We start from the raw sequence: 53,409 nt of genomic DNA on the forward strand, positions 1-53,409 counted from the left end.
GCCACGTCAGGCCCTCCGCGGTGAAGAGACCCTTGATGACCGTCGCCTCCTCGGCGCCCGGCACCTGCACGGTGACATCGCCGAGCGCCATGCCGGTGGTGACCACGGCCGTGATGCCGAAGAGGATCAGGAAGAGCATGAACGGGTCGGGCAGTCTGTTGCCCACCCTCTCCACGCCCGTGAGGAACCGGTCCGTCAATCCCGGGCGGGGTGCTGCAGTGGTCGACATGCGTTCTCCTTGGCGGTCGGTGCGTCGGGCGGTGCGTCGGGCGGTGCGTCGGTCCTTCAGTGCATGGGCGTCAGGCGAAGTAGCCGGGCACGTCGATCGCGCCGCCCTGCGTCGCGAACTCCTCGTGCACGGCCGCGCGGAGGGACTCGTCGACGAGGTAGTCCAGGGCCGTGAGCGCCAGCCCGACGGCGCCGTCCAGCGCGCCCTGCTCGGCAGCGGCACTCCCGGCTGCCTCGGCGAACCCTCGCGTGTGCAGGGGGGTGGAGGGCTCCGCGATGCGGATCAGGGGGTGGATCCCGGGGACGCGGTAGCTGACGTTCCCGAAGTCGGTCGATGCGGCGAGTGTCTCCGAGACGACACCGAGGGGCAGCGGGGAGCGGCCCCGCCGCTGCTGCGCCGCGACCCACCGGCCCGTGAGCGCCCCGTTCGTGCGGATGGGCAGCGACGGCGGGTGCTCGTCCCACTGCAGGTCCACGGCCGTCCCCGTCATCAGCGCCGCACCACGGGCCACGTCCTCCAGCCGCGCACTGAGGTCCTTCAGGGTCGCGGGCTGCTGCGATCGCGCGTAGAGCTTCATCACGGCACGCCCGGGGATGATGTTGGGGCTCTCGCCGCCCTCCGTGATGGTGGCGTGCACGCGGTCCGACGGCGGCAGCTGCTGCCGGAGCAGTCCGATGCCCTGGTAGGCGAGGCTCGCGGCGTCGAGCGCGTTCCTGCCCATGAAGGGCTGCGCGGACGCGTGCGCCTCGACCCCCGTGAAGGTGAGGGTCAGCAGGCGGCGCCCGAGCCAGACCTGATCGGCGAGGTCGTAGCCGTAGGGGTGCACCATGATCGCGGCGTCCACGTCGTCGAACGCCCCGTGGCGCGCCATGACCTCCTTGCCCGAGTGGCCTTCCTCCGCCGGAGTGCCGAGGAACAGGACGCGGCCCGGCAGCCGGTCCGCGTGCGCTGCCAGGGCCAGGAAGGCGCCGAGACCGGCCGCCGCGATGACGTTGTGGCCGCAGGCGTGGCCTATCCCGGGCAGGGCGTCGTACTCGGCGAGGATCGCGATGGTGGGTCCCCGCTCCGCGCTCCCCGCTTCCGCCCGCACCGATGTCTCCACGCCGTACTCCCCGAGGCGCGCCTCGCTGCCGTGGCGCTGGATTTCCTGCTGGAGCAGCGCTGCGCTGGAGTGCTCCCTGAACGCGGTCTCCGGGTGGGCGTGCAGGTGCCGGACGACGTGCCGCAGGCGCTCCGCGACCGCTTCCACCCCCTGCTCGACGTCGTCGGACAGATCGGCGGGTGCACCCGCGAACGGTGACGGAACCGGCACCGCCTCGGCCAGCAGGGAGCGTGTCCGCTCGTCGATCGATGCCAGGTAGGCCGTATCCGGCCGTGCGGGTGCAGTCATTCACGTAGCTTAGGCAACGATCAGCAGCCTGCGCAGTCCTCTCCGCGCGTGCCGGTGACGACGCGCGGGCCTGACCGGAGAAGATAATCTCCCCGAAACATGCGGGCAACACCGCTCCCCGACCATGGAGGAAGCCGCCCACCGTCTCAGCGGGCAGCACCGAACCAAGGAGCACCGATGACCGCCATCGCCACCCACACCACCGCCCGCATCCTCGATCTCGCAGCCCTCGGCACCGGGACGTTCGTCGAGGCGCGCCGCAGGGGCGACGTGCACTACCGCGGATACGTCGAGGACACCGCTCCCGCCCTCGGCGTCGCCTGGATCCGCGACGACATGACCGGCCAGCGCGCCATCCTGGACCTCGACGAGTACAGCATCTGGCGCATCGGCGGCTGAACGGCGTCCCGGCCGGGTCCTGCCCCCCGCCGGGCCGGCTCGTCGGGCCGGTGCAGCGCCTCCTAGACTGGACGGATGACTGCAACCCTCGTGGCGAAGGACCTGTCCGGGGGCCACGCCCACCGCACCCTCTTCTCGAAGCTCGACCTCACGGTCGCGCCGGGTGACGTCGTCGGCGTGGTGGGCGCGAACGGTGCGGGCAAGACGACGCTCCTGCGCCTGCTCGCCGGAGCCGACACCCCGCTCGCGGGCACCGTGCGGACCAAGCCCCCGAACGCCTTCGTGGGGTGGCTGCCGCAGGAGCACGAGCGGCTCGACGGCGAGACCGTCGCCGCGTACATCGGCCGCCGGACCGGCACGACGGCGGCGACCACCGCCATGGAGGACGCCGCCGCGGCCCTGGGAAGCGGCGCGCAGGGCGCCGACGACGCCTATGCCGCCGCGCTCGACCACTGGATGGCGTCCGGCGCCGTGGACCTCGAGGACCGCATGCCGGCCGTGCTGGCGGACGTCGCCGGCGGCATCGACCCCGCGTCCCTCACCACCGCGCTCTCCGGCGGGCAGCTCGCCCGGGTGGCCCTGGCCGCCCTGCTGCTCAGCCGCTTCGACGTCGTGCTGCTCGACGAGCCCACCAACGACCTCGACCTCGCCGGACTCGAACGCCTCGAGGCGTTCATCCAGAACCTGCGCGGCGGCGTCGTCCTCGTCTCCCACGACCGCGAGTTCCTCGCCCGGTGCGTCACCACGGTCGTCGAACTCGACCTCGCGCAGAACAGGGTGGCCGTGTACGACGGCGGGTACGACGCCTTCCTCGAGGAACGCGCCGTGGCGCGGCGGCACGCCCGCGAGGCGTACGAGGAGTACTCCGAGAAGAAGCAGGACCTCGTGGGGCGCGCCCGGACGCAGCGGGAGTGGAGCTCGCAGGGCGTGCGCAACGCGCTGAAGAAGAACCCCGACAACGACAAGATCCGCCGCAGGGCGAGCGCCGAGTCCTCCGAGAAGCAGGCGCAGAAGGTCCGCCAGATGGAGTCGCGCATCGCACGCCTGGAGGAGGTCGAGGAGCCGCGCAAGGAGTGGCAGCTGCAGTTCACCATCGGCGCGGCACCGCGCTCGAGCGCCGTCGTCGCGACCCTGAACAACGCCTCGCTCACACAGGGCGGCTTCACCCTCGGACCGGTCTCGCTGCAGGTCGATGCCGGCGAGCGCATCGGGATCACGGGCCCCAACGGCGCCGGCAAGTCGACGCTGCTGCGCCTCCTGCTCGGTCACCAGCAGCCCGACGACGGCGCCGCCGCCCTGGGCGCGAGCGTCGCCGTGGGCGAGATCGACCAGGCGCGCGGCCAGCTCGACGACACCCTCCCCCTCGGCGCCGCGTTCGAGGCACTCGTGCCGGACCTCTCGCAGGGCGAGGTGCGGACCCTGCTCGCGAAGTTCGGGCTGAAGGCCGACCAGGTACGCGCCGTCGTCGGTTCCCTCTCCCCCGGGGAGCGGACACGCGCCGGGCTCGCCCTGCTGCAGGCACGTGGCGTGAACCTCCTCGTCCTCGACGAACCGACGAACCACCTCGATCTGCCGGCGATCGAGCAGCTCGAGGACGCCCTCGAGTCCTACACGGGCGCCCTGCTGCTCGTCACCCACGATCGCCGGCTGCTGGAGAACGTCCGCCTCGACGGGCGCTGGAGCGTGGAGCAGGGCCGGGTCACGGTGGCCTGACCCCGCCCCTGCCCTCCTCCCTGGCCCGGTGCCGGGAGCCCGGTGTGCAGGATCACCGTTTCCGGCCGTGCGCCGGTCCCGGCGGCGTGCCACCATGGACGGTGAGGCGGTCACGCGCCGCCTCCCGGACGATGGGTGCCGTACCCGGTGTGCGACAAGACGGCCCAGGGAGAGAATCATGGCCTGGCTCGTCCTCGTGATCTCCGGAGTCCTCGAAGCCGTCTGGGCCACCGCCCTCGGCAAGTCCGACGGCTTCAGCAGACTCGCACCCACCGTCGTGTTCGGCGTCGCCATCGTCGCGAGCATGGCAGGCCTCGCCTACGCCATGCGGACCCTGCCCGTCGGCACGGCCTACGCCGTCTGGGTGGGGATCGGGGCATCGCTCACCGTCGTCTACGCGATGGCCACGGGTACCGAACCGGCGTCGCTGCTGAAGATCGTGTTCCTCCTCATGATCGTCGGCGGCGTGATCGGGCTCAAGCTCATCCACTGACCGGGCGCCGCCCGGGAAGGCCCTGCGCCGGCCGGCTGCCGCCGACCACCACCGGCCACCGGCGGATGCCGCTAGACGCCGATGAGACCCTGCACGGATGCCGCGAGGATCCGCAGGGACCGTGCGTCCGCCAGGGAGAACCCCCGGGGCCGGTCGGCGACGACGCAGAGCGAGCCGATGCGCCAGCCGCCCGGCCCGAGCACGGGGTATCCCGCGTAGAACCGGAGATGGGGTTCCCCGACCACGAGGGGGTCCGAGGACACCCGGGGGTCGTGGAGGGCGTCGGTGACGATGAACGGCCCCGGGCCGTCGATGGTGCGGTGGCAGAAGAAGGCCTCCTGAGCGTCGGCCTGTCCGATGCTGCCGGCCGCGGACGTGACGACGTGGTGCCTCCTCGTGGCGAGGGCGAGCGAGGACGCGCAGCCCGGGAAGCGCCGCGCGGCCTCGGCGGTCACGGCGTCGAGCTGCCTCCTGCTGCCGCCGCGCAGGAGCCCTGCGCGCTCCAGCGACTCCAGGCGCAGGTCGTCCGCGGCGGACGCGCTGACCAGCGGGCGGATCAGGTCCGCCGGGACCACGTCGGACCCCGGATAGGAGCCGAAGGCCTCCGCGCCCTGCCAGGCCGGGTCACCGCGCAGGGGTGCATGCCCGCCGGTGTCGGGCCGTTCCTCGACGAGGACGTTGACGGCTCGGGAGATGAGGTCGCGGTCGGTGCGCGGTGCGGGCAGCAGACCGCTCAGGTAGCCGTCCACGAGGAGGCCCTCGCCCGTCCCGCCGAGGCCGACGTAGACCACCCACACCTCGAAGGGATCCACGCCCGCCTCGGCGAGGACCTGCCGGGTCATCCATTGCTGGGGAACTGCCTTCACGGGGGAACCGCCCTCATCGGCGTCGACACTGGTTCCCGGTATTCGGCGCCGCTCCGCGCCCGGATGTGTCGGTCTCCCGTGTTTTCTCCGGTCTGCCTTGAGGTACGGCGGACGGGTTGCGGCAAAACTGAGCCGCGACATCCGGTTGAGTTGAGTTGCACCCGGAAGGATCGGAGAACGGAACGGCCCGAACGAGGAGTTGATGACATGCAGAACGACGGCACCCTGTCGGCGATGGACTTCGCCGGGCTGTCCGTGTACGAGACCTGGATGCACTACTGCGCCATGGGCGGGCCCACCGACTACTTCGGGTTCGACGCGTACCTGCACGGCCTGGCCCCGCTCGACGGCGACGACGCCGATCTCGTCTCCCAGGCCGTCAACGAACTGATCGACGACGTGCTCCCCGAGGAGGAGGCGACGCTCTGCCGCGCACCCTACTCCTGGCGCCCGGCGTCCGGGACGGCCCTCCTGCACCTGCAGCACGAGGACGGGGTCGAGGACGCCCTCCCGCTCCCGATGGCGTCGCTCGCTGCCCCGCACACGGCGGCCACCTTCGGCTCGCTCTTCCTGGCCGGGCTCGACGCCGGCGCCCTGGCCGGCCGCCCCGGCGTACCCCTGCCTCCGGGTGCGCCCATGGAACTCCTCGGCGAGATCCTCGACAGCGCGGTCGTGAGCCGCGCCGTCTCCCGTCCGCGGCAGTAGCCCCTACCGGCCGGGTTCCCGCTCGAGGGCGGCGTCGTGCTCGGCGTGCGCCTTCCGGATCATCTCCATGAAGGCCGTCTCGTTGCGGATGAGGCGCTTGTACTTCTCAGGCAGCTTCCGGAGGTCCTGCTCCTCGGCACACAGCCTGTCGTAGATCTTCTCGCGCTCGGTGATGTCCGTCTCGTAGTTGAGGTCGAGGTATTCGGCGGCATGGCGCTTGGCGCCGGAGATCGCGTTCTTCGCCCGGCCCTTCGGGCTGAGGACGGAGGCCAGGACGGTCACGATCAGCACGCCGAGGATCACGCTGAGGGAGAGCCCGGTACTGATCTCGACGACGTCGACGTGCTCCCCGTTGTTGATGAACGGCAGGTTGTTCTCGTGCAGGGCGTGGAGGATGAGCTTCACGCCGATGAACCCGAGGATCACGGCGAGACCGTAGGACAGGTAGATCAGGCGGTCCAGCAGCCCGTCGATGAGGAAGAACAGCTGGCGCAGGCCCATGAGGGAGAAGGCCGTCGCGGTGAACACGATGAACGTGTTCTGCGTCAGGCCGAAGATCGCCGGGATGGAGTCGAGGGCGAAGAGGATGTCGGTGGCGCCGATCGCCACCATGACCAGCAGCATCGGCGTCAGGACGCGCTTGCCGTCCTCGACGGTGAACAGCTTGTCGCCGTCGTAGTGCTCGGAGGCCGGCAGGAAGCGCTTGGCGAGCCGGATGATGAGGCTCTCGCCCTCGTCGTCGTGCCCGCCCGGCTTGAGCAGGTTCCCGGCGGTGATCAGCAGGATCAGGCCGAAGATGTAGAACACCCAGGCGAAGCTGTTGATCAGCGCGGCGCCGAGGAAGATGAAGCCGGTGCGGGCGATGAGCGAGAAGACGATGCCGAACAGCAGCACCTTCTGCTGGTCCGCCCGCGGCACCTTGAAGCTCGACATGATGATGAGGAACACGAAGAGGTTGTCGACGGACAGCGCCTTCTCCGTGACGTAGCCCGCGAAGTACTCGGTCCCCATGGTGGGACCGCCGAAGACGAGCACACCGACGCCGAACAGCAGCGCGATGCCCACGTAGATCGAGGACCAGACGGCGGACTCGCGGAGCGTCGGCGTGTGCGCCTTCCGCACATGGAAGAAGAAGTCGAACAGGAGCAGTCCCACGATGCCGATCACCGTGGCGGTCCAGACGTAGATCGGTACTTCCATGCTGCAGGTCTCCTCGGGGGTCGTGTGCCGGCCTGGGTCCTTGGTGCGCGCTTGATCCATTGTGCCTGTACCGGCCCTCCCGCCCTAGACTGGCGCCATCCGCAGGACCGTGACGAAGGGGATCCCATGAGCTCGATGATGCGCGCCGCGGTGCTTCGCGCCGCCGCCCTGCCCGCCCCCTACGCGGGGAGCAACCCCCTCTCGATCGAAGCGCTCCCCGTCCCGGAGCCCCGGCCGGGCGAGCTGCTGGTGCGGATCGTCCGGGCAAGCCTCTGCCACTCGGACCTGTCCGTCATCGACGGCTCACGGATCCGCCCCCTGCCCATGGCGCTCGGCCACGAGGCCGCCGGCGTCGTGGAGCGCGTGGGCGACGGCGTGGAGGGCGTCCACGCGGGCGACCGCGTGGTCCTCGTGTTCGTCCCGTCGTGCGGCTCCTGCCGGGCGTGCTCCGCGGGGCGCCCGGCGCTCTGCTACCGCGGCGCGGAGGCGAACGGCACCGGCGACCTCCTGCACGGTCCCGCCGTCCTGAGGTCCGCGGACGGCGGGCGCATCAACCACCACCTCGGCGTGTCCGCCTTCGCCGACTACGCGGTCGTGGCCCGCGAGTCGGTGGTGGTGATCGACGACGACGTGCCCTTCGACATCGCCGCCATGTTCGGCTGTGCGGCCCTGACGGGCATCGGGGCCGTGCTGAACACCGCCGCGGTGCAGGAGGGCCAGTCCGTCGTCGTGTTCGGCCTGGGCGCGGTGGGGCTGATGGCGGTGATGGCCGCGGCGCAGGTCCCCGGGACCACGGTGGTCGCCGTGGACCCCCTCGCGTCGAAGCAGGAGCTCGGCCTGCGCTGCGGAGCCCGGCACGCGTGCGCGCCGGAGGACGCCGCCGCACTCGTCGAGGAGGCGACCGACGGTGGGGCCGATGTGGTGATCGAGGCCGTGGGCAGCGCGCGGGTGATGGACGCCGGCCTGCAGCTGCTCGCCCGCGGCGGCGCGCTCGTGTCCGTCGGGCTGCCGCACCCTGACCATCAGCTCACCACGCAGGCCCTGCAGTTCGCCGGCCTGGGACACCGCCTGCTCGGCTCCTACATGGGTGACGCCGTCCCCGAACGCGACATCCCGGCGTACCTCGACCTCTGGCGGCAGGGGCGCCTGCCCGTCGAGCTGCTCCACACCGACACCCGACCGCTGGCCGATCTCAACGAGAGCCTCGACGCACTCGCCGAGGGCCGCGTGGTCCGGAGGCTCTTCACAACCGACCAGGAGGGCGGGAGTTCCGTTCGCGGATAGATGGGAAGCATGCTTACCATGACGGCGGCACGTCTATCCCAAGGAGAACGACAATGCAGCAGCGCACACTCGGCGGAACCCCGGTCAGCGCCCTCGGTCTGGGCGGCATGCCCATGTCCATCGAGGGACGCCCCGACGAGGACCGCTCCATCCGCACCATCCACGCGGCCCTGGACGCCGGCATCACCCTGATCGACACGGCGGACGCCTACCACCGGGACGCCGACGAGGTGGGGCACAACGAGTCGCTCATCGCGAAGGCCCTGGCCACCTACGGTGCAGACAGCTCCGGCGTGCTCGTCGCCACCAAGGGCGGGCACCTCCGCCCCGGCGACGGCTCGTGGACCCTGAACGGCCACCCCGACTACCTCAAGGAGGCGGCCAAGGCATCCCTCAAGCGCCTCGGCGGGGATGCGATCGACCTCTACCAGTACCACCGCCCGGATCCCGAGGTCCCCTACGAGGACTCCGTCGGCGCCCTCAAGGACCTGCTCGACGAGGGGGTGATCCGGATGGCGGGCATCTCCAACGCCACCGTGGACCAGATCCGGCAGGCCGACGAGATCCTCGGTGGACGGCTCGTCTCCGTGCAGAACCAGTTCTCCCCGGCCTTCCGCTCGAGCGAGGACGAACTGCGGTACTGCGGCGAGAACGGCATCGCCTTCCTGCCGTGGAGCCCTCTCGGCGGCATCAAGAAGGCCGGCGGGCTCGGGGAGCACTTCGCGCCGTTCCAGGAGATCGCGGACCGGCACGGGGTCAGCCCGCAGCAGGTGTGCCTGGCCTGGGAACTGGCGCTCGCCCCGACGGTCATCCCGATCCCGGGCGCCTCCCGCCCCGAGAGCATCCAGGACTCGGCCCGGGCCGCCGGGCTCGAACTCTCGTCCGAGGAGATCGCCACGCTCTCCAGCACCGACTGATCCCCTCCCCGGACGCCCGCCTCCCCCGAAGCCGGGCGGCCGGGGATCCGGTCAGCCGCGCGTCCACGGGTTCCCCGCATCCGATGCCGGGGAGCCGTGGGCCGCTCGGGCCGCGGCAGCCCGGACTAGGCGCCGATCGGCTCCATGGCGACCGCGCGGACGGGGGCGCCGTCCGCTCCGGCGAGGGCCAGCGGGAGCACCGAGACCACCGGGCGGTCGCGGTCCACGGCGCCGAGGTTCGCGAGGTTCTCGACGATCACCCCGCCCGCCCCGAGGAACACGGTGTGGAAGGGCAGGACGCCGTCGTTCCGCAGTGTGGAGTCCGGGTTGAGCGTGTCGACGCCGACCACCGTGATGCCCGCCGCGAGCAGCCCCTCGGCCACCTCGACCGCGAGGACGGGATGCTCGAGGTAGCGTGGCGAGCCGAAGTGTTCGGACCATCCGGTGTTGAACAGCACCATCGCGATCCCGTCGAGGTCCTGCAGCTGACCGGCCACCGACGCCCACCGGATGGCCTCGTGCGGAGCGGGCGAGCCGCACTGCACGATGCGCGCCGGCCCGACGAGCCGCCCGAGGTCGATGCCGTCCACCGACTCACCGCCGAGGATCGAGTGCAGGGGCGCGTCGAGGTGGGTGCCGGTGTGCGAGCCGGCGTGGAGGGACGCCACCTGGTACCCGTCCTGCGCGACGGTCGCGACCGTGGTCACGGTGACCTCCGGATCCCCGGGGTACACCTGCATCCCCGTACGGATGGGCTGGGAGAGATCAGTGATCCGCATGGGTGGGCCGCGATTCGGGCAGCTGGAGGAGGTGGACGTGCGGGCGTCGCGTCCGGTCGATCCGCCGGGTGGCGGCCGCCCAGCCGAGGTAGAGCAGCGCGGAGAGCACGAAGGTGGGGATGGTGGCGCCGATGGGGCTCGGCACCACGTAGGTCAGGAGCAGGGAGGCGCCTGCTCCGACGAGCCACACCAGGACGGCCGCGACGTTGACGCCGCCGGTGTACCAGTACTCCCCGCCCCGGGCCTGCAGGATGTCCCGCCCGTAGTGGCGTGACCGCACCAGGTAGTAGTCCACGATCATGATGGCGAACACCGGGATGAACAGCGCCCCGATGACCGTGAGGAACGCCGTGAACCGGTCGAGGAGGGCGAGCCAGGTGGAGCCGAGGATCGAGACCGCGCCGAGGATGATCGCCGTCGGCAGGAACGTGATCCTGCGTGAGGGCGTCATGTTCACCACCGAGGCCACCATGCCGTAGACCACCATGGTGTTCGTGGCCATGACGGACAGGAAGATCACGACGGCCACCGGCGCACCGAAGGCGGCGACGATCACGGTCGGATCGAACGGCACCGCCTCGCCGCCGTCGAGCACCACGTAGCCGATGGCGGTGGCCCCCAGCGTCATGGCGAGCACGGTGGACAGCGTGTACCCGATGCCGGAACCGATGATCCCCGCGCGCTGCGTCCGGGCGAGGCGGTTGAACTCGGCGGACAGGACGGTCCAGGAGATCGCGGTCGCGATCACGACGTCGAGCGCGGCGACGGGCGTCCAGCCGGCCGCGGCGTCCTGCGGGATCGCGGAGAACTCCGCCGGGCTGTGCGCGAGGAACGCGACGGTGAAGACATACGCCATGAACGCGAGGATCACGAGGGCGAGCCATGGCTCGACGCGCGCGATGCCGGTGTGGCCGAAGACCGCCAGGCACACCACGAGCAGCTGGCACAGGACCGAGAACAGGACGGGGCTCGAGAAGCCGGTGGCCTGCTCGACGAGGAAGTTCACCGTGACCCCGGCGAGCATCGCCTGCACCCAGCTCCAGCCCATGAGGGTCACCACGTTCGCGGCGACGGGCAGGAAGGACCCGCGGAGGCCGAAGGACCCCTTGGTGAGCGACATCGTGGGCAGGCCGGTGCGGGTGCCCATGTTGCCGACCAGCACGAGGACCGAACCGCCGATCAGGGTGCCCAGGACGATCATGCCCACGGCGAGCCCCCAGCTGATGCCGGGCACGAACAGCGTCCCCGTCAGCAGGGTCGTGACGACGAGGTTCGCCGCCAGCCAGATCATCCCCATGCGCGCGGTTCCGAGGGTGCCGCGGAGGGGTCCGTAGCCGTCGGAGTTCTTGTCGAGGTGGTTCGACAGGCGCCGGTAGGCCGAGGTGGTGGTGTCGGTCATGATGCGCTCTCCTCAGGGGCAGCGGCGGGAAGGGGGCTCAGGTGCTCGTGGACGGCGTGGAGGGCGGTCCCGGAGCGGCGGAACACGATCGTCTCGCGTTCCCGGGTGGTATCGGAGACACCGCCGACGGCCGTGGTGGTCCTGACGTCGTGGGTGAACACGGCCGTGTCGCCGAGGAGCTGCACCCGCGGATTGCTGCTGATGCACCCGGTGACGCGCCAGCCGTCGGCGAGCCAGCCGGCCCAGAGCTGCTCGTAGTCCGCCCTGCTGTCCAGCCGGCGGGGTTCCGTGTGGAACACGAACGTCGCATCCTCCGCGAAGCACCCGAAGTAGGCGCGGGTGTCCGTGGCCCGGAAGGCATCGACCAGGGCAGTCGCCGCAGCGAGGACGTCCTCGTCGGTCAGGTTCTCGTTCGGCATGCAGCCCTCTTCCGTCCTCCTGTTGTCCCCCAGTGAACATTTGTTGTCCGGGTGATCATGGGTGACGCACACCACGAATGTCAATGAGGAGCCGTCCCGCGGGAGCCGGGAACGACGGCGGGGTGGAGCGCCCGGCAGGCCGTGCGGTCCGTGCGGTCCGGCCCGACGCACCCGCAGGCCTGCGTTGCTAGGGTTGCAGCATGTCCTCGAACCCCGTCGCCCTCATCACCGGTGCATCCCGCGGCATCGGCCGCGCCATCGCCGACGAGCTCGCCTCCAGCCATCACCTGCTGCTCGGCGGACGCGACCTGACCGCCCTCGCGGACCTGTCGTCATCGTTCCCGTCCGCCGAGCCGTTCGCGGCCGAGCTGCGCGACGCCGGCCAGGTGGCTGCCGCCGTCGCCGGCATCCCGCGGATCGACGTGCTCGTCCACTCGGCAGGCGTGCTGCGCATGGGCTCCGTGGCGGAGCTGTCCGACGACGCCTGGCGCGAGAGCTTCGAGGTCAACGTCTTCGCGGTGGCCGCGCTCACCCGGGCGCTGCTGCCGGCGCTGCGCGCGGCGCACGGCCAGGTGATCACCATCAACAGCGGCTCGGGGTACAGCTCGGGAGCGGGTTCGGCCGTGTACAGCGGCACGAAGTTCGCGCTGCGTGCGTTCACGGACGCCCTCCGGGAGGAGGAGCGTCCGCACGGCGTGCGGGTCAGTTCCATCCACCCCGGGCGGGTCGCGACCGACATGCAGGAGGAGCTGCACGCCTGGGAGGGCAAGGACTACCGGCCCGCGGCGTGGATCCAGCCGGACCAGGTGGCCAAGGCCGTCCGGCTCGCGGTCGACGCCTCGCCGGAATCGACCATCGAGTCCCTCAGCATCCGTCCGTCGGGCATCGCGCTCGGCTGACGCCACGACCGGGCGCGCTGACGCGGACCCGGACGGGGTCGGCCGACGTGGGGTCGCCCGCGGCGGGACAGGTGCCGTGCAGGGACAGGTGCCCTCAGGCGTGCCCGGCCACATCGAACCCGTTGCCCTGGGGGTCGGCGAGCGTGACCCACCGGAAGTTCTCGTCGCCCCGGCGCCCGATCAGGCTCGCCCCGGCCGTCAGCAGGCGGTCCACCTCGGCGTCGAGGTCGGACGCCGACAGGTCGAGGTGGATCCTGTTCTTGCCGGGAGTCGGCTCGTCGACCTTCTGGAATGCCAGCATCACCGGCAGCCCGCCGCCCTCGAGCACCACGAACCAGCCGTCGTTGGTCTGCGTGATGTCCGCTCCGGTCTGCTCGGCCCACCACCGGGCGAGCGATTCGGCGTCCGTGGTGTCGATCGTGATCATGCCCAGTGTGAGTGTCACGCGGACATCCTACGGGCGCCGGGGTCCGGAGGGAACGGGCCCGGAACGAGCGCGTCACGCGCGTCGCCCGCGGCGTCCGCGGCGTCCGTCAGGACCGGTGGACCACGCGCGGCCTCCCGAACTGCGTCTGCACACCCGGTGAGAACAGGACCGATTCCGGTGGTCCCTCCACCTGGATCCCCGCGGCGGCCAGCAGCCCGTCGTCGAGCTCCGTCAGCGTGGCGGGACGGACCGGCCACGGGGTGTGTGTGTTCGGGATGTAGAGGGTGCGGCGGCCGAAGGTGCTGTGCAGGCCGAAGCGCGCCGTGAGCTCCAGCGACAGCGTGTCCGCCGCGGTCGCCCCCTGGTCGGGACGCACGGCGAACCGGGACGCGGCCTGGCGTCCGTACCGCACGACGTCGTACCCGTACTCCCTCCGGCCGCCGTTCCCGCGCGTCGACGGCGAGCACCTGGACCAGACGTAGGGGATGCCGCCGGCCCGTGCGGCGAGCACGACGGCGAGGCGCGAGGCGTCGAGGGTCACGAACACGACGCCGCGGGTGCCGTCCGGCCCCCGCGAGTAGAGGCGCACGTTGATCTCGGTGAAGAACCCGAAGTAGGGCACCGGCAGGCCCTTGCCGAGTCCTGCGCCGATCATCCGGAAGCCGATCAGGCCGACCCACGAGGAGCCGTCCACCTCGTCGGGCACGACGCCGGGCGGCATGTACCGGGCGACGGCACCGGCGTCGATGCGCCAGTGCAGGAACACCGCGTCGGCCCAGAACTGATCCATGATGACGGGCCGCGGCAGTTCGGGGGGGAGATGCCACGCCGGGTCCCGGTAGTCCGCCCCCCTGCGCGGCGGAGTCGAACCGGACGCGGACCCCGGCGGCACGACGTCCCGGTCAGAACGCATAGCGGATCCGGCAGTAGGGCAGCTCGTCCGCGGCGAGGCGGAGGAACCCGTCGAGGTAGCCGCGCTTCTCGTAGGCGATGTAGCGCACATTCGTGAAACCGTTCTGCGACTGCTTGGTCTCCTGGAGGTCCGGCCTCCACAGGATCTCCTCGGCCTGCGGGTGCCAGCCCAGGTTGACCTCGTGCAGCTGCTGGTTGTGCGTGAGGAAGATGACCTCGGCCGCGAGCTGCTGCTTCGCGGCCTGCGACAGCGCGGCGTCGAGCTGCCGGAAGAGCTCGCGCCAGTCCGCCTGCCAGCCGGGCGTGACGATCACCGGTGAGAAGTTGACGTGCACCTCGTAGCCGGCCTCCACGAAGTCGTTGATCGCCGCGATCCGCTCGCTGACGGGGGTGGTCCGCACGTCCACGGTCTTCGCGAGCCGCTCGGGCATGAGCGAGAAGCGGACGCGCGTGCGTGCCTGCGGGTCCCAGGCGAGCATGTCGCGGTTCACGTACTTGGTGGCGAAGGACAGCTTCGCGGTGGGCAGGTCCCGGTACAGGTCCACGAGGTCCTGCACGTTGTCGCTGACGAGCGCGTCCACGGAGCAGTCGCTGTTCTCCCCGATGTCGTACACCCAGGCGTGCTCGTCGCACTGGTTGGGTTCCAGCTTGATGCCCTGGCGGGCCACGTGGCGCTCGAGGTACCCGCTGATCTGATCGATGTTGGCGAACACCGTGATGGGGTTGCTGTAGCCCTTGTGGCGGGGCACGTAGCAGTAGGCGCACGCCATGGCACAGCCGTTCGCCGTGGACGGGGCGATGAAGTCCGCGGACCGGCCGTTCGGCTTGGCCGTGAGGCTCTTCTTGACGCCGATGATCAGCGCCTCGGTCTTGATGCGGACCCAGCGCCGCACGTTCGCCTCGTCGCCGCTGAGCTCGGGGATGCGCCAGTGGCTGGCGACCTCGACGACGTCAGCGTCGGGCCATCGCGCGATGATCTCCTTGCCGCGCGGGAGCTCGGCGGCGGCCGGTTCCACGTAGATCCGGCTGATCTGGAGCAACTTGCTGGCCTGGAGCATACGACCTCTCGACGGTGCGGCTGTGCCGAAAGGATATCGGTCCGCACCGACACTTCTGGGCCGCCGGCTTCGGTCCTAGAGTGGGTACGGGGCCGCCCATGCCCCGGGAGAGGTGGTCGGGAATGGCTGGACTCCGCACGCAGCCGACGGCGCAGGACCCCAAGGCCTTCATCGGCACGGTGACGCATCCGACGCGCCGCAGGGACGCCGAGGAGCTGCTCGAGCTGATGGGCCGGGTCACGGGTGAGACCGCCGTGATGTGGGGTCCGTCGATGATCGGTTTCGGCCGGTACCACTACCGGTACGCGTCGGGCCACGAGGGTGACGCCCTGGCCGTCGGCTTCTCCCCGCGAGCGTCGGCCCAGGCCCTGTACGGGCTGCTCTCCGCGCCGGAGGCGGAGCTCCTGCTGCCGCGCCTCGGCCGGCACCGGCGGGGCGCCGGATGCCTGTACCTCACCTCCCTCGCCTCGGTGGACACGGGCGTCCTCGAGGAGCTCGTGGACACCGGCTACCGGTTCACCATGGGGCAGTCGGCGTGATCGGATGACACCGGACCGGGGCCCCGGGACGCCCTGGACGCCCTGGACACACGGCCACGGCATGGGTGACCGACGGCCGGTCGTCGTCGACCTCGGGGACCACGAGACGTCCGACGTCGCGCCCGCCTCCGGCGGCCGGAGGGGTGCCGCGTCCGCCCGGCCCCCCGCCCCGCCCGGCGGCGACTCGGCGGCCGCCGTCCCCACCGCGGAGGAGGCGCGTCCGCGGCGCCGCCGGACCGCATGGCTCGCGGCCGGCGTGGTGGGGCTGCTGGTCGTCGCCGCGAACCTGGTGCCCCGCGGTGAGGCGCCGCCACCGCTCGGGAAGGGCGTCGAGGTGCAGGACCGTCCGCTCGGGGTCTGCGAGGCCGTGGCCTTCGCGAACCAGACCGGCGGACTGCCGTCGAAACCCACGGTGCTGCCCGACCGGTCCAGCGGCTACTACGCCTATACCGACCCGGCGACCCGCGCCGCGGTGGTGGTGGGCCTGACCTACCAGGACGGCACCGTGTCGCTCTGCCGGCCGGTCCGGGAGCCCGGGACGGGCAGCCCGCAGCCCCGCCAGCGCGAACTCCCCCTCCTCGGCAGGGGCGACACCTATGCCTACGAGATCCGGTCCGGTGGACTCACGCTCATCGGTGAGCGCTCGGCGGACGGCACCGTCACGCGCGACGGCGCGCCCGCGTCCTAGGCGTCGGCCCGCCGGCGCCACTCCTCGGCCAGGATGCCGTATCCCACCCCGTCCAGCCACCGTCCGGAGCGGTGCAGGGACGCGGCTCGCGTGCTCGATTCGCGCCGCATGCCCAGTCGCTCCATCAGGCGCCAGGAGGGCGTGTTGTCCGCGAAGCACTGTGCCACGACCCGCCGTACGCCGAGGTCCTCGAAGGCGAGCCGCAGCAGTTCCGCCGCGGCCTCCGTGGCGTACCCCTGCCCGGTGAACGCGGGATCGAGGGCCCAGCCGATCTCGGCCGTCGTCGCGCGCGCCCTGGCGGTGACCTCCACCTGGGCCACCGCGTCCTCGACGGCGAGGTACAGGTCCCCGATCAGGGTGCCGCCGAGTTCCAGGACGTAGGTGGCGGCGAGGCGCTCGGGCTGTCGCAGCCGCTCGACGAACGCGTGCTCGTCCGACGGGTGCGTCGGGAGCCACTCTGAGACGGCGGCCAGCCTGCGATAGGCGAAGACCGACGGGAGGTCCGCGACCGCCGCGGGGCGGAGGGCGAGCCGCTCCGTGCGGACGGGCCAGCGCGTGGCGGGGAAGGACGTCATGCGGACATCATTCCCCGCGCCGGCCGGAGGACCGAACGCGCAATCAGTAGTACACTAACTATTAGGCTACTGACGATTGGAGGCGGACGCACCGTGGAGACGACCCTCGACGACGACCTCCTGCTCGAGCGCCAGCTGTGCTTCGCCCTGTCCGTGGCATCGAGGAGCGTGGTGGGCGCCTACCGGCCCGTGCTCGAGCAGCTCGACCTGACCCACCCGCAGTATCTCGTGATGCTCGCCCTGTGGGAGGAGAGCCCCCGCACGGTCCGGGACGTCGGCCGGGCGCTCGCCATGGAGTCGGCGACCCTCTCCCCCATGCTGAAGCGACTCGAATCCCAGGGGCTGCTCACCCGCACCCGCGTGCCCGGCAACGAACGGGCCCTCGCCGTGGACCTCACGCCGGCGGGACGCGACCTCCGCGCCGCCGCGCGCAGGGTGCCCGCCACCATGATGGAGCGGCTCGGGCTCACGCGCGAGCAGGTGGAGGCACTGAACGGAGCCATGCACGACATCATCCGCGCCACGGGGACCGAGCTCCCGGGCTCCCCCCGCGGTACGGATGCCATCCGCACGACACCAGGAGAGACCTCGGAATGAGCAAGAAGGAACCGCTGTCCGCGCGCTTCATGACCGCCACGGGAAAGCTGCGCATGTTCTTCGGGCCCGCTGCCCGCGGCACCACCACGGGCCCCATCGTGTACCGCGACGACGAGGCGCACCGACGGCGGCAGGAGGAACTGCAGCAGTGGACGGTGGTGCGGAACCCGGACGGCTCCACCTACCTCACCACCCGGCAGGAGCCGTAACCGGCAGACCCCCGGGGTCCGGACGACGTGCCCCGGGCGTCGACGCAGGCGGGTTTCGGAATTCCTGCGTCGGACCTGGCGTAGAGCGGCCACTGCAGGTGGCAGACTGTCCATGACAATGTCATGTGCCCTTGGCAACCACTGGGCGCATTCCTGACCGAGCAAAGGTCCTCCATGAGTACACAGTGCCCGTCTGCGCCCGCGTCCCTCGACGCCGCAGACCTCTCCCGGACCACGCTCCTCGTGGCCGGCGTCCGCGCCGCGCAGGATGCCGGGGCCGAAGCCGACCGGCTGGCCGCCGAGTCGGCCGAACTCCTCGACACCCTCGAGCAGACCATCGAGCGCCTCGCCTTCGCCCATCACGGGTGCATCCCCGCCGTCGAGGACCGGCAGGCCGACGACGAGGCCTTCGAGTGGGTCCGGCAGTCCCTCGAGGACATCTCGGCGACGCTGCGCGGGCTGGCACTCGGCCGTGCGGGATCCTGGCACACCGGGGCCCGGTAGTCCCCGTCACCGGCCCGAGCGGCCGGTCAGATGGACTGGCGGGCCCTGATGCCCGCACGGCCCATCGCGTCCGTGTAGGCCGACTGGATGTCCTTCAGCCACTGCTCCTGGTTGGCGGGCGTCCCCTTGAAGGCGCGCTCACCCGGGGACCGGACCTCGTAGATCTTGAAGCCGCGCTTCGCGATGGCCCGGTTCTCCAGCTTCATGAGCCGCCGTGCGGCCTTGTGGGCGTCGGCTCCGTGGGCCACGAGGGCGGACGCGCGGGGCACCTGCTGCAGGAACGTGAGCAGCGGCTTCACGCCGTCGGCGATCTGCTCCATGGTCAGTGCCCGCTCCTTGCCTTCCGGCAGGTACCACGGGTAGGCGTTCCACGGCATGACCGCATCCGGTCGCAGGCCCACGGCCTCGTAGATCCCTGCCATGCGGATGGAGCTGGGGTCGTCGTTCTCGAACGAAACGAAGCCCGAGGGCAACGATGCTCCCGGGCTTGAGAAGAGACTGACGATCTTGCAGCCGTCCACGTCGTGCACCGGGTCGATGTAGGGGACCGCCGATCCGGGCTTCGACTCGGCCAGCGTGTCGCACAGCCGGTTCACGTCCTCGATCCGCGGATCGTAGCGTAGTTCCCACTGCTGGTCCCGATAGGTGGGGTCTGACATGCGCTGTACCAATTCTGCCTCCTCGCGGACGGCGCCAGAGGTGGCGCGAACGTGTCCGCAGGATTCCAGCCTACGCCAGTGTGGCACCGACGCCGGGAGCACGGACCCTCACCAGTCGTGGACGGTGCCGTCGGTGAGGCGGTTGTAGGGCAGGTAGGCCTGCTGGTAGGGGAACGACGCCGCCGCTTCCTCGTTGAGTTCCACGCCGAGGCCGGGCTGGTCCCCCGGGTGGAGGTACCCGTCGACGAAGGTCATGGACTGCTCGAACACCGTGTTGGTCCTCTCGCTGTGCTCCATGTACTCCTGGATCCCGAAGTTGTGGATCGCCAGGCCCACGTGGGACTGGGCGGCCAGCCCGACGGGGGAGACGTCCGTGGGCCCGTGGAACCCGGACTTGATCTGGTACTGGGCGGCGTAGTCCATGACCTTCTTCAGCGGGCTGATCCCGCCGAAGTGCGTGGACGCCGCCCGGACGTAGTCGATGAGCTGCTCACGGATGAGGGTCTGGAAGTCGAAGACCGTGTTGAAGACCTCGCCCACGGCCAGCGGCGTGGTGGTGTGCTGGCGGATGAGCCGGAATGCCTCCTGGTTCTCCGCCGGCGTCACGTCCTCGAGCCAGAACAGGTCGTAGGGCTCCAGGGACTTCCCCAGCTTCGCGGCCTGGATCGGCGTCATGCGGTGGTGGCCGTCGTGCAGCAGCGGCAGTTCGGGGCCGAACTCGTTCCGGACGGCCTCGAACACGGTGGGGATGTGTCGCAGGTACGCGCGGGTGTCCCAGTCCTCCTCGGTCGGCTGAGCACCGCGTCCGGCGGGCTCGAAGTCGTACCGCTCGCCGGTGGCCTGGGCCTGCGCGGCGACCCCGTACAGGGAGGTGATGCCCGGCACGGAGGTCTGCACGCGGATGGACCTGTAGCCCTCCTCGAGGTGCTGCCGGATCGAGTCGAACAGCTCGGGCAGGTCCCGGCCCGAGGCGTGCCCGTAGGTCCGCAGCGCCGTCCGCGACGCGCCCCCGAGCAGCTGGTACACGGGCATCCCGGCGGCCTTGCCCTTGATGTCCCACAGGGCCATGTCCACGGCTGCGATGGCGGCCATCGTGACCGGCCCCCGCCGCCAGTACGCGCCGCGGTACAGGAACTGCCAGGTGTCCTCGATGCGGTGCGGATCCCGGCCGATCAGCAGTTGCGTGACGTGCTCCGTGAGATACGACGCGACGGCCAGCTCACGGCCGTTCAGCGTCGCGTCGCCGAGGCCCGTGAGCCCCTCGTCCGTGGTGATCTTCAGCGTCACGAAGTTCCGGGACGGACTCGTGACGATGACGTCTGCGGCGATGATCTTCATGCGTCCTCCAGGGGGTAGTCGACGTACGCGAACCGTCTGCTGTCGGGTGCCCAGCTGTTGACGTTCAGGGTTCCCTGGCCGCCGAACAGCGCGACGGCGTCCCACGCGTCCCGCCCCTCCGGGTCGGCCACGCGGAGCAGCACGGGCTCGTTGGGCGGGTGGCCCTGCACGCCCGGCGGGTAGCTGAGGTAGACGAGGCTCGCGCCGTCGGGTGCGGGGTGCGGGAACCAGTTGACGCGCTCGTCGGTGGTCAGCTGCTCCAGGCCGGAGCCGTCGGTCCTCATGCGGAACAGCTGCGAGTGACCGGGCAGCTCGGAGCCGCGCTCCGAGTTGAAGTAGAGCCACTGCCCGTCCGGGCTGTACTCGACGCCGTCGTGCGGGCTGTCCGAGTCCGTGAGCTGGCGCGTGGTGCCGTCCTCGACGCCCACGGCGTAGATGTTGAAGCGCATCCCGTCCGGCCGGCGGCGGCCCCCGATGTGCACGAGGGTGCTGCCGTCGGGCGAGATGCCGTGCAGGTAGCGTGCGTCGAGCCCGTCGTCGGGACGGGTGACGCGCTGCGCCTCCCCTCCGCCGAGCGGCACCCGGTAGAGGTGCCCGTCCTGGGAGGACAGGTAGAGGAAGCGCCCGTCGGCGGAGACCACGTGGTCGTTGTTGGAGTCGCTCACGGCACCGGTGAACACCACGCGCGGCTGGCTGTCCGCCCGCGGTGCCGTCCGGTACAGGAGGCCGTCGCAGTTGAAGACGAGCCCCTCACCGTCGGGCGTCCAGTTGGGCGCCTCGATGATGAAGTCCTCGGTCTCGAAGACGCAGGTCGAGGACCGCGTGGCGAGGTCGAACACCATGAGCCGGGAGCGCTGCCCGGGCAGGAGCTGTCGCCACGGGCTCTCCGCCGCCCTGCCCGACCGGTCGTCCCTCGTGCTGCTGTCCCGGTCCACGGTCGTCCTTCCGTGCATCGCCCTGGTCTGTGCCGCACGTGCCCGCGCCGGGCGGGACACGTGCCTCGGTTCAGTGGTCATCGCTCTCCGGCTAGGCCTCGAGTGCGCTCGCCCAGAGGTTGATGTCGGAGTCCACGGCGAACTCGTCGATCGCGTGCAGTTCCTCGGCCGTGAAGGCCAGGTTCCCCACCGCTGCCACGCTGTCCTCGAGCTGGGCCACACTGGAGGCACCGATCAGCGCCGAGGTCACCGGAGTGCCCTTGGACTGATCACGCAGCACCCAGGCGATCGCCAGCTGCGCCAACGACTGCCCCCGACCCTCCGCGATCGCGTGCAACCCCCGGATCCGCTCCAGGTTCCCGGAACTGAGCTGCCCCTGATCCAGCGACTTGCCCGCTGCCGCCCTCGAATCCTCGGGCACCCCGTCCAGATACCGGCTCGTGAGCAGCCCCTGCGCCAGCGGCGAGAACGCGATCGAGCCCGCCCCGACCTGCTCCAGGGCCTGGAACAGGTTCGGGGACCCGTTCTCCGTCCACCGGTTCAGCATCGAATACGAGGGCTGATGGATCAGCAGCGGCGTGCCCAGCTCCGCCAGGATCGCCGCGGCCTTCACCGTGAGCTCGGGCGAGTACGAGGAGATCCCCGCATACAGGGCACGCCCCGAGCGCACCGCGGTATCCAGGGCACCCATCGTCTCCTCCAGCGGGGTGTCCGGGTCCGGGCGGTGACTGTAGAACACATCCACGTACTCCAGGCCCATCCGCTCCAGCGACTGATCCAGGCTCGAGAGCAGATACTTCCGCGACCCCCACTCCCCGTACGGGCCCGGCCACATCCCGTACCCGGCCTTCGTGGAGATGACCAGCTCATCCCGGAACGGCCGGAAATCATCCCTCAGGTGCCGGCCGAAGTTCGTCTCAGCGCTGCCCGCCGGCGGCCCGTAATTGTTCGCCAGATCGAAATGCGTGACCCCCAGATCGAACGCCCGGCGCAGGATCGCGCGCTGCACATCGAACGCCTTGTCATCCCCGAAGTTGTGCCACAGCCCCAACGACACCGCCGGCAACAACAGGCCACTGGCCCCCACCCGCCGATACGGCATCGACTCGTAGCGATTCTCAACAGGCACAAAGGTCATGGGGGTGTTCTTCCGTTCGTGGTGGGGGGACGGCAGGGTGGCCGCCGTCGGGCCTGGACGGTGGGCGCCACGGAGCGACTCCGTGGCGCCCACCGGGATCAGGAGAGGGTGGACGCGTACGGGTCCCAGTCCTCGGGCAGCGGCTCGGCGGCGGTCGCCGTGCTGGAGAGCGACACGAACTCGCCGGTCTCGACGCTCTCGGAGATCGAGACCATGGCGTCGAGCACGTGGTAGGCCGTCTCGCCCTGGGCGCGGTGCGGGCGTCCCTCGCGCAGCGCGCGTGCCATCTCGAGCACACCGCTGCCGCGGGTCGACGTCGCGCCGACCGCCGGGATGGTCTCCGGCTCGTCACTCCCCCGCCGCGTGAGCGTCAGGTCGCCGGTGAAGTTGTTCGGGTCGGGGAATGCGAGCGTGCCCTCCGTGCCCGTGACCTCGACGAACCCGGCCCGCTTGAGCGGTGAGTCGAAGCTGAAGATGCTCTGCGAGGACTCGCCGTTCGCGAACTGTGCGATCGCGCTGACGTGCGAGGGGACGGTGACGTCGAAGACCTCGCCGGCCTTCGGACCCGATCCGATGGTCCGGGTCTCGCGGGACTTCGAGCCGAACCCGGCCACCTTCGTGATGGCGCCGAACGTCTGCACGAGGGTGGTCAGGTAGTAGGGACCGATGTCGAACAGCGGCCCGGCCCCCTCCTGGAAGAGGAAGGCGGGGTTCGGGTGCCAGGACTCGGGGCCCGGGGACTGCATCAGGGTCAGGGCCGTCAGGGGGACCCCGATGTCGCCGCGCGCCACGAGCCGCAGCGCGGTCTGCAGGCCCGCACCCAGGAAGGTGTCGGGGGCGCAGCCGAGCCGCACACCGGCGGCGTCGGCGGTCTTCAGCAGGCCGATGCCGCTCTCGCGGTCCAGCGAGAAGGGCTTCTCGCTCCACACGTGCTTGCCGGCGTGGACGGCGGCGGTCGCCACCTCGACATGCGCGGCGGGGATGGTCAGGTTGACCACGATCTCGACGTCGGGGTGGTTCAGGGCGTCCTGGACGCCGCCGGAGGCCGGGACGCCGAACTCGGCGGCGCGGGCGGCCGCGACCTCCTCGAACATGTCGGCGACGATGTGCACCTTCACGTCCGGGAAGCTGGTCAGGTTGGTCAGGTATTCCTTGCTGATGACCCCGGCGCCGATGACGGCGACGCCGACGGGGCCCGTGCGCTCGGCATGCATGGGGGCGCTCATTTCCTTCCCTCGTTCAGGTACGCGAGGCTGTCGGTGACGGCCGTGAAGATGTCGCCCTCGAAATCGTCGAGTTCGACGACGGCGGCCTCCAGGCCGGGGACGGCGTCGAGCACGTCCCAGACGCGCATCTTCCCGGATCCGACGGCCACCTGCTCCTTGTCGTTCTTGGTGAGCGGTCCGTCCTTGATGTGGACGAAGCGCACGCGGTCGCCGAGGCGGCGGAGCAGTTCCACGGGGTCCTCGCCACCCACGGCGGCCCAGTAGGTGTCCACCTCGAGCACCACGGCGGGATCGAGGTAGCCGGCGAGCACCTCCAGCGCGGAGGTGCCGTCGATGCGCTCCTCGAGTTCGAACTCGTGGTTGTGGTAGCCGACGGTGATGCCGTACTCGGCACCCTTCTTCGCCGCGGCGTTGAGGGCCTCGGCGGTGGCCCTGATGTCCGCGTCCGTGGTCCAGTGCGAGCGTTCCACGTGGGGGTCGATCACGGTGCCGATGCCGAGCTTGCGGGCGGCCTCGAAGATCTCGTCCTGGTCGGCGCGCAGGAGCGGTGCGTGGCCGGACGGGGCGGTGAGCCCGCTCTCCGAGAGGGCGGCCGCGAGCTCGTCGGCGGTGGCCACGAAGTTGTAGGGCTCGACGGCGGTGTAGCCGAGTGCGGCCACGCGCTTGATGGTGCCCGGCAGATCCTCCCCCAGTGCCGTCCGCAGTGTGTAGAGCTGGAGTGAATACGTCACGGAGAATTCTCCTCGCTGAGAAAATGGGATTACTGAACCGGTTCAGGTACTACACGAACCTAGGGGATATGCCCGGGCGGGTCAAGCAATTCCTGGGGCTATTGTGTAAGCCATGGCCAAGGAAACCATTGCGGGTCTGGCGAAGAGGCTGGGTATCTCGAAGGCATCCGTGTCCTACGCCCTCAACGGCCAGCCGGGGGTCAGCGAGCTGACCCGGCGCCGCGTCCTGGACCTCGCGGAGGAACTCGAGTGGTACCCGAGCTCGTCCGCGCGCGCCCTCTCCCGGTCGCGGGCGGGGGCCGTGGGGATGGTGCTGTCCGCCGACCCCGTCCTGATCGGCACCGAGCCGTACTACATGGCGATGCTCGCGGGCATCGAGACCGCCCTCGCCGAAGGGGACATGGCCCTGATGCTGCGGATGGTGGGGAAGGACCCGGCGCAGGAGCGCGCCACCTACGAGCGCTGGGCGGGCGAGCGGAAGGTGGACGGCGTCCTGGTGTTCGACCACCTGCACGACGATCCCCGGCCCGCACTGCTGGACCGGCTGGGCCTGCCGTTCGTGCTGCACGGGGCACCGGAGTCGGAGGTGACGCCCGCGTTCTCCGGGACGACGACCGATCACGCCGGGGACGCCGCCACGATCGTCCGCCACCTCCATGACCGCGGGCACCGCAGGATCGCCCATGTCTCCGGCCCCCGCACGTTCCTCCACGAGGAGGAGCGGATCCGCGGCGTGGCGGAGTGCGCGTCCGGGCACGGCATCGAGGTGGTCCGGTACGAGGCGAACTATGCGCTCGAGGCCGGGCACGACGCCGTCGTGTCGCTCCTGCACGCGCCCGGGGACCGGCCGACCGCGATGGTCTTCGGCAACGACCTCATGTCCATGGGCGGGCTCCTCGCCCTCCGCGAGCTCGGGCTGCGCTGCCCGGGGGACGTGGCGATCGTCAGCTGGGACGATTCGCTCCACTGCCAGCTCGCGTCGCCCGCCGTCACGGCGCTGTCCCGCAACCCGGGGATGCAGGGACGGGTGGCGGCGGAGCTGCTGCTCGCCCTGCTCGACGCCGGCGGTATCCAGACCCGTTCCATGCCCGTCAGCGAACTCGTGGTGAGGTCCAGCACCGCCGCGGCCTGAGCGGGCGGCCCGGACACTATCGGTGCACAGTATTAAGGTACGGAAAGCCCTGCCCGTCGCCCGTGATCGGGCGACGGGCAGGGCAGGGACGGCAGGTGCGGCTGCTAGCCGGCCGCCGCCAGCACCGCACCGAGGGGCAGGGCGTCGCCGGCGAGCGACAGGGCGCCGCGGACCCCGGACTCGTCACCGAGTGCGGGCCGGACGACGTAGCCGCTACCCGGATCCGTGAGCGGGTGCTCGGCCAGCGCCCCGCCGACGAGCAGCGCGAGCTGCTCCCGCACGGCGTCGAGCAGCCCCGCCGTCTTCAGCACCCCGCCGCCGACGACGATCCGCTGCGGGGCCACCGCGTACGTGACCGTCGCGAGCAGTTGCGCGATGTAGTAGGCGGACAGGGCGACGGCGTCCTGGTGCAGGGACCCGAGGTCGGTACCCGGCCTCCCCCACCGTGCCGTGATCGAGGGCCCGGAGGCGAGCCCCTCGAGGCAGTCCCCGTGGAACGGGCAGACACCGGGGAAGGAGTCGTCCGCGTGCCGCCGGATGATCAGGTGCCCGAGTTCGGGGTGGCTGCGGAGGGTGAAGGGCACGCCGCCCACCACGATCCCGGCGCCGACGCCGGTGCCCACCGTCACGTAGACGAGGTCACTGACGCCGCGGCCCGCACCGAACCGGTGCTCGCCGAGTGCCGCGCCCGTCACGTCCGTCACGAGCCGGACCGGGGTCCCGGGTGCGAGGTGGAGGCCCGCGACGAGGTCCGTGTCCCGCCACCCGGGCTTCGGTGTGGAGGTGATCCAGCCGAAGCGCTCCGCCGCGGCGTCGACCTCCACCGGCCCGAAGGACGCGATGCCCACCGCGTCGAACCGACCCCCGACGGCGTGCGGGGCGAGGAAGTCCCGCACCGCAGCCAGGGTCTCCGCCGGCGAGGTCGTGTCGATCCGCGCCTGGTCCACGAGGACGCCCGGATCCTGCGGGTCGGCGACGGCGCAGATCACCTTGGTGCCGCCGGTCTCGATGCCTGCGATCATCGCGCCGCGTCCCCCGCGGCCCCGCCCGACCCGCTGGGCACGAGGGACGAGCCGTCGCCGATGCACCGGACCACGGGGGACAGCGTGGCGGCCGAGAGGTCGGCGGGCGCGTCGAGCGGACCGCCGTCGCGCCGGCTGATCGTGAAGACGGCGGTCTCCCCGGGCAGCACCGTGAGCATCATGTCGTCCACGACGAGTTCCGGGGCGCCCACGCCGAGCATGTCGGCGAGGCGGTCCGCGAAGACGCAGAGGTCGCGCAGCAGCGTCTCCGCGTGGACGCTGACGCGCACGGTGCCGCCGTCGGCCGTGGCCTCCGCCGTGAAGCGCGGTGCCGCGGGTGCGAGCGCGGCGTCGGGTGCGAAGAACCACGTGGACCGCAGTCCGTCCGCGTCGGCCACGAGGAACTCGGAGTCGCTGACGGCGGTGAGGCCCCCGGGGAGGAGGGCACGCGCCGTCCCGTCCGCCGCGGCGGTGAGCGGGAGGGTCTCGCGGGCGAGCTCCGTCCCGTCCAGCGCGAGGCGGCGCACGACGACGTCGGCCGCCCAGGCGGACAGCCCGTCGTTGACGAGCACCACTTCGAGGCCGTCCGGGCCCGTGGGGTCATCCGTCCCGCCGGCCGTGACGGGGACGATCGCCAGCAGGTGGTCGGCGAAGGAGCGGCGCAGCGCGTACCAGACCGGCTTCTCGATGCCGTCGCCGTCCACGGCGGACCAGCTGAGCACGGGCCAGCAGTCGTTGAGCTGCCAGATGACCACGCCCGCGCAGCGCTCGCGTGTCCGCAGCCATTCGGCGCCGACGGCCTGTGAGCGGGCCTGCACCATCTGGGTGAGGTAGTGCCAGTCCTCGGCCGCCCCGGGGGCGCCGAAGTAGGGCTCGAGGCCTCGGGCGAGCTTCTCCATGCCGTCCGCGGCCCGCATGTGGTGGGCCACCTGCGGGTTCTCCGGGACGAGGTCGCCCTCGGTCACGACGCGCTGCAGGGTGGACCAGGCCGGGGGTGCGCACCAGCCCATCTCGGAGACGAAGGGCGGGTCGACGTCGCGGTAGTGGACGTAGTCCACGTTGTTCCAGACCTCCCAGATGTGCACGGGCCCGGAGTCGCGGTCGTTCGGGTGCCTGTCCAGGGACCCGGACCACGGGCTGTTCGGCACATAGGGGCGGGAGGGGTCGAGGCGGTCGATGACGCCCGGGAGGACCTCCGTGTAGAAGGCGGCGCCGTACGGGCGTCCGTCGAGGATCTCGGGCCAGCCCCAGTCGTACATGCCCCACACGCACTCGTTGCCGCCGCACCAGATCACGAGGCTCGGGTGCGAGGACAGGCGCGCCACGGCCTGCTCCGCCTCGGTGGTCACGGCCTCGATCATGGCGTCGGACTCGTCGTAGGCCGCGCAGGCGAAGAGGAAGTCGTGCCAGACCATGAGTCCGCGTTCGTCGCAGCCGGCCATGAACTCCTCGGTCGAGAAGTAGCCGCCGCCCCAGACCCGCAGGAGGTTCGCGCCGCCGTCGACCGCCTGGTCGAGGCGCTGCCCGAGCCGCTCGTCGGTGACCTCGGCGATGAAGGGGTCGTCCGGGATCCAGTTGTAGCCGCGGACGCGGACGCGGCGGCCGTTGACCGCCAGGGCCCAGGTGGTGCCGATGGCGTCGGGTTCCTCCTCCACTGTCACGGTGCGCAGGCCGATGCGGCGCGTGCCGGTGGACAGTGCGTCGCCCCCGCCCTCGCCGGCACCGTGGAGGACCACGGACAGGCCGTAGAGCGGCTGGGCGCCGAGCCCCACGGGCCACCACAGCTCGGGATCGGCGACGTCGAGTGCGAGCACCACGTCGTCGGCGTCGACGGGGACGCTCACCCGCGCGGCCTCGGAGCCGTCCGGTGCGGTGAGGACCGCGGTCAGGGTCAGTTCGGACGCCGGGTCGGGGCGCTCGACCCCGACGCTGACACCGACGGTCGCCGTCGTGCCGCCGGGTCCTTCGTGGAGGGCCGTGTCGGGCCGGATCGAGGCGATGCGCCCGCGCGACCAGGACTCGAGGCGGATCGGCTGCCAGATACCGGCCGTGACGTAGTGCGGCCCCCAGTCCCAGCCGAAGTTGCAGGCGCTCTTGCGCACGTACGGGTAGGGCTCGTCGTAGGGGCGCGGCAGTTCCCCGCCGAGCTGGGCCTCGCACTCGTGGGCGGCGTCCCAGGCGGAGCCGAACGTGATCTCCAGGAGGTTCTCGCCGGGGGTGAGCAGGTGGGCGACCTCCCAGCGGTACCCGATGTGCTGGTCCGCGGTGACGGCGACGTCCTGGCCGTTCAGGCGCACGGTCGCGAAGGTGTCGAGGCCGTCGGCCACGAGCTCGGTCCGGTCCTCCGACGTCCCGTCCCAGGTGAAGGTCCGCGAGTAGGTCCACTGCGAGTGCCCGATCCACATCTGGTCCGCCTCGCGCAGGCCGACGTCGGGGTCCTCCAGCAGGCCGGCGGCCAGCAGGTCGGTGTGGACCTGGCCGGGCACGGTGGCGGGGATGGCCGCGCCGCCCGTGGCGTACGACGGCGAGCCGTCCGGTCCGGCGGTCCAGGTGAGCTGCCAGGTGCCGCCCAGGTCGAGGGTCTGCGGGGCGGTGGTCGTGTGGTTCATGCACATACTCCAGTGGTGGGTCTGCGGCGCCCTGGGGGCTGCCGGTGGTTCGGGGGCCTGCGGGGATCAGGCGCTGAGGCGCTTCTCCGGGTTCGGGGCGGCTTCGGCCAGCAGCTGCGTGTACTCGTGCTGCGGGTTCAGGATCACGTCGTCGGCCGGGCCGCGCTCCACGATCTCGCCCTTGAACATGACGAGGATGTCGTCCGAGAAGTGGCGTGCCGTGGCGAGGTCGTGGGTGATGTAGAAGACCCCGAGGTTCTCCTCGCGCTGCAGGTCGGCGAGGAGGTTCAGGACGCCGAGGCGGATCGAGACGTCGAGCATGGAGACGGGTTCGTCCGCGACGAGGATCTTCGGTTCGGGGGCGAGCGCGCGGGCGATGGCGATGCGCTGGCGCTGGCCGCCGGAGAGTTCATGCGGTTTGCGCTGCGCCATGTCCGGGTCGAGCCGCACGCGTTCGAGCAGCCTGGTGACGCCGGCCAGCACCTCGTCGCGGCCCGTGGCCTTGCCGTGCAGGATGAGCGGGCGCCCGATGTGGTGGGCGATGGTGTGGTACGGGTTCAGCGAGGCGAACGGGTCCTGGAACACCATCTGCACGTCGCTGCGGTACTGCCGCAGGCCTGCGCCGCGCCGGCTGACCGGGGCCCCGTCGAGCAGGATGCTGCCGGACGTGGGCTTCTCGAGCTGCATCAGCAGCTTCGCCAGGGTGGACTTGCCGCTGCCGCTCTGCCCGACGAGGGCCACGGTGCGTCCGCTGTCGATCGAGAAGCTGACGTTGTTCACCGCCTTCAGGGTGCTCGACCGGCGCCCGTTGCGGAGCCTGTACTCCTTGACGAGGTCCTTCACTTCGAGGGCGCTCATGCGGGCTCTCCGTTCTGCGCGCGTGATCCGCCGCGGATGAAGTCGCCGCGTTCCCCGGTCAGGCTGGGGAAGGATGCGAGCAGCTTCTTGGTGTACTCGTGCTGGGGGTCCGTGTACAGCTCGACGGCGTCGCCGAGCTCCACGATCTCGCCCTCGCGCATCACCGCGATGCGGTCGCTGATCTCCAGCAGGAGGGGGAGGTCGTGCGTGATGAAGATGACCGCGAAACCGAGGTCGGCGCGAAGCCGGGTGATCTCCCGCAGGATGTCACGCTGGACCACGACGTCGAGGGCCGTGGTGGGTTCGTCCATGATCATGACCTGCGGGTCCAGCGCCATGGCCATGGCGATCATGACGCGCTGGCGCATGCCGCCCGAGAGTTCGTGCGGGTAGGAGCGGAGCCGGCTCCGGTCCACGCCCACGCGTTCGAGGAGGTCCCCGCACCTCGCGCGGCGCTCCTTCTTCGGCATGTCCGGCCGGTGGGTGGAGAAGATGTCCTCGATCTGGCTCTGGATGGTGATGACCGGGTTGAGCGAGTTCATGGCGCCCTGGAAGACCATGGCGATCTTGTCCCAGCGGAAGGCGCGGAGCTCCTCGCCGCTGAGTTCGTTGAGGTCGATCACATAGCCCTCGCGCGAGTGGAAATGGGCGCTGCCGCCGGTGATGACGGCCGGCGGCTTCAGGAGCCGGTTGATGCCATAGGCGAGGGTGGATTTGCCGCAGCCGCTCTCCCCCGCGAGGCCCAGGATCTCCCCGCGACCGAGGGTGAGGCTCACGTTCTTCACGGCCTTGACCACGCGGTCGCCCTTGTACTCGACACTGAAGTCGTCGATGGTCAGGACCGGGTGTTCGCGCGCCTCCGCGGCGCGGCCGCTGCGCTGCTCGCGTCCGGGCCGGCGCTCGTCCGCGGTGCCGGGTGCGCCGCGGTCCGTGATGCTGACGGCGTGGGCTCCCTGGTCGGTGCTCACAGGACATCCTCCTTCGTGGCGGCGCGCAGTTCGGACTTCGAGAGCTTCCAGGAGCGCCGGGTGGCGCGGGTCTGGGAGCGCAGCTTCGGATTGATGATCTCGTCGATGGAGAAGTTGATGAGGGCCAGCGCTGCGCCGAACAGGGCGATCAGCAGTCCCGGTGGTACGAACCACCACCAGGCGCCGAGCCGCAGGGCGAGCCCGTTCTGGGCGAAGTAGAGCATGGTGCCCCAGGTGAAGGAGTCCGACGCCCCGAGCCCCAGGAAGGAGAGCCCTGCCTCACCGAGGATCGCGAAGATGATGGCGAACACCATCTGCGAGGCGAGCAGGGGGATCAGGTTCGGGAGGATCTCGACGCCCAGGATGCGCCAGGACCTCTCGCCGGACACGCGGGCGGCGGCGACGTAGTCGCGGTTGCGCACACTGAGGGTGAAGCCACGCAGGACGCGGGCGGAGCCTGCCCAGCCGGTGATCGCGAGGACCACGGCGACGAGCAGGATGCTCTTCTCGGGGACGTAGCTGGAGATGATGATGACGAGCGGCAGGCCCGGGATGACGAGCATGACGTTACTGAAGAGCGAGAAGGACTCGTCGAGCCACCCCCCGAAGTAGGCACCGATGATGCCGAAGAAGGCGGACAGGAAGAGCGTCAGCACGCCGACGATCAGGCCCACCGTGAGGGATCCACGGGTGGCATAGGCGAGCTGCGCGAAGACGTCCTGGCCGGTCTGCGTGGTGCCGAGGAGGAAACCGGGCGCGGGACCCGCGAGGCCGACATTGTCGACCCTCGACGGGTCGCCGACGAAGAACGGACCGAAGATGCCGAACAGGGCGATGCTGCCGGCGATGATGAGCCCGGCGGCGAGCTTCGGCGTCATCGGCGGCAGCGAGCGCTTCGGCCGGGACGACCGTGCACTCGCGGCGGCGACGCCCGGGTCCTGGGTGGTGGTGGTCATGGCGAGTCCTAGCTTCGGGCCCGGGTGCGGGGATCGATGAACGAGTAGAGGAGGTCCACGAGCAGGTTCGCCCCGAGGACGGACAGCGTGATGACGAGGAACAGTCCCTGCATCAGGGAGTAGTCGTTACTGCCCACCGCGTTGAGGAGCGCGGAGCCGATCCCCGGGTAGGAGAACACGGCCTCCGTGACGATCGAGCCCGCCACCACGAAGCCGAGCGAGATCGCGAAGCCGGCCACGGAGGGCAGGACGGCGTTGCGCGCGGCGTAGGTGGTCATGATCCGCAGGGGGCGGAGCCCCTTGGCCTCGGCCGTGAGGATGTAGTCGTCCGAGAGCGTGGAGACCATCATGTTCCGCATACCGAGCATCCAGCCGCCCACGGAGGAGATGACGATCGTCAGGGCGGGCAGGGTGCCGTAGTAGATGACGCTGCCGATGAATTCCAGGTTCCAGCCCGGGCTGGTCTCGTAGACGTTGTAGCCGCCGTTGAGCGGGAACAGGTCCCACATGCCGCCGAGCACGAACAGCAGGATCAGGGCCAGCCAGAAATAGGGGACGGACTGCAGCATGGTGGTCACCGGGATGAGGTTGTCCAGCCACGAGCCACGCTTCCAGCCGGCCAGCATCCCGAGGGCGACACCGAGCACGAACGAGATGACGGTGGCGACGCCGATGAGCCCGATGGTCCACGGCAGGGTCTGCGCGATGATGTCGGTCACCGATGCGGGGAAGAAGGCGACGGACGTACCGAGGTCGAGGGTGAAGAGCTTCCCGAGGTACTGCCAGTACTGCACGATCAGCGGTGCCTCGGTGTTGGTGCCGAGGAGCAGCTCCACCGCCTCACGCGCTTCCGGGGTGACCGGCCCGCGCTGCGCCAGCTTGGCCAGCATGATGTCCACGGGGTTTCCCGGCAGGAGGCGCGGGAGGAAGAAGTTGACCGTCAGGGCGGCCCAGAACGCGATGAGGTAGAACCCCAGCTTCTGCAGGATGTATTTCATGGGAGTCGGCTTTCCACGGCAGGTCGAGGCCCGTGCCACGGACGGGAGGATGATCCCTCCCGCCCGTGGCACGGGGTGGAGGACTGGTTACTCGGCAGGCGTGATGTTCTTCAGCACGATGCCGTTGTCCCAGGCCTTCCAGGTGGCCGCGAGGGCGTAGGGGTCCTCGTTGGTCGGCCAGCCGGTGGCACGCTCGGTGTTGAACTCGGTCAGGAGCGAGTTCACGTAGATGGGGATGTAGGGCATGTCGCGGACGATCTCGTCCTGGATGATGCCGTACTGCTCCTTTTGCACGGTCTCGTCGTTCGTGGCGCGTGCTGCGGCAAGCGCCTCGTCGACCACGGGGTTCGAGTAGCGCGCGGTGTTGTTGTTCAGCGCGGACTCACCCACGGGCGTCGTGTTCGCCGAGTTGTACCACTTCTCGTACGAGTAGTACGGGTTGTTCGAAGGCTGCAGGCCGATCGACTCGAGTGTGAGCTGGTACTTCCCGATGTTCAGGTTGTTGATCCACTCGTTGTACGTGATCTGCGTCGGCTTGAGCTCGATGCCGACCTCGCGCAGCTGCTGCGCCATGGCGTCGTTGAGCGAGATGAAGTCGCTGTAGCCCGTGACGGTCTGGATGCCGAGCGACAGGCGCTCGCCGTCCTTCTCGCGGATGCCGTCGCTGCCCTCGACCCAGCCGGCCTCGTCCAGGACCTTACGGGCTTCCTCGACGTTGGCGTTGGCGGGCGTCTCGGTGTTCTCCGGGTCGGCGATCCAGGCGGCGTCGCGCTCGGGGAGCACCAGGGTGGGTGACGCCGTCCCGGCGAAGCCGCCGCCGGCCAGGGCGTTCAGCTGCTCGCGGTCGATGCCCTGGTAGATGGCCTGGCGCACCGCGGGATCGGTCTGCGGCCCTTCGCAGCCCAGCTCCTCGTTGGAGCAGGTGAAGATCGAGGCGGTCAGGGCGGGCGTGTTGACGTAGGAGAGGTTCTCGTTGTCCGACAGGATCTGCTCGAGGCCGGGCAGGAACGAGCTCATCCAGTCCACCTCGCCGGCCAGGAGTGCGCCCGTGGCCGCGTCGGCGCTTTCGAGCGAGATGTAGCGGACCTCGTTGATCGCGGGCTTGCCCTCTTCCCAGTAGAGGTCGTTCTTCTCGAGCAGGTAGCTCTGCGCGGTGAAGTCCTTGACCTTGAAGGGGCCGGTGCCCACGGGGTTCGGGTTGGTCTCCGTGATGGGATCCGCGACGTCCTTCCAGATGTGCTCGGGGACGATGCCCCGGTTGCCGAGCACGCTCGGCTCCTGCATGAACGAGTTCTCCGTGAAGGTGAGCACAGCGGTGGTGTCGTCCGTGGCCTCGGCGGTCGCCGCGAGGCCCGTGGTGTTCAGCTCGGGGGTCTCGTTGACGAGGTTGAAGGTGAAGGCCACGTCCTTCGCGGTGAACGGTTCGCCGTCGGACCACTTGACGCCCTCACGGGTCTTGATGGTGAGCTGCGTGCCGTCCTCGTTCCATGCGAACGATTCGGCGAGCAGCGGCATGGGCTCCTCGTCGGAGGCCGCGTTGTACCAGAAGAGCGGCTCGAAGATCACGCCGAGGGTGGGCTGGAGCGCGGTGGACGAGAACGGGTTGAAGTTCTCGGAGATGGTACCGGTGGCTCCGTTGAAGACCGTGACGGAGGAGGCGTCCGAGCCGGCGCCTCCGGTGGACGCTCCCCCGCCGCCGGCGCAGCCGCTGAGGGCGAGGGTCGCGACGCTGAGCAGGGAGGCGGCAGCCAGGCCCAGTCGCCGGGAACCCGAGAGTGTTGAGGACATCTTTGTACCTTTCATCCGTGGGCGGCTGCGGTGCCGCCGGCCGGTTCCACCACCCGAGGGCGAACCGTTGAGTACTTTCTTAGGCGACTTTATTATCTAAGTCAAGTAAGTGTGTGATCTACGCCTCACGACCGACTCGGTCCGTAACACCGTCGAAGGAGGGCCGCATCGCTCCGTCGTGACACCTCGCTTCCCGAGGTCACGCAGCTCGGCCTCCACCTGGGCCGGGGCGCCGCGGGTGTCACCAGGGGCACCTTCCACCTCGGCGACATCATCGTGACGTGGCGCCGGTCGGGCGTGCCGGGCACGCCCGACGGCCCCTACGATGGGCACCATGGACCACCCCGCACGCCCGCTGCCCGCAGAACGTGACGCCGAGGCGCGCGGACTCGCCGTCACCCTCGTGCACAGGGACCATGCGGGCACCTTCGACGACGCGGCCGCCGCCCAGGGGCTCACCCGCGACGACGGCGTGAAGACGATGGTGGCCAAGGTCGGCGGCGCCGCGGTGTTCGTCCTGATCCCCGGCACGCGGCGCCTGGACTGGCCCAAGCTGCGTGCCCTGCTCGGCGCCAACCGGGCATCCCTCGTGGAGCCCGAGGCGGCCCTCGAGATCACGGGCTACGCACCGGGCACCATCACGCCCCTCGGCAGCAGCAGCGACCTGCCCGTCTACGCCGACGAGCGCATCGCCGGACGCCGGATCGGCATGGGATCCGGTGCGCGGGACCTCCTGCTCTTCACGGATGCCGATCCGCTCCTGGCGTCCCTCGGCGCCACAATGGGTGACATCACCTCCTGAGCCGGACCGGAGACCGCCAGACGGGCGCGGACCGGACGGGCGCGGACCGGACGGGCGCGGACCGGACGGGCGCGGACCGGACGGGCGCGGACCGGACGGGCGCGGACCGGACGGGCGCGGACCGGACGGGCGCGGACCGGACGGGCGCGGACCGGGCAGGCTCGTGCAGGACGACCCCGATCGGAAACGGTCAGACGAGGGTGCGCGCGTAGCAGACCGAGTGCGCCTCGCCGGCGTAGTGGCCGAAGTTGTCGATGCGGCGGTACCCCTCGCGCTCGTAGAAGCGCATCGCGTCCGGCTGTTCCGTGCCGGTCTCGAGGAGCAGCTCGGGGCACCCCAGGGTCCGCGCCTCCTCCTCGATGCGCCGCAGGATCGCCGTCGCGACACCCCGGCCGCGGAGGGCCGGCAGCACGAACATGCGCTTGATCTCGAGGCCTCCGGCCCCGAGCGGCCGCAGTCCGCCACAGCCCACCGCGGTCCCGTCCGCGGTCCGCGCGACGAGGAAGAACGGCACGTTGGCCGCGGTGGGCGGCTCGCCGGGCTCGTGGTCCTCGCTGCTGTAGCGCACATGCAGCTCGGCCTGCTGGGCGTCGCGCAGCGCGGTGGCATCCGGGGCGTCGTAGGGCACGCGGTCGAGGATCAGGTGCATCGGGGCGTCGCTCCTCGCGGGGTGTCGGTGCCTTCCATCCTTGCACCGGGGATCGCAGGTCGGGTGTCCGTAGTGATTCGCCGGCGTCTCAGCGCAGCGCCCGGAGGTGCACGAGCACGGCCTGTTCGGGCTGCAGCAGGGGCACCTGGAGGCCCATCGATCCGAGGACGCGGCCGCCGACCACCAGGCTCCCGCCCTGCCAGGCGGGTGCCGTGAAGGGCTGCCCGGACGCCTGGGCGCCGCCGACCTGCGTGATGGCGTAGCGGGCGTCGGGGTCGAGGCCCGGGAGCTTCACGAGTCCGGGCGGCCAGGTGGACGGACGGGCGAGCAGCGAGAGGGAGAAGAGGGCCTCCGCGGCGTCCGCCGCGACGACCCCCGTGACCGCCACCTCGCGGAGCGCGGCATCACCGCGCACCGTCGTGCCGGAGCGGAGCAGTGACCGGAAGCGCTTGTGGAGGGCCACCCAGCCGGCGACGGCGGCGAGCTCGCCGTCGTCGAGTCCGTTGATGTCCCACTCGATGCCGAAGTGCCCGAACATGGCCGTGATGGCCCGGAAGTCCAGGGAGGAGGCCCGCCCCGTGGTGTGGGAGACCGCGCTGCCGATATGGCTGCCGACGAGCTCGGCGGGGAGCAGCTGCGCGGTCCACCGGAGGATCTGCTGCCGCTCGAGCGGGTCGATGCAGTCGCTGGCCCACACTCTGTCCGTCCGCTCGAGGATGCCGAGGTCCACGCGGGCTCCACCCGAGGAACAGGATTCGATCTCGAGCCCGGGGTGCCGGCGGCGCAGCTCGTCGAGGAGCGCGTACACGGCGTGGGTCTGGTCGTGGACCCGGGGGCGTCCGGTGGCGGCCGATCCGGCGTCGACGAGGTCCCTGTTGTGGTCCCACTTGAGGTACTCCAGGCCGTAGTCGGTGACGAGGGCCGAGATGCGGTCGAGGAGATAGGCGGACGCCTCCGGGACGGTGAGGTCGAGGACCTGCTGCCGCCGGGCCTCGAGCGGCAGGCGGCCGTTGACCTGGAGGATCCAGTCCGGGTGGTTCCGGGCCAGGTCGGAGTCGGGGTTCACCATCTCGGGCTCGAACCAGAGCCCGAACTGCATGCCGAGTGCCCGCACGCGGTCCACGAGCGGGTGCAGGCCCTCGGGCCACACCTCCGGATCCTCGAACCAGTCACCCAGGCCGGCGGAATCATCGCGGCGCCCCCGGAACCAACCGTCGTCGAGCACGTAGCGCTCCACGCCCACGCGGGCGGCGCGCTCCGCCAGTTCGAGCAGCGGCTCGAGGCGGTGGTCGAAGTACACGGCTTCCCAGACGTTGAGCGTGACGGGACGGTCCGACGCCGGGTGCTGCGGCCGCGAGCGCAGCCACCGGTGGAATCGCGCGGCCTGGTCGTCCAGCCCCCGGCCGTAGGCGCCGTACAGCCAGGGCGAGGTGTAGCTCTCACCCTCGGCGAGGACCACCTCGCCGGGCAGGAGGAGTTCCCCGCCCCCGATCACGGTCCGCCCGCTCGTCATCCGCTCCACGAAGGACTGGTGGTTGCCGCTCCAGGCGACGTGCACGCCCCAGTTCTCGCCGTCGCGGAACCCGAAGCCGGGGACACCCGCGCTCAGCACGGTCGGTGAATCGGCGCCCGTACGGCCCCGCCGCACCTCGCGCCGGTAGGTGCCCACCGTGACGCGGTGGCGTTGCGGCACGCGCTCCTTGGCCCAGCGTCCCGCGAGATCGAGGATCTCGTGGGCCTCGGGGGCGAGAGGGAGGACGACGACGAAATCCTGTAGCTCGTAGTCCTCCGGAGCGCGGTTGGTGATCGTGGCGCGTGCCCGGAGCAGACCGGAAGGCAGGAGTTCCAGGGTGTAGTCCAGGGCGAGCCGGGTGAGTGGATCCTCGGCGTGGACCAGCAGCCGGTCGCCCTCGACGTCGTGCCGCACCGCCGTGAAGAGGGGGGACCAGTCCTGCCCGCCCCGGTGCCCGGACAGTCCGGGCGTCCCCATCCAGCCGGCGCCGTGCTCGGGCAGGACGCCCAGCCGGACCGGGAGGTCGGTCGTGTTCTCCAGGAGGGGCTCCCCGAGGGCGGCGACCGCCGCGAGATCCTCCGGCCCCAGATCGCCGAGGGCGGCACCCCAGTACAGCACCTCGGGGAGGCGGTCCACCGGGCAGCCGAGGACGACGCTGACGCCTCCTGCCTGGAGATGGCGGATGATCGGTTCCGGAAGCGGCATGGGTCCCTATCGTCGAAGTGGCTGCGTGTACTAAGTTAATCTACTAAATATAGTGACCAATGGAAGGATGTGCCGTGATTCTCGAGGGGTGCCTTGTTTTCGCCGGAGACAGTGTCACGGACTGCGGGCGGCGCGAGGATCCAGAGCGCCTGGGCTTCGGGTATGTGCGAGAGCTCGCCTCCTCCGGATCGCTGTCGGGCTGCCGGATCCTCAATGCGGGTGTCGGCGGCGACCGGCTCGAGGACCTCGAACGGCGCTGGGAGGCGGACGTCCTCGCCGCGCAGCCCGACGCCGTGTCGGTGATGATCGGCATCAACGACACCTGGCGTCGTTACGACAGCGGGATCCCCTCCGATCCCGGCAGCTTCACCGACCGCTACCGCCGCCTGCTCGCCACTCTCGTCCCCGCTGTGCGGATCATCCTGCTGGAACCGTTCGTGCTACCGGTGCGCCAGGACCAGCTCTCCTGGCGTGAGGATCTCGATCCGCGGATCGACGCCGTGCACCTGCTCGCCGAGGAGTTCGGCGCGGTGATCGTGCCCGTGGACGGCATCCTCAACGGGCTGGCCCAGCGGACGGGAGCCGCGGCTCTCGCCGACGACGGCGTCCACCCCACGGCGCAGGGTCACCGGGAGATCGCGGCGGCCTGGCGCCGGGCCGTGGGCGCGGCATGACGGCCGGGCCCCGGAACCCCCCTGGGGAAAAGGTTGCCCCTTCAACTTCCCCACCCTCGGGGCTACCATTGACCGTGATCGAAAAGACCCGCCGCCGCGAGTCTTCCCGGGGGAAGGTCATCGACCTCATTCGCTCCAGCGGACCCATCAGTCGCGTGGAACTCGCCGAGAAGACGGGCCTGACCCAGGCCACCATCTCCACCCTCGTGCGCACGCTGCTGACCGAGGACATCATCCTCGAATCAGGCCGCGGCGAATCGACGGGCGGCAAGCCCCGCATGTTCCTCGAACTCAACCCGGCCTCACGCCTCGGAGTCGGCGTCCACATCGGCCAGGACTACATCACCTACATCATCGCGGACCTCCGCGGCCACGTGGTGGGCCGGCGGCGCGTCGACGGCCCGGGCGACACCTCCCCCCTGACGGTGGTCAGCCGGATGACGAGGGACATCGAGGCGCTGATCGTCGAGTCCGGCGTCAACCGCGGCAGCATCGTGGGCATGGGCATCGCGACACCCGGACCCCTCGACCGCACCACGGGCACGGTCCGCAACGCACCGTCCCTGGAGATCTGGAGCGACTTCCCCATCCGCCGCGCGCTGACCTCCACCACGGGCTTCCACTGCGAGTTCGACAACGACGCCACGGCGGCGGCCATCGGCGAGTACTGGCTCGGCGCCACGGAGGGGTACTCGAACTACGCCTCCGTCTACATGGGCTCGGGCATCGGCTCCGGGATCGTCATGGACGGCACCATCTACCAGGGCGTCAGCTCCAACGTCGGCGAGATCGGGCACGTGACGGTCGACGCCCGGGGACTCCAGTGCCCCTGCGGCAACATCGGCTGCCTGGAGCTGTACGCGAGCCCGAGGATCGTGGTGGCGCAGGCCGCCGACGCCGCAGCGCGGGGGGAGCTCGACATCCCCCTGACGGGCGTCATCTCCGAGGACTTCGCCGCCGTGGGGACGGCCGCGACGAACGGCGACGCGACGGCGCTGCGCCTGATGCAGGATTCCGCCGAGTACGTGGCGAGTGCGGTGATCTCGATGGTGAACCTCCTCGATCTCCAACTCATCGTCCTCGCGGGAAGTGCCTTCTCGACGGCCGGCGGATTCTATGTGGACATCATCAGCGACGCCCTGGCCCGCCGGGCGATGGCGCGGGCGATCCATCCCGTGGAGGTCCGCCTGTCCGTGAACGGCAACGACGCCGCAGCCCTCGGCGCCGCGACGCTCGTGCTGCAGGACCGGCTGTCACCGCGCACCCTCCGCTCCGTCTCCTTCGCCTGACCGGCTGCACGGGCTCGGTGGAGGACGTCCGCGCCCTGGTGACCGGCCCGCGTATCCTGAGCCGCCCGGGCTCGTGCCTGTGCCTGTGCCTGCCCGGACTACAGCGCCACGAGGGCGTCGATGATGTCGCACGCCTCGGTCCGCGTGGTGTAGTCGACCCGCACGTCGATCAGGCGGATGGTGCCGGTGGCGTCGGCGACGACCACCGTGGGGAACGGGATCGCCGAGGTGCGGTCCATGTTGTAACCGGCCACGTCGATGCCGAGGGCAGCCCTCGCGCGGATCGAATCACGGCTGGGTACTGTGACGATGCCGAGCTGCGCGGCCAGGGCATTGCCCTTGTCCGAGTACATCGTGAGGTACAGCCCCGCCTCGCGGGCGGCCCTCACCGAACGGTGGGGCGCCTGCGGACTGATCGCGACGAGCCGCGTGCCGAAGGCCTCGACGACGGGCCGCAGCTCCCGCTGGTACGTCTTCAGGGCGATACTGCAGTAGGGGCACCACGAGCCGCGGTAGAAGATGAGGATCGCCGCCGCCGCACCGAGCACCTCCCCCAGCCCGGTCCGGTGCCCTTCCGCGTCGTACAGGTGGGTCTCGGGCAACCGGTCACCCACCCGGGCGATCCCCTGCGGCGTGCCCGCCCGGCGCAGGTCCTCCTGCTCACGGGCGAACACCGCGGCCAGTTCCGGCCCGACCTTCGCCTCGAACGCCGGCGTGAACTCCTCGACCTGCGATGCGATCGTCTCCGTGAATGCCGTTCTCTGCTTCATCTGTTCCCCTCACCACAACCGCCGCAGGAGCCTCAAACCTGCGGCAGGACCAATTGTGGTCCACTTCACAGCAAATGCACAGCAGGCAGGCGCCGTCAGCCGGGGGACGGCTGGCAGCGCGGACACCACCAGGTGCGGCGTCGGCCCGGGTCGCCCGGCACCTCGGCCCGCACGAGCACGGTGGTCCCGCACCGCAGGCAGGGCCTCCCGGCCCGGCCGGCCACCCAGTGCTGCTCGCCCCTGCGCGTGTTCCCCGTGGTGACCTGGTGCGCGCCGGGCCGCGTGGCGGAGAAGCGGAGGCAGCGGGTGCCGAGGGCCACGAGGGCCGGGACGTCGACGTCGGCCATCGCCGTGTCGGGGTGGAGGCCGCGCAGGAAGCAGAGTTCGTTCGCCCAGAGGTTGCCGAAGCCGGCGACGTTGCGCTGGTCGAGCAGGGCCGCGGCCACGCGTTCTCCCGGGGAGCGGCGGAGCCGCCGGACCGCCTCCTCCGCGGACCAGTCGTTCCGCAGCGGATCCGGCCCGAGGTGCCCGACGACGTCGTGCTCGGCGCGCGTGGGCAGCAGGTCGACGACGGGTAGGTTCAGCCCGTACGCCGTCGGTCCGCCGGCGACCTCGAGGATCACGCGCGCCTCCGGCAGCAGCCGGTGCGGCAGCCTCCTGCCCGGTACCGTGACGGTCCAGGACCCCTGCATCCGCAGGTGCGTGTGGAGGGTGAGCCCGCCGTCGAACCGGGTCAGCAGATGCTTCCCGTGCGTGACATGCTGCATCACCCGCTGCCCGTCAAGGGCGTCGGTGGCGTGTGCTGGGACGCGCAGGTCCCCGCGCGTCAGGGCCCGGCCGTCGAGCGACCGTCGCAGGCGCACGGCGAGGCGGAAGACGCTGTCACCCTCGGGCATCGTGCCTCCTCCGGTCGGTGCTCTGCCGGGAGGAAGACTAGCGCCCGCCACGGACACGTCCGGCGCCGGCCGGCGATACCGTGACTTCCGTTCACGTCGACCGGCGGCTACCGTGATCCCGTGCCCGGACTGCCCGGCACGCGTGGTCCACCAGCAGGCCCGGTTCCACCGTCCGCTCCGAAACACCGAACAGGCCACCATGACCACCAGACTGTCGCCCTCCGAGGACTTCCCGGAAGACCTCACCGCACTCGACCTCCCCGAGGCCGAGGTCCTGAACAGCAGGATCCACCGCGAACTCGACCACGAGTACGCCACCGACGGCGAGGCCTCGCCGGAGACCGAATTCCGGCACGAGGAACTCACCGAGGAACTGGACCGGCGCGACGAGCAGTCCGGGTCCGCAGCCGTCCCTGCCGGGAACGCCGACTCGGAGCGCCTCTCGTCCTGACCTGCGTCGGGAGCCGCCCGGTGCGGAAAACTCCCCTCGCCCCCGCCCCTGCTGTGGTCTAGATTCGAAGGCAACGCAATCCACCGAAGGGAGAAGGGCATGAAGAACAAACTCGTATTCGCAGCGGGGATGGCTGCAGGCTACGTCCTCGGCACGCGGGCCGGCCGGGAGAGCTACGAGCAGCTCCGGTCGAAGGCGCAGAAGCTGTGGAACGACCCGAAGGTCCAGGAGAAGGTCTCGTCGACCACCGAAACCCTCAAGAGCAAGGCCCCCGCGGTCCAGGACTCCCTCAAGGGCGTGCTGAAGAAGGGCGGTTCGGACTCCGGGGACGGTGCCAAGGACCCGGGTACCCCGGGCAAGGACATCGGCGCGAGCGGGGACCTCCCCCTCGACGTCCCACCGGTGGTCACCGTGATGGACACCTCGACGGCAGGGAAGCCGGGCACCACGGCGACGCCGGGCGCCGCGGGGACCACCGGCCCGAGCGGTGGCGACCCGCGACACGTCGAGGACACCCCGTTCGAGGCGCAGGACGCGGACACACGCCCTGACCTGAAGGGGTAGTACACCGCACATCCCCCAGTGCATCAGGGGAGGCCCGCGCGCGCGGGCCTCCCCTGATGCATGTCAGACACCCTCGCTCACCGCTTCCTCCGCGTCGAGGCACGCGGCGCAGTCCGCCTCGACGAGCAGGGCGTTGACGGCGACGGCGGTCCGGTAGGCGTCACCCGCGGCGGGCATCAGCTGCGCTGCCGGGTCCGCCGCGTTGCCGACGGCCCAGACCCCCTCCACCGAGGTGCGCCCGATGTCGTCGGTAGACACGCAGCCGTCGTCGCGCAGGGCGCACCCCAGTGCGTCGATCAGCGGTAGGGCGGCATCGGACCCGGGCTCGCAGAAGACCGCCGAGCAGGGGTGCACGGAACCGTCCTCCAGCCGGACGCCGCGCAGGGCCCGCGGCGCGCCGTCGTCCCCGTCCGCGGGGACGAGGGCGTGCACGCGACCCTCGGCGATCCGGACACCGCGAGAGCGCAGGCGCCGCTCGTCGTCCTCCGGGAGCGGGTCGAGGGTGTGGGGGAAGAAGGTGACGTCCTCGGACCACTGCCGCACCAGCAGTGCCTGGTGGAGCGAGCTCGACGACGATCCAAGGACGCCGAGGGGCTGGTCCCTGACCTCCCAGCCATGGCAGTACGGACACTGCAGCAGGCCGCGGCCCCACGCCTCCCGCGCGCCGGGGACCTCGGGGAGGACGTCACGCAGCCCTGTGGCGAGCACGAGGTGCCGCCCGGCGGCCGACGCGCCGTCCGAGGTGGTGACGGCCCACCCCTGGCGGACCTTCCGGGCCCCCTCGACGGTGCCGTCGAGGAACTCCACCGCGTACGGGGCGAGGTCCCGCCGTGCGAGCGCGACGAGCCGGTCGGGCGCCACGCCGTCCCGCGTGATGAATCCGTAGGCAGCCCCGGCCGGGGCGTTGCGCGGCGTTCCCGCGTCGACCACCAGCACGCTCCGCCTGGCCCGACCGAGCACGAGTGCGGTACTCAGCCCGGACACCCCTCCACCCACGATGACGACGTCGTACGTTCCCAGCCTGTCCATCCCTCCATCCGATCATGCAGCGCGGATGGCCCGCTGCATCAGTTCGTGCTTGCCCGTCAGGCGATCGGCCCCGCGGCCTCCCCGTCCGCCGGCGGGAGGCCCAGCGACGCGACGAGCGAGGCGAACCGCTCGTTCCCGGCGAGGTCCTCGACGAGGACCGCCCTGCCGTCGGCGTCGGCGAGGGGGATGCGCCAGTTGGGGTACTCGTCGTTGGTGCCCGGCTGGTTCTGGGTGCGGCGTTCACCGACGGCGTCGGCGAGAGCCACGCCCAGCAGCACCGAGGGGGTCTGCGCGATGAAGGCGTGCAGCGCCTCGACGGTCTGCCGGACGTCCGGGGTGCCCGCCAGGAGGCCGCGCTGCCGCAGGAGCGCGAGGAACTTCTCCTGGACGGCGCGGTCCTCGGCCTGTTCCTCCGCCACCGGGCGGCTGAGCAGCCCGAGCTTCTCGCGCAGGGCCACGTGCTCGCCGGCGAGGTAGCCCGCGCTCGGCGGGAGATCGTGCACCGTCACCGTCGTCAGGCAGCCCTCACGGTAGGCCTCGGGCGGCAGGGGGCCGTCCTCGTCCTGCTCGAACCAGAGGATCGAGGTACCGAAGACACCCCGCTCACCGAGGTATTCCTGCACGCCGGGCTCGAAGACGCCGAGGTCCTCGCCCACCACGACCGCCCCGGCGCGCTCGGCCTCCAGCACCAGGATGCCGATCAGCGCCCTGTGGTCGTAGTAGACGTACGCTCCCGCACCCGGCGCCGCGCCCTGCGGGATCCACCAGAGACGGAACAGGCCCAGGATGTGGTCCACCCGGATACCGCCCGCATGGCGGAGGATGTTGCGGAGCATGTCGCGGAACGCCGCGTACCCGGACGCTGCGAGGCGCTCCGGGTGCCACGGCGGCTGGCTCCAGTCCTGCCCGTGCTGGTTGAACATGTCCGGCGGGGCACCCACGCTGATGCCCGACGCGAGCACGTCCTGCAGCGACCACGCGTCGGCGCCGCTCGGGTGGACGCCCACGGCGAGGTCGTGCACCACGCCGATCCGCATCCCCGCACCCGTCGCCTCGAGCTGGGCCTCCTGCAGCTGCTCGTCGAGGAGCCACTGCAGCCACTCGTGGAACTCGATCCGCTCCGCGTGGCGCTCCGCGTACTCCCGCGCGCCCGCCGACCCCGGCCGGCCGACGTCGTCCCACTCCGGTGCGCCCGGAGGGTAGGTCTCGGCGAGAGCGGACCAGAGGGCGAAATCGGCAAGGCCCTGCCCCTGGTGGGCGCGGTACGCGTCGAAATCGTGCTGGCGCTGCTCGGGGAGCGGGTGGGCGAAGACGAGTTCCAGCGCCTCGAGCTTCGCGGCGTACGAGGAGTCGCGGTCGAGCAGCTCCGTGGCGGTGTTCGCCGTGGTGAATCCGGCGGCGAGGGCGCTGATCCTCGCCCGGGCGGCGTCGTCGAGCCTCGCATACTCGGGGACGTCCTCGATGCGCAGGTAGAGGGGATGGAAGTAGCGCCGCGTGGTGGGCAGGTACGGGGATGGTTCCACGGGAGGCACGGGCTCGGCGGCATGCAAGGGGTTGACCAGGACGAAGCCGCCGCCGTGTGCCGCCGCGGCCTGGGCCAGCTGCCCGAGGTCGGAGAGGTCCCCGATGCCCCACGACCCGGAGGATCGGACCGAGTAGAGCTGAGCCATGAGGCCCCACGTACGGTGCTTCCTGAGCGCCGCCGTCGTGCTCAGCCGGTCCGGCGTGACCACGAAGGTGGAGGAGGTCTCCCGCCCGTCCACCCTGGCGTGGAGGGTGTGCCAGCCGAGCGGCAGGGCGTGCGGGAGTGTGCCCTCGCGCTGTTCGAGGGCCCGACCGTCGACCGTCCGGGCCCCTGTCGCGTCGCCGACGGTGCCGGTGTAGGGGACCCCGTCCTCGTCGACGGCCCAGAACTCCACCTCGGCGCCGACCGGCACGTGCAGGACCACCGGGTCGAGATCGCTCCGGCGTACCACGACGACGGCGGGGAGCACCGAGCGCCACGGGCCGTCCTCGACATCCGTGAGCGCCTGCCCGATCGAGGCGTCGGACGAGGCATCGACGCCGAGGGCGGCGAGCACGGTGACGAGCGTCTCCGGCGCGACGCGCGCAGGCCGGCCGTCCCACCCCTTGAAGGTGGTGCCCACCCGGTGGGCTTCGGCGAGTCGCTCGAGGGGTGTGGGCGCCACCGGGGCGCCGTCTTCATGCTGCGTCGTATCGGCCATGCCTCCAATCTAGGCACGCGGGAGCAGCCGGTGCATCCGCCCCTTAGCGCCTCCGCCGATTTGACGGCGCCGACCGGAGTCCGTGCCCGCGACGATTACCAGTCCGGGGAGGGCCAGGCAAGCCTGCGCGCGCGCCGGGCCCGGCTGGCAGCGGCACGGAGACGGTGCGACCGTGGGGCATGGCCTATTTCCTGGAGTACGTCGTCCCGGCGGAGAGCGGTGGGGCGGAGGTGCCGCTCGACGACGACGGTGACGGCGTCACGATCCCGCTGGGTGAGACCGCCGAGCGGGTGGTGCACCTCGACATGCTGCCGGCACGCAGCCGGATCGCCGCTGGAACGGTCGAGGACGCACGGGTCGAGGCCGAGCAGCTCCTCCGGCACAGCAAGGCGGACGCCGGTGAACTGTTCGATGATCCCGGCGACTCCCTCGATGCCGGCTCGGGGCGGCGCGTAGGCGTCTTCCGTGAAGGGGCCGGGTGGACGGAGGGCTGATCCGCTACCAGGTGTCCTTCTTGTAGGTGCTGTTCAGCCGGGCGATCAGCAGTCCGAGCGTCTCGACGTCGTCCGGATCCCAGCTGCGCATCAGCGCGGTGAAGGCCGTCCGCCGGCCCGCCTGGGCGGCCGCCAGCTGCTGCTGCCCCCGTGCGGTGAGCAGCACGCGCTGCGAACGGGCGTCCGACGGGTCGAGCCGGCGGCTGACCAGGCCGAGGCGTTCGAGCGCCGCGAGCTGGCGGCTCACCGACGGCTTGCCCACCCCGATGCTCGTGGCGATGTCGGTGGCCCGCAGCGAACCCTCCCGCTGCAGCAGGGTCAGGACACCGTAGGCTGCCGGCTCCATCTCCGGGTGCACGTTCTTGGCGAGCGCGTGGGATGTGGTCCGTTCGCGGCGCCACAGCACACTCGTCTGCTCCTCCAGCACCTCGATGGCGCGGTCGAATTCCACCCCGCCGGTATCTGCTGCATCCATGGAGGAAGCGTATAGATGCCGGGGGCACTCAGGGAGGTCCTGGCCGGAAATGTTCGAAGATGTCGGGGCTCAGGGCAGCCCGTGCCGGCGGACGAAATCCCGGTGCATCTCGGTCTGCGACAGCGCGGAGAGCAGCTGGAACCCGCGGAGGCCGTCCCAGCCCGCGGTCCACGTCAGGCGTGAGGCGATGCCCCACACGGTCGGCTCCTCCTCGAGGACGGCGGCCACCTCCCGGGCCCGCCCCAACTGGTGCGCGGCGCACCGGGCGGCCCGCCGGTCGAGGCCCATGAACCGGTAGCCGTGCCCCGGCGCCGCCTCGTACCGGCCGTAGGGCAGGATCCGCTCCACGGACGCGAGGTAGTCGGCCAGCGGATTCGACGCCGTCGCTCCCCCGAGCCCGAGGCCGGGGAACACGGTCGGCAGGACGTGGTCGCCGGTGAAGAGGAGACCGCGGTCGTCGTCGCGCAGGCACAGGTGCCCGGCGGTATGGCCGGGGGTGGACATCACCGCGACCCGGAAGCCGGGCACGGGCAGGAGGTCGCCGTCGTCGAGCTCCCGGTCGACGGCGAGCACCAGCCCCTCGGGTGACCGGTCCACGTCCTGGACCAGCTCCCCGCGCCGCTCCTCCGGTACACCCCAGTCCGCCAGGCGCCCGAGCTCCGCGGCCGTATCGGCGCGGCGGACGCTGCGCCGCTCGAGCGCCCGGCGCTCCAGCGCGTGCATCGCGAGCGGTGCGCCGGACGCATCCCGCAGGCGGGCGGCCATCCCCACGTGGTCCGGGTGGAGGTGCGTGCCGGTGATGCCGGTGACGGCACCGGCCCCGGAGGTGCCGTTCCCGGGGGTGGAGCGCGCGATCTCCGCGAGGGCCGTGGTGAGGCGGTTCCAGTTCTCGTCGGAATCCCAGCCGGGATCGACGACGTGCACGCCGCCGTCCGCGCCCCGCAGCAGATACGTGAAGGAGTAGGCGAGGTGGCCGCCGGGCATGGGTTGGGCCAGGGCCCAGACGTCGTCGCGTACCCGGTCCAGCGGGGGGAGCCCGCCCCGCTGGAGGGCCTGCATCTGCCGCGTGCTGGTGGGGCGCAGCTCCGGGTGGCCTTCGTCGCTCATGCGCCTGCCGTCCGTCGCCGATCGGAGGTCGGGATGCTCTCCGGGTCGGCCGGGTCGGTCCACTGTGTGAGGGCGACGGTGAAACCGTGGACGAGGCGTTCGAAGCTGCGGTCGATGTCCGCGCTCATGGCGAACGATCCCGTGGTCTCGAACAGGACGAAGCCGTGCAGGGCCGAGCGGAAGGCCCGGATCGCATCCACGGCGTCGTCGCCCGCCAGGTCGAACCCGGAGAGGACGTCGCCGATGACCTGGATACCGGCGAGCGACACGGCCTCGTCCTCGAGGTCGCCCGGTGAGGGCTGCCGCTGCGAGGATTCGTAGCGGGCAGGGTGTTCACGCGCCCAGTCCCGGTAGGCGTGGGACATGGCGTGGATGGCGGCCGCGCCGGAGCGGCCGACCGCGGCGCGGGCCAGTACCTCACCGAGTTCGCGTTTCGCGCGGACCGAGATGTCGCGCTGCAGTCCCGCCATCGAGTCGATGTGCTTGTAGAGCGAGGGCTGGCGGATTCCGAGCCGTCCGGCCAGGGCCGCGAGCGTCAGTCGGTTCAGGCCCACCTCGTCGACCATCAGCGCCGCCTCCTCCACCACCCGGTCGCGGGAGAGGCCTGCCCTAGGCATGCCGCACCGTCCCGAGGAAGCGCAGGACGGCGTCCGCGGTCACCTCGGGCTGCTGGGCCTGGGGGTAGTGGCCGGCCTCGGCGACCATGACGACCTCCGCCCGGAGGGCGTCGCCGATGAAGCGGGCCTCGGCGGCGGGGTCCTTGAAGTCGGGGTCCTTCTCCCCCATGACCACCATCGTCGGGGCGGTCACCGCACCGAGCTTCGCCTCGGCGGGACCGTGGTCGGTCTGCCGGGTGGTGAACGAGAACGCCCTGCCGTAGGGCTTGCGCCTGAGGCTCGCCACGACCGCCTTCCGGTACTCCTGGAAGTCGTCGGGCTTGCGGCCGGCGTAGAGGGTGGGCATGTAGCCCTTCCAGACGGTCGCGATCCACGCCGGGGCCATCATGGCGCGGAACATCCCGCGGACGACGGCGTTGGCGGGCGGGTTCCGCACGAACGGGCCCACCAGCACGAGTCCGTCGATCAGGTCGGGATGGTCGGCGGCGACGATGACCGCCGCACCGGCGGCCAGGGAGTTGCCGACGACGACGGCCGACCCGCCGAGGTGCGTGATCAGCGCCCGGATGTCACCTGCCGTCTCGACGTCGCCGTAGGCGGAGAAGGTGGTGTCGCTGTCACCGTGGCCACGGAGATCGGTGCTCGCGACCGAGTAGCCGGCGGCGACGAGCACCGGCGCGAGGAAGCGGTACGACGAACGCAGTTCGCCCATCCCGGGCACGAGGACGAGCAGCGGACCGGAGCCCTGGAGGTCGTACGCGACGCGCCCGTCGGGGCGGGCGAGGTAGTGGGTCGTCGGGGTGGGGGCGGAGGCAGGAGTCATGTAGCTAGTATCCATCCCCAATTGGCTATAGTCAATAGCCAATTGCCTCCCCTCCTCGACGAGCACCCCTTCCGTCCCGGCCCCTGGCTCAGCCGCCGAACAGCGCCGCGACGCGCGTGAGCGTCTGGAAGACGCCGTAGGCGAGGGGCACTCCGACGAGCGCCCAGACGGCTGCGATGCGTGCTCCGGCCATGTCAGGCCTCCTTCGCGAATTCTCGGGGTGCCCCGGGGACGGGTTCGTGGAAGCGGGGATCGACCGGCCGGACCAGCAGGTTGGCGATGAAGCCCACGATCAGCAGGCCCACCATGGTGAGCAGCGCGGGCTGGTAGGCACCAGCGGTCAGCTCGCCCGGCGTGCCCTGCGAGTCGAGGAACGCATTGACGATCAGCGGCCCCGCGATACCGGCGGCGGACCATGCGGTGAGCAGCCGGCCATGGATCGCACCGACCTGGTACGTCCCGAACAGGTCGCGCAGGTAGGCGGGGACGGTGGCGAATCCGCCGCCGTAGAAGGAGATGATCACGAAGGCCAGGACGACGAAGAGCAGCGTGGTGGATGAGCCGGCGAGGGCGAGCATCGCGTAGAGCACCGCCCCGACCCCGAGGTAGACCATGTAGATGCGCTTGCGTCCGATGATGTCCGACGTCGTCGACCAGACGAACCGCCCGCCCATGTTGCCGATGGACAGGAGTCCCACGAAGCCGCCGGCCACGGCGACGGTGACCGCCGTCGTGCCGTCCGCGCCGCGGAAGAAGTCCTGGATCATCGGTGACGCCTGCTCGAGGATGCCGATGCCGGCCGTCACGTTGCAGAACAGGACGACCCAGACGAGCCAGAACTGGCGGGTCCTGATCGCGTTGGCGGCGGACACGTTGTCCGTGGTGACGAGCGGCTTGGACTTCAGCTTCGAGGGATCGAACCCCTCGGGCTTCCAGCCGTCGGCCGGCACCTTGATGGTGAGGGCACCGAACATCATGTAGACGAAGTAGACGACGGCGAGCGTGAGGAACAGCTTCCCGACGGCGTCGCCGCTGGCCACCCAGCCCTCGGCGCCGGAGTTCGGGTCGTACATGCGCAGCAGCTGCGTGGACAGCGGGCTGGCGATGAGCGCGCCGCCGCCGAAGCCCATGATGGCCATGCCGGTGGCGAGGCCGGGACGGTCGGGGAACCACTTGATCAGCGTCGATACCGGCGAGATGTAGCCGATGCCGAGTCCGATCCCGCCGATGAAGCCGTACCCGATGTAGACGAGCCACAGCTGCTGGGTGAAGATGCCGAGCGCTCCGACGAGGAAGCCCGAGGTCCAGAACACGGCGGAGGCGGCCATCGCCTTGCGGGGTCCGTTGCGGTCCACCCACGTGCCGAGCACGGCCGCCGACAGGCCGAGCATCACGATCGCGATCGAGAAGATGATGCCGATCTGGGTGAGGGTGGCATCGAAGTGGGCCGTCAGCGCCGTCTTGTACACGCTCGTGGCGTACGCCTGGCCGATGCACAGGTGGACGGCGAGCGCCGCCGGCGGGATGAGCCAGCGGTTGTATCCCGGTGGTGCGATGGTGTTCTCGCGGTCCAGCCAGCTCATCGATGCCCTCTCCATAGCATGAGTGGCCGATCCCGGCCATGATTGATACAGGCAAGTATGCTGTGGATCACACCCGCCGGACACTCTTCCCCGGCAGGTGGCGCTCCTGGCGCGCCGAGTGGTAGGGGCGGCCCCATAATAGCCAGCAGGCTTAGTGTTCTCGCCTAGAATGGCCCCTATGTCCACCACTGAGCAGGTTCCCGACACCAGATTGAAGCGCGGCATCTCGGGGCCGCTGCTGTACCTCTTCATCCTCGGCGACGTCCTGGGCGCGGGCGTCTACGCGCTCGTCGGCGTGATCTCCGAGCAGGTCGGTGGCGCCATCTGGGTCCCCCTCATGGTGGCCCTGGCCCTGGCCCTGCTGACCGCCGGGTCGTACGCCGAACTCGTCACCAAGTACCCGAAGGCCGGAGGTGCCGCGGTCTTCGCCGAACGCGCGTTCAGGAGGCCGTTCATCTCGTTCCTCGTCGGTTTCAGCATGCTCGCCGCCGGCGTGACGAGCGCGGCCGGCCTCGCCCAGGCCTTCGCCGGCGGGTACCTCACCACCTTCATCGACGTTCCGCCTGCACCCGCGGCCCTGGTGTTCCTCGTCCTGCTGGCCCTGCTGAACATGCGCGGCATCAAGGAGTCGGTCCGCAGCAATGTGGTCATGACCGTCATCGAGGTGTCGGGCCTGGTGCTGGTCATCGTCGTCGTCGGCATCTTCGTGGGCGGCGGCAACGGCGACATTTCCCGTGTCACCGAGTTCCCGCCCGGCGTGGGCGTGGCGTCCGCGACGCTGTCCGCAGCCCTGGTCGCCTACTACTCCTTCGTCGGCTTCGAGGTGTCCGCGAACGTCGCCGAGGAGGTCGAGGACGTGAGCCGCGTCTACCCCCGTGCCCTCTTCGGTGCCCTCCTGACCGCCGGCGTGGTGTACCTCCTCATCGGTCTCGCGTCCTCCGCGGCGCTCGCCCCCGAGCAGCTCGCCGGCTCGAGTTCACCACTGCTCGACGTCGTCGCCGCGACCGGCGCGGGCATCCCGAACTGGCTCTTCAGCCTCGTGGCCCTCATCGCCGTCGCCAACGGCGCCCTGCTCACGATGATCATGTCCAGCCGCCTGACCTACGGGATGGCGGAGCAGGGGCTGTTCCCGTCGGTGTTCGACCGCGTGCTCCCCAACCGCCGCACCCCCTGGGTCGCGATCATCGCCACCACCCTCGTGGCCATGGCACTGACGCTCACGGGCGGGCTCGAGTCGCTCTCGCAGACGGTCGTCCTGCTCCTGCTGTTCGTGTTCCTCAGCACCAACATCGCGGTGATCGTGCTGCGGAAGGACACGGTGGACCACCGCCACTTCCGCATCCCGGCGATCTTCCCGTACCTCGCGATCGCGTCCTGCCTCCTGCTGCTCACGCAGCAGACCGGTGAGATCTGGCTCCGCGCCGGGATCCTCCTGGCCCTCGGGCTCGCCCTCTACGGGGTCCAGCACCTGGTGCGCGGCCGGACGAAGCCCGCCCGGTAACGCGCAGCCGGCATCTGTCGCCGGCATGCGCCGGCACAGGACCCGGCAGGACAAGACCCGGTGCGCACAGGGGAGGCGGGACGCTCCCCTGTCCGCACCGGGGCTCCTACCGCTTGCCGTACTTGCGGTGCACCGCCTGCTTGCTCACGCCCAGGCTCTGGGCGATGGCCTCCCAGGACAGCCCGGCCTGGCGTGCGCCGCGCACGAGGCCGGCCTCCGCCCTCCCCACCTCCCGGTGCAGTTCGGCGATCGCCCGCAGTGATTCCGCGGGCCCCTTCCCATCCATCGAGCCGACGAGTGTCCTCATGCGCTCCACCTCCATACGTCAACATTAGTTGACAAACGGAGGTGGAGGCAAGGGTGCGCTCACCAGGCATGCGGGGCGGGCCTGCGCGTGCTCGGAAGCGTGTTGTTGAGGCGCCACTCGTGGATCCACCCGGGCAGCACGAGATCCTCGGGCGGCGCGCCGAAGGCCGCGATGATGTCCTCGTTGCTGACCGGGCCGTCGGCGGAGACGAGCCGCGTGGCGATCACTGCCCGCGCGTAGATCTCGCCGTCGGACACGGCGCGCTGCTCGAAGTAGATGGCGCGCTCGTCGAGACCGAGGATGCGGGTCTCGACGGAGTACCGCTGGCCGAGCTGTAGCGACCTGCGGAAGCTGATCGTCTCCCCTGCCGCGACGG

58 protein-coding genes and 1 riboswitch (2 of these 59 only partly in view) are annotated in these 53,409 nt (G+C 70.9%); of the genes, 20 read left to right on the plus strand and 38 right to left on the minus strand.

Annotated features, from left to right (window positions below; all coding sequences use genetic code 11):
• Positions 1–229 carry the 5' end (the start) of an AbgT family transporter gene (locus tag V6S67_RS15495; protein WP_334211073.1) on the minus strand. It extends 1,343 nt beyond the left edge of the window, so the window shows 229 of its 1,572 coding nt (coding positions 1–229); it begins with the start codon at positions 227–229; its stop codon lies beyond the left edge, outside the window.
• 70 nt (positions 230–299) lie between these two features.
• Positions 300–1,619: a M20 family metallopeptidase gene (locus V6S67_RS15500; RefSeq protein ID WP_334211074.1), complete on the minus strand. Its 1,320-nt coding sequence runs from the start codon at positions 1,617–1,619 to the stop codon at positions 300–302.
• 177 nt (positions 1,620–1,796) lie between these two features.
• Between V6S67_RS15500 and V6S67_RS15505 the strand changes: the two genes are divergently transcribed.
• The 3 genes from V6S67_RS15505 (at position 1,797) to V6S67_RS15515 (ending at position 4,224) form a co-directional block, all read left to right on the plus strand.
• Positions 1,797–2,018 carry a hypothetical protein gene (locus V6S67_RS15505; RefSeq protein WP_334211075.1) on the plus strand — a complete coding sequence of 74 codons (222 nt, stop codon included), beginning with the start codon at positions 1,797–1,799 and terminating at the stop codon, positions 2,016–2,018.
• 75 nt (positions 2,019–2,093) lie between these two features.
• Positions 2,094–3,731, plus strand: a complete 1,638-nt coding sequence (locus tag V6S67_RS15510) for an ABC-F family ATP-binding cassette domain-containing protein (RefSeq protein ID WP_334211076.1) — start codon at positions 2,094–2,096, stop codon at positions 3,729–3,731.
• A gap of 100 nt (positions 3,732–3,831) precedes the next feature.
• A riboswitch (guanidine-III (ykkC-III) riboswitch) is annotated at positions 3,832–3,900 on the plus strand.
• Between the two features lie 9 nt (positions 3,901–3,909).
• Positions 3,910–4,224, plus strand: coding sequence for a DMT family transporter (locus V6S67_RS15515; RefSeq protein ID WP_334211077.1), 315 nt, complete (start codon positions 3,910–3,912; stop codon positions 4,222–4,224).
• 71 nt (positions 4,225–4,295) lie between these two features.
• Here V6S67_RS15515 and V6S67_RS15520 read toward each other — a convergent pair whose 3' ends face one another.
• Entirely contained in the window at positions 4,296–5,090 is a 795-nt protein-coding gene (locus tag V6S67_RS15520; protein WP_334211078.1) for a GAF domain-containing protein, read from the minus strand.
• 207 nt (positions 5,091–5,297) lie between these two features.
• Here V6S67_RS15520 and V6S67_RS15525 point away from each other — a divergent pair, with 207 nt between their 5' ends.
• Positions 5,298–5,795 (plus strand): hypothetical protein, encoded by a 498-nt coding sequence (locus V6S67_RS15525; protein WP_334211079.1) that lies wholly within the window; start codon positions 5,298–5,300, stop codon positions 5,793–5,795.
• A 3-nt stretch (positions 5,796–5,798) separates the two neighbouring features.
• On the opposite strand, the gene V6S67_RS15530 is transcribed toward V6S67_RS15525, so the two are convergent.
• Positions 5,799–6,995, minus strand: coding sequence for a TerC family protein (locus V6S67_RS15530; RefSeq protein WP_334211080.1), 1,197 nt, complete (start codon positions 6,993–6,995; stop codon positions 5,799–5,801).
• Between the two features lie 138 nt (positions 6,996–7,133).
• On the opposite strand from V6S67_RS15530, the gene V6S67_RS15535 reads away from it, so the two are divergent.
• Entirely contained in the window at positions 7,134–8,279 is a 1,146-nt protein-coding gene (locus V6S67_RS15535) for an alcohol dehydrogenase catalytic domain-containing protein (protein ID WP_334211623.1), read from the plus strand.
• A gap of 53 nt (positions 8,280–8,332) precedes the next feature.
• Complete coding sequence (locus tag V6S67_RS15540; protein WP_334211081.1) at positions 8,333–9,196, plus strand: aldo/keto reductase; 864 nt, start codon at positions 8,333–8,335, stop codon at positions 9,194–9,196.
• A gap of 125 nt (positions 9,197–9,321) precedes the next feature.
• Here V6S67_RS15540 and V6S67_RS15545 read toward each other — a convergent pair whose 3' ends face one another.
• From V6S67_RS15545 to V6S67_RS15555, 3 genes are read right to left on the minus strand one after another with little or no spacing between them, the layout of a single operon-like run.
• Positions 9,322–9,975, minus strand: a complete 654-nt coding sequence (locus V6S67_RS15545) for a cyclase family protein (protein ID WP_334211082.1) — start codon at positions 9,973–9,975, stop codon at positions 9,322–9,324.
• Positions 9,962–11,374 carry a purine-cytosine permease family protein gene (locus V6S67_RS15550; RefSeq protein WP_334211083.1) on the minus strand — a complete coding sequence of 471 codons (1,413 nt, stop codon included), beginning with the start codon at positions 11,372–11,374 and terminating at the stop codon, positions 9,962–9,964. Before V6S67_RS15550 ends, V6S67_RS15545 begins: the two co-directional genes overlap by 14 nt.
• On the minus strand, positions 11,371–11,793 hold the full coding sequence (locus V6S67_RS15555) for a YybH family protein (RefSeq protein ID WP_334211084.1): 423 nt from the start codon (positions 11,791–11,793) through the stop codon (positions 11,371–11,373). The genes V6S67_RS15550 and V6S67_RS15555 overlap by 4 nt, the downstream gene beginning before the upstream one ends.
• A 200-nt stretch (positions 11,794–11,993) precedes the next feature.
• On the opposite strand from V6S67_RS15555, the gene V6S67_RS15560 reads away from it, so the two are divergent.
• Positions 11,994–12,692, plus strand: coding sequence for an SDR family oxidoreductase (locus V6S67_RS15560; protein ID WP_334211085.1), 699 nt, complete (start codon positions 11,994–11,996; stop codon positions 12,690–12,692).
• 94 nt (positions 12,693–12,786) lie between these two features.
• On the opposite strand, the gene V6S67_RS15565 is transcribed toward V6S67_RS15560, so the two are convergent.
• The 3 genes from V6S67_RS15565 to V6S67_RS15575 all read right to left on the minus strand — a co-directional run bounded on the left by V6S67_RS15565 (position 12,787) and on the right by V6S67_RS15575 (position 15,089).
• On the minus strand, positions 12,787–13,137 hold the full coding sequence (locus V6S67_RS15565; protein WP_334211086.1) for a VOC family protein: 351 nt from the start codon (positions 13,135–13,137) through the stop codon (positions 12,787–12,789).
• An 88-nt stretch (positions 13,138–13,225) separates the two neighbouring features.
• Positions 13,226–13,909, minus strand: a complete 684-nt coding sequence (locus tag V6S67_RS15570) for a YqjF family protein (RefSeq protein WP_334211624.1) — start codon at positions 13,907–13,909, stop codon at positions 13,226–13,228.
• A 112-nt stretch (positions 13,910–14,021) separates the two neighbouring features.
• Complete coding sequence (locus V6S67_RS15575; RefSeq protein WP_334211087.1) at positions 14,022–15,089, minus strand: spore photoproduct lyase family protein; 1,068 nt, start codon at positions 15,087–15,089, stop codon at positions 14,022–14,024.
• 122 nt (positions 15,090–15,211) lie between these two features.
• Between V6S67_RS15575 and V6S67_RS15580 the strand changes: the two genes are divergently transcribed.
• Complete coding sequence (locus tag V6S67_RS15580) at positions 15,212–15,628, plus strand: DUF1801 domain-containing protein (protein WP_334211088.1); 417 nt, start codon at positions 15,212–15,214, stop codon at positions 15,626–15,628.
• A 61-nt stretch (positions 15,629–15,689) separates the two neighbouring features.
• Positions 15,690–16,316: a hypothetical protein gene (locus tag V6S67_RS15585; RefSeq protein ID WP_334211089.1), complete on the plus strand. Its 627-nt coding sequence runs from the start codon at positions 15,690–15,692 to the stop codon at positions 16,314–16,316.
• On the opposite strand, the gene V6S67_RS15590 is transcribed toward V6S67_RS15585, so the two are convergent.
• Positions 16,313–16,891 (minus strand): GNAT family N-acetyltransferase, encoded by a 579-nt coding sequence (locus V6S67_RS15590; RefSeq protein ID WP_334211090.1) that lies wholly within the window; start codon positions 16,889–16,891, stop codon positions 16,313–16,315. The genes V6S67_RS15585 and V6S67_RS15590 overlap by 4 nt on opposite strands.
• A 93-nt stretch (positions 16,892–16,984) precedes the next feature.
• On the opposite strand from V6S67_RS15590, the gene V6S67_RS15595 reads away from it, so the two are divergent.
• The 3 genes from V6S67_RS15595 (at position 16,985) to V6S67_RS15605 (ending at position 18,201) form a co-directional block, all read left to right on the plus strand.
• A complete protein-coding gene (locus V6S67_RS15595; protein WP_334211091.1) occupies positions 16,985–17,488 on the plus strand; it encodes a MarR family winged helix-turn-helix transcriptional regulator in 504 nt (167 codons plus the stop codon).
• Complete coding sequence (locus V6S67_RS15600; RefSeq protein WP_334211092.1) at positions 17,485–17,697, plus strand: hypothetical protein; 213 nt, start codon at positions 17,485–17,487, stop codon at positions 17,695–17,697. The genes V6S67_RS15595 and V6S67_RS15600 overlap by 4 nt, the downstream gene beginning before the upstream one ends.
• 174 nt (positions 17,698–17,871) lie before the next feature.
• Positions 17,872–18,201, plus strand: a complete 330-nt coding sequence (locus V6S67_RS15605) for a hypothetical protein (protein WP_334211093.1) — start codon at positions 17,872–17,874, stop codon at positions 18,199–18,201.
• Positions 18,202–18,227: 26 nt separating this feature from the next.
• Here the strand turns inward: V6S67_RS15605 and V6S67_RS15610 are convergent, their stop codons facing one another.
• The 6 genes from V6S67_RS15610 to V6S67_RS15635 form a co-directional block, all read right to left on the minus strand.
• Positions 18,228–18,860 (minus strand): uracil-DNA glycosylase, encoded by a 633-nt coding sequence (locus tag V6S67_RS15610; protein ID WP_334211094.1) that lies wholly within the window; start codon positions 18,858–18,860, stop codon positions 18,228–18,230.
• A gap of 108 nt (positions 18,861–18,968) precedes the next feature.
• Entirely contained in the window at positions 18,969–20,198 is a 1,230-nt protein-coding gene (manD, locus tag V6S67_RS15615; protein ID WP_334211095.1) for a D-mannonate dehydratase ManD, read from the minus strand.
• Complete coding sequence (locus tag V6S67_RS15620; RefSeq protein ID WP_334211096.1) at positions 20,195–21,133, minus strand: TolB family protein; 939 nt, start codon at positions 21,131–21,133, stop codon at positions 20,195–20,197. Before V6S67_RS15620 ends, manD begins: the two co-directional genes overlap by 4 nt.
• 91 nt (positions 21,134–21,224) lie before the next feature.
• Positions 21,225–22,271, minus strand: coding sequence for an L-glyceraldehyde 3-phosphate reductase (gene mgrA / locus V6S67_RS15625; RefSeq protein ID WP_334211097.1), 1,047 nt, complete (start codon positions 22,269–22,271; stop codon positions 21,225–21,227).
• Between the two features lie 98 nt (positions 22,272–22,369).
• Positions 22,370–23,497, minus strand: coding sequence for a Gfo/Idh/MocA family protein (locus tag V6S67_RS15630; protein ID WP_334211098.1), 1,128 nt, complete (start codon positions 23,495–23,497; stop codon positions 22,370–22,372).
• A complete protein-coding gene (locus V6S67_RS15635) occupies positions 23,494–24,228 on the minus strand; it encodes a sugar phosphate isomerase/epimerase family protein (protein WP_334211099.1) in 735 nt (244 codons plus the stop codon). Before V6S67_RS15635 ends, V6S67_RS15630 begins: the two co-directional genes overlap by 4 nt.
• A gap of 112 nt (positions 24,229–24,340) precedes the next feature.
• Here V6S67_RS15635 and V6S67_RS15640 point away from each other — a divergent pair, with 112 nt between their 5' ends.
• Complete coding sequence (locus tag V6S67_RS15640) at positions 24,341–25,360, plus strand: LacI family DNA-binding transcriptional regulator (RefSeq protein ID WP_334211100.1); 1,020 nt, start codon at positions 24,341–24,343, stop codon at positions 25,358–25,360.
• Positions 25,361–25,464: 104 nt separating this feature from the next.
• Here V6S67_RS15640 and V6S67_RS15645 read toward each other — a convergent pair whose 3' ends face one another.
• The 7 genes from V6S67_RS15645 to V6S67_RS15675 form a co-directional block, all read right to left on the minus strand.
• On the minus strand, positions 25,465–26,382 hold the full coding sequence (locus V6S67_RS15645; RefSeq protein ID WP_334211101.1) for an ROK family protein: 918 nt from the start codon (positions 26,380–26,382) through the stop codon (positions 25,465–25,467).
• Positions 26,379–28,991 (minus strand): glycoside hydrolase family 2 protein, encoded by a 2,613-nt coding sequence (locus V6S67_RS15650; protein WP_334211102.1) that lies wholly within the window; start codon positions 28,989–28,991, stop codon positions 26,379–26,381. The genes V6S67_RS15645 and V6S67_RS15650 overlap by 4 nt, the downstream gene beginning before the upstream one ends.
• Positions 28,992–29,057: 66 nt before the next feature.
• Complete coding sequence (locus V6S67_RS15655) at positions 29,058–29,849, minus strand: ABC transporter ATP-binding protein (RefSeq protein WP_334211103.1); 792 nt, start codon at positions 29,847–29,849, stop codon at positions 29,058–29,060.
• Positions 29,846–30,688 carry an ABC transporter ATP-binding protein gene (locus V6S67_RS15660; RefSeq protein WP_334211625.1) on the minus strand — a complete coding sequence of 281 codons (843 nt, stop codon included), beginning with the start codon at positions 30,686–30,688 and terminating at the stop codon, positions 29,846–29,848. Before V6S67_RS15660 ends, V6S67_RS15655 begins: the two co-directional genes overlap by 4 nt.
• A 125-nt stretch (positions 30,689–30,813) precedes the next feature.
• Positions 30,814–31,773 (minus strand): ABC transporter permease, encoded by a 960-nt coding sequence (locus tag V6S67_RS15665; RefSeq protein WP_334211104.1) that lies wholly within the window; start codon positions 31,771–31,773, stop codon positions 30,814–30,816.
• 8 nt (positions 31,774–31,781) lie between these two features.
• Entirely contained in the window at positions 31,782–32,771 is a 990-nt protein-coding gene (locus tag V6S67_RS15670; RefSeq protein ID WP_334211105.1) for an ABC transporter permease, read from the minus strand.
• Positions 32,772–32,858: 87 nt separating this feature from the next.
• Positions 32,859–34,559: an ABC transporter substrate-binding protein gene (locus tag V6S67_RS15675; RefSeq protein ID WP_334211106.1), complete on the minus strand. Its 1,701-nt coding sequence runs from the start codon at positions 34,557–34,559 to the stop codon at positions 32,859–32,861.
• A gap of 334 nt (positions 34,560–34,893) precedes the next feature.
• Here V6S67_RS15675 and V6S67_RS15680 point away from each other — a divergent pair, with 334 nt between their 5' ends.
• Positions 34,894–35,361, plus strand: a complete 468-nt coding sequence (locus V6S67_RS15680) for an aminoacyl-tRNA deacylase (RefSeq protein WP_334211107.1) — start codon at positions 34,894–34,896, stop codon at positions 35,359–35,361.
• Positions 35,362–35,551: 190 nt separating this feature from the next.
• On the opposite strand, the gene V6S67_RS15685 is transcribed toward V6S67_RS15680, so the two are convergent.
• On the minus strand, positions 35,552–36,010 hold the full coding sequence (locus V6S67_RS15685; RefSeq protein ID WP_334211108.1) for a GNAT family N-acetyltransferase: 459 nt from the start codon (positions 36,008–36,010) through the stop codon (positions 35,552–35,554).
• A gap of 88 nt (positions 36,011–36,098) precedes the next feature.
• Positions 36,099–38,228, minus strand: a complete 2,130-nt coding sequence (locus V6S67_RS15690) for an alpha-galactosidase (protein ID WP_334211109.1) — start codon at positions 38,226–38,228, stop codon at positions 36,099–36,101.
• A 74-nt stretch (positions 38,229–38,302) separates the two neighbouring features.
• Between V6S67_RS15690 and V6S67_RS15695 the strand changes: the two genes are divergently transcribed.
• Both V6S67_RS15695 and V6S67_RS15700 read left to right on the plus strand, forming a co-directional pair.
• Positions 38,303–38,902 (plus strand): SGNH/GDSL hydrolase family protein, encoded by a 600-nt coding sequence (locus V6S67_RS15695; RefSeq protein ID WP_334211110.1) that lies wholly within the window; start codon positions 38,303–38,305, stop codon positions 38,900–38,902.
• 74 nt (positions 38,903–38,976) lie between these two features.
• A complete protein-coding gene (locus tag V6S67_RS15700; RefSeq protein WP_334211111.1) occupies positions 38,977–40,191 on the plus strand; it encodes an ROK family transcriptional regulator in 1,215 nt (404 codons plus the stop codon).
• A 98-nt stretch (positions 40,192–40,289) separates the two neighbouring features.
• Here the strand turns inward: V6S67_RS15700 and V6S67_RS15705 are convergent, their stop codons facing one another.
• Both V6S67_RS15705 and V6S67_RS15710 read right to left on the minus strand, forming a co-directional pair.
• Positions 40,290–40,961, minus strand: coding sequence for a peroxiredoxin-like family protein (locus V6S67_RS15705; protein WP_334211112.1), 672 nt, complete (start codon positions 40,959–40,961; stop codon positions 40,290–40,292).
• 95 nt (positions 40,962–41,056) lie between these two features.
• A complete protein-coding gene (locus V6S67_RS15710) occupies positions 41,057–41,857 on the minus strand; it encodes a DNA-formamidopyrimidine glycosylase family protein (protein ID WP_334211113.1) in 801 nt (266 codons plus the stop codon).
• Between the two features lie 199 nt (positions 41,858–42,056).
• Between V6S67_RS15710 and V6S67_RS15715 the strand changes: the two genes are divergently transcribed.
• Together V6S67_RS15715 and V6S67_RS15720 are read left to right on the plus strand one after the other, a co-directional pair.
• Positions 42,057–42,308 carry a hypothetical protein gene (locus V6S67_RS15715; RefSeq protein ID WP_334211114.1) on the plus strand — a complete coding sequence of 84 codons (252 nt, stop codon included), beginning with the start codon at positions 42,057–42,059 and terminating at the stop codon, positions 42,306–42,308.
• Positions 42,309–42,407: 99 nt separating this feature from the next.
• On the plus strand, positions 42,408–42,872 hold the full coding sequence (locus V6S67_RS15720) for a YtxH domain-containing protein (RefSeq protein WP_334211115.1): 465 nt from the start codon (positions 42,408–42,410) through the stop codon (positions 42,870–42,872).
• A 63-nt stretch (positions 42,873–42,935) separates the two neighbouring features.
• Here V6S67_RS15720 and V6S67_RS15725 read toward each other — a convergent pair whose 3' ends face one another.
• The gene (locus V6S67_RS15725) at positions 42,936–43,901 is read right to left on the minus strand and encodes an NAD(P)/FAD-dependent oxidoreductase (RefSeq protein WP_334211116.1); all 966 of its coding nucleotides are present in this window, start codon (positions 43,899–43,901) and stop codon (positions 42,936–42,938) included.
• A gap of 56 nt (positions 43,902–43,957) precedes the next feature.
• Complete coding sequence (gene malQ, locus V6S67_RS15730) at positions 43,958–46,126, minus strand: 4-alpha-glucanotransferase (protein WP_334211117.1); 2,169 nt, start codon at positions 46,124–46,126, stop codon at positions 43,958–43,960.
• Positions 46,127–46,305: 179 nt separating this feature from the next.
• On the opposite strand from malQ, the gene V6S67_RS15735 reads away from it, so the two are divergent.
• A complete protein-coding gene (locus V6S67_RS15735) occupies positions 46,306–46,620 on the plus strand; it encodes a hypothetical protein (protein ID WP_334211118.1) in 315 nt (104 codons plus the stop codon).
• A gap of 4 nt (positions 46,621–46,624) precedes the next feature.
• Here the strand turns inward: V6S67_RS15735 and V6S67_RS15740 are convergent, their stop codons facing one another.
• From V6S67_RS15740 to V6S67_RS15760, 6 genes are all read right to left on the minus strand, one after another.
• Positions 46,625–47,095: a MarR family winged helix-turn-helix transcriptional regulator gene (locus tag V6S67_RS15740; RefSeq protein WP_334211119.1), complete on the minus strand. Its 471-nt coding sequence runs from the start codon at positions 47,093–47,095 to the stop codon at positions 46,625–46,627.
• A 69-nt stretch (positions 47,096–47,164) separates the two neighbouring features.
• On the minus strand, positions 47,165–48,202 hold the full coding sequence (locus tag V6S67_RS15745) for an MBL fold metallo-hydrolase (RefSeq protein ID WP_334211120.1): 1,038 nt from the start codon (positions 48,200–48,202) through the stop codon (positions 47,165–47,167).
• Positions 48,199–48,819, minus strand: a complete 621-nt coding sequence (locus tag V6S67_RS15750; RefSeq protein WP_334211121.1) for a TetR/AcrR family transcriptional regulator — start codon at positions 48,817–48,819, stop codon at positions 48,199–48,201. Before V6S67_RS15750 ends, V6S67_RS15745 begins: the two co-directional genes overlap by 4 nt.
• Positions 48,812–49,642, minus strand: a complete 831-nt coding sequence (locus tag V6S67_RS15755; RefSeq protein WP_334211122.1) for an alpha/beta fold hydrolase — start codon at positions 49,640–49,642, stop codon at positions 48,812–48,814. The genes V6S67_RS15750 and V6S67_RS15755 overlap by 8 nt, the downstream gene beginning before the upstream one ends.
• Positions 49,643–49,730: 88 nt before the next feature.
• The gene (locus V6S67_RS20000) at positions 49,731–49,835 is read right to left on the minus strand and encodes an MFS transporter small subunit (RefSeq protein WP_442884820.1); all 105 of its coding nucleotides are present in this window, start codon (positions 49,833–49,835) and stop codon (positions 49,731–49,733) included.
• A 1-nt stretch (position 49,836) separates the two neighbouring features.
• On the minus strand, positions 49,837–51,225 hold the full coding sequence (locus V6S67_RS15760; RefSeq protein ID WP_334211123.1) for an OFA family MFS transporter: 1,389 nt from the start codon (positions 51,223–51,225) through the stop codon (positions 49,837–49,839).
• A gap of 178 nt (positions 51,226–51,403) precedes the next feature.
• Here V6S67_RS15760 and V6S67_RS15765 point away from each other — a divergent pair, with 178 nt between their 5' ends.
• A complete protein-coding gene (locus V6S67_RS15765; protein ID WP_334211124.1) occupies positions 51,404–52,726 on the plus strand; it encodes an APC family permease in 1,323 nt (440 codons plus the stop codon).
• 106 nt (positions 52,727–52,832) lie between these two features.
• Here the strand turns inward: V6S67_RS15765 and V6S67_RS15770 are convergent, their stop codons facing one another.
• Together V6S67_RS15770 and V6S67_RS15775 are read right to left on the minus strand one after the other, a co-directional pair.
• Positions 52,833–53,048, minus strand: coding sequence for an AsnC family protein (locus V6S67_RS15770; protein WP_334211125.1), 216 nt, complete (start codon positions 53,046–53,048; stop codon positions 52,833–52,835).
• A 44-nt stretch (positions 53,049–53,092) separates the two neighbouring features.
• Positions 53,093–53,409: the 3' portion of a thioesterase family protein gene (locus tag V6S67_RS15775; protein ID WP_334211126.1), read on the minus strand. It continues 226 nt past the right edge of the window; 317 of the gene's 543 nt are visible here — the last part of the coding sequence; its start codon lies off the right edge, out of view; it ends in the stop codon at positions 53,093–53,095.

The organism is Arthrobacter sp. Soc17.1.1.1, from assembly GCF_036867195.1.
Classification (GTDB): domain Bacteria; phylum Actinomycetota; class Actinomycetes; order Actinomycetales; family Micrococcaceae; genus Arthrobacter_D.

Coding starts and splice junctions, on each gene's coding strand:
- malQ (WP_334211117.1), bottom strand. CDS start 46,126: ATGGCCGATACGACGCAGCATGAAGACGGCGCCCCGGTGGCGCCCACA.
- V6S67_RS15530 (WP_334211080.1), bottom strand. CDS start 6,995: ATGGAAGTACCGATCTACGTCTGGACCGCCACGGTGATCGGCATCGTG.
- V6S67_RS15585 (WP_334211089.1), top strand. CDS start 15,690: ATGGGTGACCGACGGCCGGTCGTCGTCGACCTCGGGGACCACGAGACG.
- V6S67_RS15590 (WP_334211090.1), bottom strand. CDS start 16,891: ATGACGTCCTTCCCCGCCACGCGCTGGCCCGTCCGCACGGAGCGGCTC.
- V6S67_RS20000 (WP_442884820.1), bottom strand. CDS start 49,835: ATGGCCGGAGCACGCATCGCAGCCGTCTGGGCGCTCGTCGGAGTGCCC.
- V6S67_RS15605 (WP_334211093.1), top strand. CDS start 17,872: ATGAGTACACAGTGCCCGTCTGCGCCCGCGTCCCTCGACGCCGCAGAC.
- V6S67_RS15560 (WP_334211085.1), top strand. CDS start 11,994: ATGTCCTCGAACCCCGTCGCCCTCATCACCGGTGCATCCCGCGGCATC.
- manD (WP_334211095.1), bottom strand. CDS start 20,198: ATGAAGATCATCGCCGCAGACGTCATCGTCACGAGTCCGTCCCGGAAC.
- V6S67_RS15705 (WP_334211112.1), bottom strand. CDS start 40,961: ATGAAGCAGAGAACGGCATTCACGGAGACGATCGCATCGCAGGTCGAG.
- V6S67_RS15765 (WP_334211124.1), top strand. CDS start 51,404: ATGTCCACCACTGAGCAGGTTCCCGACACCAGATTGAAGCGCGGCATC.
- V6S67_RS15600 (WP_334211092.1), top strand. CDS start 17,485: ATGAGCAAGAAGGAACCGCTGTCCGCGCGCTTCATGACCGCCACGGGA.
- V6S67_RS15535 (WP_334211623.1), top strand. CDS start 7,134: ATGCGCGCCGCGGTGCTTCGCGCCGCCGCCCTGCCCGCCCCCTACGCG.
- V6S67_RS15690 (WP_334211109.1), bottom strand. CDS start 38,228: ATGCCGCTTCCGGAACCGATCATCCGCCATCTCCAGGCAGGAGGCGTC.
- V6S67_RS15525 (WP_334211079.1), top strand. CDS start 5,298: ATGCAGAACGACGGCACCCTGTCGGCGATGGACTTCGCCGGGCTGTCC.
- V6S67_RS15745 (WP_334211120.1), bottom strand. CDS start 48,202: ATGAGCGACGAAGGCCACCCGGAGCTGCGCCCCACCAGCACGCGGCAG.
- V6S67_RS15760 (WP_334211123.1), bottom strand. CDS start 51,225: ATGAGCTGGCTGGACCGCGAGAACACCATCGCACCACCGGGATACAAC.
- V6S67_RS15770 (WP_334211125.1), bottom strand. CDS start 53,048: ATGGAGGTGGAGCGCATGAGGACACTCGTCGGCTCGATGGATGGGAAG.
- V6S67_RS15710 (WP_334211113.1), bottom strand. CDS start 41,857: ATGCCCGAGGGTGACAGCGTCTTCCGCCTCGCCGTGCGCCTGCGACGG.
- V6S67_RS15720 (WP_334211115.1), top strand. CDS start 42,408: ATGAAGAACAAACTCGTATTCGCAGCGGGGATGGCTGCAGGCTACGTC.
- V6S67_RS15740 (WP_334211119.1), bottom strand. CDS start 47,095: ATGGATGCAGCAGATACCGGCGGGGTGGAATTCGACCGCGCCATCGAG.
- V6S67_RS15550 (WP_334211083.1), bottom strand. CDS start 11,374: ATGACCGACACCACCACCTCGGCCTACCGGCGCCTGTCGAACCACCTC.
- V6S67_RS15750 (WP_334211121.1), bottom strand. CDS start 48,819: ATGCCTAGGGCAGGCCTCTCCCGCGACCGGGTGGTGGAGGAGGCGGCG.
- V6S67_RS15580 (WP_334211088.1), top strand. CDS start 15,212: ATGGCTGGACTCCGCACGCAGCCGACGGCGCAGGACCCCAAGGCCTTC.
- mgrA (WP_334211097.1), bottom strand. CDS start 22,271: ATGACCTTTGTGCCTGTTGAGAATCGCTACGAGTCGATGCCGTATCGG.
- V6S67_RS15505 (WP_334211075.1), top strand. CDS start 1,797: ATGACCGCCATCGCCACCCACACCACCGCCCGCATCCTCGATCTCGCA.
- V6S67_RS15725 (WP_334211116.1), bottom strand. CDS start 43,901: ATGGACAGGCTGGGAACGTACGACGTCGTCATCGTGGGTGGAGGGGTG.
- V6S67_RS15675 (WP_334211106.1), bottom strand. CDS start 34,559: ATGTCCTCAACACTCTCGGGTTCCCGGCGACTGGGCCTGGCTGCCGCC.
- V6S67_RS15715 (WP_334211114.1), top strand. CDS start 42,057: ATGACCACCAGACTGTCGCCCTCCGAGGACTTCCCGGAAGACCTCACC.
- V6S67_RS15515 (WP_334211077.1), top strand. CDS start 3,910: ATGGCCTGGCTCGTCCTCGTGATCTCCGGAGTCCTCGAAGCCGTCTGG.
- V6S67_RS15575 (WP_334211087.1), bottom strand. CDS start 15,089: ATGCTCCAGGCCAGCAAGTTGCTCCAGATCAGCCGGATCTACGTGGAA.
- V6S67_RS15555 (WP_334211084.1), bottom strand. CDS start 11,793: ATGCCGAACGAGAACCTGACCGACGAGGACGTCCTCGCTGCGGCGACT.
- V6S67_RS15685 (WP_334211108.1), bottom strand. CDS start 36,010: ATGCACCTGATCCTCGACCGCGTGCCCTACGACGCCCCGGATGCCACC.
- V6S67_RS15570 (WP_334211624.1), bottom strand. CDS start 13,909: ATGGATCAGTTCTGGGCCGACGCGGTGTTCCTGCACTGGCGCATCGAC.
- V6S67_RS15640 (WP_334211100.1), top strand. CDS start 24,341: ATGGCCAAGGAAACCATTGCGGGTCTGGCGAAGAGGCTGGGTATCTCG.
- V6S67_RS15670 (WP_334211105.1), bottom strand. CDS start 32,771: ATGAAATACATCCTGCAGAAGCTGGGGTTCTACCTCATCGCGTTCTGG.
- V6S67_RS15755 (WP_334211122.1), bottom strand. CDS start 49,642: ATGACTCCTGCCTCCGCCCCCACCCCGACGACCCACTACCTCGCCCGC.
- V6S67_RS15630 (WP_334211098.1), bottom strand. CDS start 23,497: ATGAGCGCCCCCATGCATGCCGAGCGCACGGGCCCCGTCGGCGTCGCC.
- V6S67_RS15500 (WP_334211074.1), bottom strand. CDS start 1,619: ATGACTGCACCCGCACGGCCGGATACGGCCTACCTGGCATCGATCGAC.
- V6S67_RS15655 (WP_334211103.1), bottom strand. CDS start 29,849: ATGAGCGCCCTCGAAGTGAAGGACCTCGTCAAGGAGTACAGGCTCCGC.
- V6S67_RS15665 (WP_334211104.1), bottom strand. CDS start 31,773: ATGACCACCACCACCCAGGACCCGGGCGTCGCCGCCGCGAGTGCACGG.
- V6S67_RS15680 (WP_334211107.1), top strand. CDS start 34,894: ATGGACCACCCCGCACGCCCGCTGCCCGCAGAACGTGACGCCGAGGCG.
- V6S67_RS15510 (WP_334211076.1), top strand. CDS start 2,094: ATGACTGCAACCCTCGTGGCGAAGGACCTGTCCGGGGGCCACGCCCAC.
- V6S67_RS15545 (WP_334211082.1), bottom strand. CDS start 9,975: ATGCGGATCACTGATCTCTCCCAGCCCATCCGTACGGGGATGCAGGTG.
- V6S67_RS15650 (WP_334211102.1), bottom strand. CDS start 28,991: ATGAACCACACGACCACCGCCCCGCAGACCCTCGACCTGGGCGGCACC.
- V6S67_RS15645 (WP_334211101.1), bottom strand. CDS start 26,382: ATGATCGCAGGCATCGAGACCGGCGGCACCAAGGTGATCTGCGCCGTC.
- V6S67_RS15610 (WP_334211094.1), bottom strand. CDS start 18,860: ATGTCAGACCCCACCTATCGGGACCAGCAGTGGGAACTACGCTACGAT.
- V6S67_RS15735 (WP_334211118.1), top strand. CDS start 46,306: ATGGCCTATTTCCTGGAGTACGTCGTCCCGGCGGAGAGCGGTGGGGCG.
- V6S67_RS15540 (WP_334211081.1), top strand. CDS start 8,333: ATGCAGCAGCGCACACTCGGCGGAACCCCGGTCAGCGCCCTCGGTCTG.